General features: G+C 47.0%; 60 protein-coding genes, 1 rRNA gene and 2 riboswitches (1 of these 63 running past the window's edge). Of the genes, 21 read left to right on the forward strand and 40 right to left on the reverse strand.

Annotation, left to right across the window (positions count from 1 at the left end; genetic code table 11):
* Positions 1-65 (reverse strand): 16S ribosomal RNA (locus KNO95_RS12520); the annotation flags it as partial.
* 354 nt (positions 66-419) lie between these two features.
* Here KNO95_RS12520 and KNO95_RS12525 point away from each other — a divergent pair.
* Complete coding sequence (locus tag KNO95_RS12525) at positions 420-1,262, forward strand: VanW family protein (RefSeq protein WP_214879150.1); 843 nt, start codon at positions 420-422, stop codon at positions 1,260-1,262.
* 26 nt (positions 1,263-1,288) lie between these two features.
* On the opposite strand, the gene KNO95_RS12530 is transcribed toward KNO95_RS12525, so the two are convergent.
* From KNO95_RS12530 to KNO95_RS12555, 6 genes are all read right to left on the reverse strand, one after another.
* Positions 1,289-2,647 (reverse strand): NCS2 family permease, encoded by a 1,359-nt coding sequence (locus tag KNO95_RS12530; protein WP_251129412.1) that lies wholly within the window; start codon positions 2,645-2,647, stop codon positions 1,289-1,291.
* A gap of 88 nt (positions 2,648-2,735) precedes the next feature.
* A riboswitch (purine riboswitch) is annotated at positions 2,736-2,837 on the reverse strand.
* Between the two features lie 132 nt (positions 2,838-2,969).
* Positions 2,970-4,493 (reverse strand): glutamine-hydrolyzing GMP synthase, encoded by a 1,524-nt coding sequence (guaA, locus tag KNO95_RS12535; RefSeq protein ID WP_251129415.1) that lies wholly within the window; start codon positions 4,491-4,493, stop codon positions 2,970-2,972.
* Between the two features lie 110 nt (positions 4,494-4,603).
* Positions 4,604-4,704, reverse strand: a riboswitch (purine riboswitch).
* Between the two features lie 41 nt (positions 4,705-4,745).
* Positions 4,746-6,845 carry a transglutaminase domain-containing protein gene (locus tag KNO95_RS12540; protein WP_214879152.1) on the reverse strand — a complete coding sequence of 700 codons (2,100 nt, stop codon included), beginning with the start codon at positions 6,843-6,845 and terminating at the stop codon, positions 4,746-4,748.
* Entirely contained in the window at positions 6,842-7,912 is a 1,071-nt protein-coding gene (locus KNO95_RS12545) for a DUF58 domain-containing protein (protein WP_214879153.1), read from the reverse strand. Before KNO95_RS12545 ends, KNO95_RS12540 begins: the two co-directional genes overlap by 4 nt.
* The gene (locus tag KNO95_RS12550) at positions 7,909-8,859 is read right to left on the reverse strand and encodes an AAA family ATPase (protein ID WP_026824353.1); all 951 of its coding nucleotides are present in this window, start codon (positions 8,857-8,859) and stop codon (positions 7,909-7,911) included. The genes KNO95_RS12545 and KNO95_RS12550 overlap by 4 nt, the downstream gene beginning before the upstream one ends.
* 172 nt (positions 8,860-9,031) lie before the next feature.
* The gene (locus KNO95_RS12555) at positions 9,032-9,637 is read right to left on the reverse strand and encodes a flavin reductase family protein (protein ID WP_026824354.1); all 606 of its coding nucleotides are present in this window, start codon (positions 9,635-9,637) and stop codon (positions 9,032-9,034) included.
* 249 nt (positions 9,638-9,886) lie between these two features.
* Between KNO95_RS12555 and KNO95_RS12560 the strand changes: the two genes are divergently transcribed.
* Positions 9,887-11,728: an ATP-binding protein gene (locus KNO95_RS12560; protein ID WP_214879155.1), complete on the forward strand. Its 1,842-nt coding sequence runs from the start codon at positions 9,887-9,889 to the stop codon at positions 11,726-11,728.
* 197 nt (positions 11,729-11,925) lie between these two features.
* Positions 11,926-12,243, forward strand: coding sequence for a hypothetical protein (locus tag KNO95_RS12565; protein WP_214704004.1), 318 nt, complete (start codon positions 11,926-11,928; stop codon positions 12,241-12,243).
* Between the two features lie 47 nt (positions 12,244-12,290).
* Here the strand turns inward: KNO95_RS12565 and KNO95_RS12570 are convergent, their stop codons facing one another.
* The gene (locus tag KNO95_RS12570; RefSeq protein WP_214879157.1) at positions 12,291-13,556 is read right to left on the reverse strand and encodes a tetratricopeptide repeat protein; all 1,266 of its coding nucleotides are present in this window, start codon (positions 13,554-13,556) and stop codon (positions 12,291-12,293) included.
* A 271-nt stretch (positions 13,557-13,827) separates the two neighbouring features.
* Between KNO95_RS12570 and KNO95_RS12575 the strand changes: the two genes are divergently transcribed.
* The 3 genes from KNO95_RS12575 (at position 13,828) to KNO95_RS12585 (ending at position 16,502) form a co-directional block, all read left to right on the forward strand.
* Positions 13,828-14,505: a hypothetical protein gene (locus KNO95_RS12575; RefSeq protein WP_214879159.1), complete on the forward strand. Its 678-nt coding sequence runs from the start codon at positions 13,828-13,830 to the stop codon at positions 14,503-14,505.
* Between the two features lie 66 nt (positions 14,506-14,571).
* Positions 14,572-14,823 (forward strand): hypothetical protein, encoded by a 252-nt coding sequence (locus KNO95_RS12580; protein WP_214704010.1) that lies wholly within the window; start codon positions 14,572-14,574, stop codon positions 14,821-14,823.
* Between the two features lie 173 nt (positions 14,824-14,996).
* The gene (locus KNO95_RS12585) at positions 14,997-16,502 is read left to right on the forward strand and encodes an N-acetylmuramoyl-L-alanine amidase family protein (protein ID WP_026824360.1); all 1,506 of its coding nucleotides are present in this window, start codon (positions 14,997-14,999) and stop codon (positions 16,500-16,502) included.
* Positions 16,503-16,523: 21 nt separating this feature from the next.
* On the opposite strand, the gene KNO95_RS12590 is transcribed toward KNO95_RS12585, so the two are convergent.
* Both KNO95_RS12590 and KNO95_RS12595 read right to left on the reverse strand, forming a co-directional pair.
* On the reverse strand, positions 16,524-17,045 hold the full coding sequence (locus KNO95_RS12590) for a GNAT family N-acetyltransferase (RefSeq protein WP_034770643.1): 522 nt from the start codon (positions 17,043-17,045) through the stop codon (positions 16,524-16,526).
* Between the two features lie 28 nt (positions 17,046-17,073).
* Positions 17,074-17,901 (reverse strand): type II CAAX endopeptidase family protein, encoded by an 828-nt coding sequence (locus KNO95_RS12595; protein ID WP_051545912.1) that lies wholly within the window; start codon positions 17,899-17,901, stop codon positions 17,074-17,076.
* A gap of 125 nt (positions 17,902-18,026) precedes the next feature.
* On the opposite strand from KNO95_RS12595, the gene KNO95_RS12600 reads away from it, so the two are divergent.
* On the forward strand, positions 18,027-20,375 hold the full coding sequence (locus KNO95_RS12600; protein ID WP_214879161.1) for a bifunctional diguanylate cyclase/phosphodiesterase: 2,349 nt from the start codon (positions 18,027-18,029) through the stop codon (positions 20,373-20,375).
* A 37-nt stretch (positions 20,376-20,412) separates the two neighbouring features.
* Here KNO95_RS12600 and KNO95_RS12605 read toward each other — a convergent pair whose 3' ends face one another.
* From KNO95_RS12605 to glmS, 6 genes are all read right to left on the reverse strand, one after another.
* Positions 20,413-21,561 carry a mannitol-1-phosphate 5-dehydrogenase gene (locus tag KNO95_RS12605; protein ID WP_026824363.1) on the reverse strand — a complete coding sequence of 383 codons (1,149 nt, stop codon included), beginning with the start codon at positions 21,559-21,561 and terminating at the stop codon, positions 20,413-20,415.
* Positions 21,562-21,993, reverse strand: coding sequence for a PTS mannitol transporter subunit IIA (locus KNO95_RS12610; RefSeq protein ID WP_214879163.1), 432 nt, complete (start codon positions 21,991-21,993; stop codon positions 21,562-21,564).
* A 47-nt stretch (positions 21,994-22,040) separates the two neighbouring features.
* A complete protein-coding gene (locus KNO95_RS12615; RefSeq protein WP_214704023.1) occupies positions 22,041-23,462 on the reverse strand; it encodes a PTS mannitol transporter subunit IIBC in 1,422 nt (473 codons plus the stop codon).
* Positions 23,463-23,629: 167 nt separating this feature from the next.
* Entirely contained in the window at positions 23,630-25,660 is a 2,031-nt protein-coding gene (locus tag KNO95_RS12620) for a BglG family transcription antiterminator (RefSeq protein WP_214704026.1), read from the reverse strand.
* Complete coding sequence (locus KNO95_RS12625) at positions 25,650-25,919, reverse strand: PTS sugar transporter subunit IIB (RefSeq protein ID WP_214704028.1); 270 nt, start codon at positions 25,917-25,919, stop codon at positions 25,650-25,652. Before KNO95_RS12625 ends, KNO95_RS12620 begins: the two co-directional genes overlap by 11 nt.
* A 144-nt stretch (positions 25,920-26,063) precedes the next feature.
* Entirely contained in the window at positions 26,064-27,860 is a 1,797-nt protein-coding gene (gene glmS / locus KNO95_RS12630) for a glutamine--fructose-6-phosphate transaminase (isomerizing) (RefSeq protein ID WP_214704032.1), read from the reverse strand.
* Positions 27,861-28,272: 412 nt separating this feature from the next.
* Between glmS and KNO95_RS12635 the strand changes: the two genes are divergently transcribed.
* A complete protein-coding gene (locus KNO95_RS12635; RefSeq protein WP_214704033.1) occupies positions 28,273-28,608 on the forward strand; it encodes a hypothetical protein in 336 nt (111 codons plus the stop codon).
* Positions 28,609-28,622: 14 nt separating this feature from the next.
* Here the strand turns inward: KNO95_RS12635 and KNO95_RS12640 are convergent, their stop codons facing one another.
* Genes KNO95_RS12640 through KNO95_RS12665 form a run of 6 tightly spaced genes read right to left on the reverse strand, consistent with a single transcriptional unit; the run spans position 28,623 to position 31,340 of the window.
* Positions 28,623-29,093, reverse strand: a complete 471-nt coding sequence (locus tag KNO95_RS12640; RefSeq protein WP_026824370.1) for a hypothetical protein — start codon at positions 29,091-29,093, stop codon at positions 28,623-28,625.
* On the reverse strand, positions 29,080-29,598 hold the full coding sequence (locus tag KNO95_RS12645; RefSeq protein ID WP_026824371.1) for a hypothetical protein: 519 nt from the start codon (positions 29,596-29,598) through the stop codon (positions 29,080-29,082). Before KNO95_RS12645 ends, KNO95_RS12640 begins: the two co-directional genes overlap by 14 nt.
* Positions 29,577-30,047 (reverse strand): hypothetical protein, encoded by a 471-nt coding sequence (locus KNO95_RS12650; protein WP_214879165.1) that lies wholly within the window; start codon positions 30,045-30,047, stop codon positions 29,577-29,579. Before KNO95_RS12650 ends, KNO95_RS12645 begins: the two co-directional genes overlap by 22 nt.
* A complete protein-coding gene (locus tag KNO95_RS12655; RefSeq protein ID WP_214704036.1) occupies positions 30,031-30,480 on the reverse strand; it encodes a hypothetical protein in 450 nt (149 codons plus the stop codon). The genes KNO95_RS12650 and KNO95_RS12655 overlap by 17 nt, the downstream gene beginning before the upstream one ends.
* A complete protein-coding gene (locus KNO95_RS12660) occupies positions 30,481-30,909 on the reverse strand; it encodes a hypothetical protein (RefSeq protein ID WP_214704041.1) in 429 nt (142 codons plus the stop codon).
* Positions 30,906-31,340: a hypothetical protein gene (locus tag KNO95_RS12665; protein ID WP_214704043.1), complete on the reverse strand. Its 435-nt coding sequence runs from the start codon at positions 31,338-31,340 to the stop codon at positions 30,906-30,908. The genes KNO95_RS12660 and KNO95_RS12665 overlap by 4 nt, the downstream gene beginning before the upstream one ends.
* A 205-nt stretch (positions 31,341-31,545) precedes the next feature.
* Between KNO95_RS12665 and KNO95_RS12670 the strand changes: the two genes are divergently transcribed.
* The 7 genes from KNO95_RS12670 (at position 31,546) to KNO95_RS12700 (ending at position 36,801) form a co-directional block, all read left to right on the forward strand.
* Positions 31,546-32,256 (forward strand): GntR family transcriptional regulator, encoded by a 711-nt coding sequence (locus KNO95_RS12670; protein ID WP_015880673.1) that lies wholly within the window; start codon positions 31,546-31,548, stop codon positions 32,254-32,256.
* Between the two features lie 153 nt (positions 32,257-32,409).
* Positions 32,410-32,757 (forward strand): PTS lactose/cellobiose transporter subunit IIA, encoded by a 348-nt coding sequence (locus KNO95_RS12675; RefSeq protein WP_214704045.1) that lies wholly within the window; start codon positions 32,410-32,412, stop codon positions 32,755-32,757.
* The gene (locus KNO95_RS12680) at positions 32,754-33,062 is read left to right on the forward strand and encodes a PTS sugar transporter subunit IIB (protein ID WP_015880671.1); all 309 of its coding nucleotides are present in this window, start codon (positions 32,754-32,756) and stop codon (positions 33,060-33,062) included. Before KNO95_RS12675 ends, KNO95_RS12680 begins: the two co-directional genes overlap by 4 nt.
* 15 nt (positions 33,063-33,077) lie before the next feature.
* A complete protein-coding gene (locus KNO95_RS12685; RefSeq protein ID WP_214704046.1) occupies positions 33,078-34,484 on the forward strand; it encodes a GH1 family beta-glucosidase in 1,407 nt (468 codons plus the stop codon).
* Positions 34,485-34,496: 12 nt separating this feature from the next.
* Positions 34,497-35,825 (forward strand): PTS sugar transporter subunit IIC, encoded by a 1,329-nt coding sequence (locus KNO95_RS12690; protein ID WP_214704047.1) that lies wholly within the window; start codon positions 34,497-34,499, stop codon positions 35,823-35,825.
* A gap of 74 nt (positions 35,826-35,899) precedes the next feature.
* Positions 35,900-36,226, forward strand: a complete 327-nt coding sequence (locus KNO95_RS12695; protein ID WP_214704048.1) for a hypothetical protein — start codon at positions 35,900-35,902, stop codon at positions 36,224-36,226.
* The gene (locus tag KNO95_RS12700) at positions 36,223-36,801 is read left to right on the forward strand and encodes a hypothetical protein (protein WP_214704049.1); all 579 of its coding nucleotides are present in this window, start codon (positions 36,223-36,225) and stop codon (positions 36,799-36,801) included. The genes KNO95_RS12695 and KNO95_RS12700 overlap by 4 nt, the downstream gene beginning before the upstream one ends.
* A gap of 119 nt (positions 36,802-36,920) precedes the next feature.
* Here KNO95_RS12700 and KNO95_RS12705 read toward each other — a convergent pair whose 3' ends face one another.
* The 7 genes from KNO95_RS12705 to KNO95_RS12735 all read right to left on the reverse strand — a co-directional run bounded on the left by KNO95_RS12705 (position 36,921) and on the right by KNO95_RS12735 (position 44,062).
* Complete coding sequence (locus tag KNO95_RS12705) at positions 36,921-37,166, reverse strand: hypothetical protein (protein ID WP_214704051.1); 246 nt, start codon at positions 37,164-37,166, stop codon at positions 36,921-36,923.
* A gap of 87 nt (positions 37,167-37,253) precedes the next feature.
* Positions 37,254-38,606, reverse strand: a complete 1,353-nt coding sequence (locus tag KNO95_RS12710; RefSeq protein WP_026824382.1) for a GH1 family beta-glucosidase — start codon at positions 38,604-38,606, stop codon at positions 37,254-37,256.
* A 24-nt stretch (positions 38,607-38,630) separates the two neighbouring features.
* Complete coding sequence (locus KNO95_RS12715) at positions 38,631-39,560, reverse strand: carbohydrate ABC transporter permease (RefSeq protein WP_214704052.1); 930 nt, start codon at positions 39,558-39,560, stop codon at positions 38,631-38,633.
* Between the two features lie 3 nt (positions 39,561-39,563).
* Positions 39,564-40,466 (reverse strand): carbohydrate ABC transporter permease, encoded by a 903-nt coding sequence (locus KNO95_RS12720; RefSeq protein WP_026824384.1) that lies wholly within the window; start codon positions 40,464-40,466, stop codon positions 39,564-39,566.
* A gap of 57 nt (positions 40,467-40,523) precedes the next feature.
* Positions 40,524-41,825 (reverse strand): ABC transporter substrate-binding protein, encoded by a 1,302-nt coding sequence (locus tag KNO95_RS12725; RefSeq protein ID WP_026824385.1) that lies wholly within the window; start codon positions 41,823-41,825, stop codon positions 40,524-40,526.
* A 204-nt stretch (positions 41,826-42,029) separates the two neighbouring features.
* A complete protein-coding gene (locus tag KNO95_RS12730; protein ID WP_026824386.1) occupies positions 42,030-43,043 on the reverse strand; it encodes a LacI family DNA-binding transcriptional regulator in 1,014 nt (337 codons plus the stop codon).
* A 146-nt stretch (positions 43,044-43,189) separates the two neighbouring features.
* The gene (locus KNO95_RS12735; RefSeq protein ID WP_214704053.1) at positions 43,190-44,062 is read right to left on the reverse strand and encodes a TetR/AcrR family transcriptional regulator; all 873 of its coding nucleotides are present in this window, start codon (positions 44,060-44,062) and stop codon (positions 43,190-43,192) included.
* 164 nt (positions 44,063-44,226) lie between these two features.
* On the opposite strand from KNO95_RS12735, the gene KNO95_RS12740 reads away from it, so the two are divergent.
* Together KNO95_RS12740 and KNO95_RS12745 are read left to right on the forward strand one after the other, a co-directional pair.
* Positions 44,227-45,723 (forward strand): DHA2 family efflux MFS transporter permease subunit, encoded by a 1,497-nt coding sequence (locus tag KNO95_RS12740; RefSeq protein WP_214879167.1) that lies wholly within the window; start codon positions 44,227-44,229, stop codon positions 45,721-45,723.
* Positions 45,724-45,869: 146 nt separating this feature from the next.
* Entirely contained in the window at positions 45,870-46,493 is a 624-nt protein-coding gene (locus KNO95_RS12745; RefSeq protein WP_214879168.1) for a glucosaminidase domain-containing protein, read from the forward strand.
* 198 nt (positions 46,494-46,691) lie between these two features.
* Here the strand turns inward: KNO95_RS12745 and KNO95_RS12750 are convergent, their stop codons facing one another.
* Positions 46,692-47,705: an ABC transporter permease gene (locus tag KNO95_RS12750; RefSeq protein ID WP_214879169.1), complete on the reverse strand. Its 1,014-nt coding sequence runs from the start codon at positions 47,703-47,705 to the stop codon at positions 46,692-46,694.
* A complete protein-coding gene (locus KNO95_RS12755; RefSeq protein ID WP_214701292.1) occupies positions 47,698-48,426 on the reverse strand; it encodes an ABC transporter ATP-binding protein in 729 nt (242 codons plus the stop codon). The genes KNO95_RS12750 and KNO95_RS12755 overlap by 8 nt, the downstream gene beginning before the upstream one ends.
* Positions 48,427-48,597: 171 nt before the next feature.
* On the opposite strand from KNO95_RS12755, the gene KNO95_RS12760 reads away from it, so the two are divergent.
* Complete coding sequence (locus KNO95_RS12760) at positions 48,598-49,206, forward strand: TetR/AcrR family transcriptional regulator (protein WP_214879170.1); 609 nt, start codon at positions 48,598-48,600, stop codon at positions 49,204-49,206.
* Between the two features lie 31 nt (positions 49,207-49,237).
* Here the strand turns inward: KNO95_RS12760 and KNO95_RS12765 are convergent, their stop codons facing one another.
* Entirely contained in the window at positions 49,238-49,621 is a 384-nt protein-coding gene (locus KNO95_RS12765) for a hypothetical protein (RefSeq protein WP_214704068.1), read from the reverse strand.
* Between the two features lie 186 nt (positions 49,622-49,807).
* Here KNO95_RS12765 and KNO95_RS12770 point away from each other — a divergent pair, with 186 nt between their 5' ends.
* The 3 genes from KNO95_RS12770 to KNO95_RS12780 all read left to right on the forward strand — a co-directional run bounded on the left by KNO95_RS12770 (position 49,808) and on the right by KNO95_RS12780 (position 52,881).
* Complete coding sequence (locus KNO95_RS12770; protein ID WP_214704070.1) at positions 49,808-51,304, forward strand: phytoene desaturase family protein; 1,497 nt, start codon at positions 49,808-49,810, stop codon at positions 51,302-51,304.
* 113 nt (positions 51,305-51,417) lie between these two features.
* Complete coding sequence (locus KNO95_RS12775) at positions 51,418-52,143, forward strand: hypothetical protein (RefSeq protein WP_214704072.1); 726 nt, start codon at positions 51,418-51,420, stop codon at positions 52,141-52,143.
* 9 nt (positions 52,144-52,152) lie between these two features.
* Positions 52,153-52,881 carry an ATP-binding cassette domain-containing protein gene (locus tag KNO95_RS12780; protein ID WP_214879171.1) on the forward strand — a complete coding sequence of 243 codons (729 nt, stop codon included), beginning with the start codon at positions 52,153-52,155 and terminating at the stop codon, positions 52,879-52,881.
* 121 nt (positions 52,882-53,002) lie between these two features.
* Here the strand turns inward: KNO95_RS12780 and KNO95_RS12785 are convergent, their stop codons facing one another.
* From KNO95_RS12785 to KNO95_RS12820, 8 genes are all read right to left on the reverse strand, one after another.
* Complete coding sequence (locus KNO95_RS12785; protein ID WP_214879172.1) at positions 53,003-53,467, reverse strand: hypothetical protein; 465 nt, start codon at positions 53,465-53,467, stop codon at positions 53,003-53,005.
* Positions 53,467-53,949, reverse strand: coding sequence for a hypothetical protein (locus tag KNO95_RS12790; protein WP_214879174.1), 483 nt, complete (start codon positions 53,947-53,949; stop codon positions 53,467-53,469). Before KNO95_RS12790 ends, KNO95_RS12785 begins: the two co-directional genes overlap by 1 nt.
* A gap of 58 nt (positions 53,950-54,007) precedes the next feature.
* Positions 54,008-54,478 (reverse strand): hypothetical protein, encoded by a 471-nt coding sequence (locus KNO95_RS12795; protein ID WP_214879176.1) that lies wholly within the window; start codon positions 54,476-54,478, stop codon positions 54,008-54,010.
* Positions 54,479-54,793: 315 nt separating this feature from the next.
* A complete protein-coding gene (locus tag KNO95_RS12800; RefSeq protein WP_214704081.1) occupies positions 54,794-55,267 on the reverse strand; it encodes a DMT family transporter in 474 nt (157 codons plus the stop codon).
* A 12-nt stretch (positions 55,268-55,279) separates the two neighbouring features.
* Positions 55,280-55,939 carry a Crp/Fnr family transcriptional regulator gene (locus tag KNO95_RS12805; protein ID WP_214704082.1) on the reverse strand — a complete coding sequence of 220 codons (660 nt, stop codon included), beginning with the start codon at positions 55,937-55,939 and terminating at the stop codon, positions 55,280-55,282.
* 12 nt (positions 55,940-55,951) lie between these two features.
* The gene (locus KNO95_RS12810) at positions 55,952-56,377 is read right to left on the reverse strand and encodes a DMT family transporter (protein WP_214879178.1); all 426 of its coding nucleotides are present in this window, start codon (positions 56,375-56,377) and stop codon (positions 55,952-55,954) included.
* Between the two features lie 11 nt (positions 56,378-56,388).
* Complete coding sequence (locus KNO95_RS12815) at positions 56,389-57,327, reverse strand: DMT family transporter (protein ID WP_251129413.1); 939 nt, start codon at positions 57,325-57,327, stop codon at positions 56,389-56,391.
* Between the two features lie 103 nt (positions 57,328-57,430).
* Positions 57,431-57,671: the end of a hypothetical protein gene (locus tag KNO95_RS12820; protein ID WP_214704087.1), read on the reverse strand. Its footprint extends 242 nt past the window's final position; 241 of the gene's 483 nt are visible here — the last part of the coding sequence; its start codon lies beyond the right edge, outside the window; its stop codon occupies positions 57,431-57,433.

The following is a 57,671-nucleotide window of genomic DNA, read 5'->3' on the forward strand; positions in this document are numbered from 1 at the left end:
TCGACTTGCATGTATTAGGCACGCCGCCAGCGTTCGTCCTGAGCCAGGATCAAACTCTCCAAAGAATTTGATATAGCTCTTAAATTGACGAAGCTTGCGCTTCATTCAAAAATTGTAAAACTTTTTTGCCTCATCGTTCAGTTTTCAAAGTTCGTCTGTCGCTCTTGACGACTAAATGATAATAACATTTAATTCATTTCAATGTCAACAACTTTTTCGTTTGTTCAACGTTTGTCGTTGGCAACAGAGATAACTATATCACCTGCATTTTAATCTTGCAAGCATTATTCTAAAAAAACTTTTAAATATTTTTTCGTATCATTCAGAGTTCGAATCTCAACTCCTTAAAGGAAGAAGAAATCACTTTAAAGAATACACTTATATCTAATAGCGACTATAAACCTATAAGGAGTCCACACATGATGCAATCCGATTTACAGCGACCTAAGAAACGTTCACCGCTCAGAATCTGGTCCGGTACCCTAGTCTATACATTAAAGAGAAGACTCAAATGGATTACGGACAAACGAAAATATGTTTCAAAACGAAACCTTGATCCGATGCCATATCTGATTCATACACACCGCACTCCTTTATATCGTCAACTCCGTGACATCGACATGGAAGTTCAACATAACAAAGTAACCAATCTAAAGATTGCAATCGCCAAACTGAACGGCTCCATCCTGACTCCAAACGAGGTTCTCTCTTATTGGAAGATGATCGGCAAGCCGACGAAACGCAAAGGTTATGTAGAGGGAATGATTCTCCACTATGGAAAAGTGACCTCAGGAATCGGCGGTGGTCTCTGTCAACTGTCCAACCTCATCTATTGGATTACCTTACATAGTCCGTTGACGGTAACCGAACGCTATCGCCACAGTTATGATGTGTTCCCTGACTACCGACGAGATCAGCCTTTCGGTAGTGGCGCCACCTGTTCTTATAACTATCTGGATCTGCAAATCACCAATCAAACCGCACAAACGTATCAACTTCTTCTATATATAGAAGGAGATCATCTCGTCGGGGAATGGCGTTCGAACATCCCGAATAAAGAACAGTATCGTATATATGAAGAAAATCATCATTTCACCCGTGAATGGTGGGGCGGGACGATACGACATAACCAAATATTTAAAGAAGTCACTTCAATGAATGGCACACACCTTCGAAACGAATTCATCACAGAAAATCACGCGATCACCATGTACGACCCATTCCTTCCCGAGAATGCTGCATACAAAAAAGCCGACTCTTAATAAAAGAGCCGGCTTTTCAAATGAACTTATGCGTGTGGCAAGAACATGAAGTATGCCAAGAAGATGACTAACATTCCATACATGATCGGATGAATCTCTTTCGTCTTCCCTTTCGCAATCATCATGAGTGGATAAAGGATAAATCCGAGTCCGATCCCTGTTGCGATTGATGACGTAAGTGGCATCATGATAATCGTCAAGAATGCAGGGACTGCAATCTCGATTTTCTTCCAATCAATATCAAGAAGAGCCGAAGCCATGAGTACACCGACAATGATGAGCGCCGGAGCCGTGACTGGTGCCGTAACAACTGCCAAGAGAGGCGAGAAGAACAACGCCAAACCGAAGAACAATCCTGCAAAGACTGCAGTCAATCCTGTACGTCCACCTGCAGCGACACCTGCTGACGACTCAACATATGAAGTCGCTGTAGATGTTCCAAAAATCGCACCCGCTACCGTTGCTGTCGAATCAGCCATCAACGCCTTACTTGCACGCGGTACTTTATTTTCTTTCATGATTCCAGCTTGACGCGCTACGGCAACGAGCGTTCCAGCCGTATCAAAGAAATCGATGAAGAAGAACGTCAAGATGACAATAAGCATTTGAAGCGTGAAAATCTCACCGAAGTTGATGAATGCTTGACCGAATGTCGAGGACATACTCGGCGGCATTGATACAACGTCTGAGATCGCTGTCGGTGTCGGCACAAGACCGAAAATCATACCGACGATTGCCGTCAACAACATCCCGATGAAAATACCACCTTTTACGTCGCGCGCCATAAGCAAGGCACTGACGACAAGTCCGAATACCGCGAGAAGCGTCGTTCCCGTTCCAAGCGAACCAAGACCTACGAGTGTTGCTTCATTCGCAACAACGATGCCTGCATTTTTCAAACCGATGAAAGCGATGAAGAAACCAATCCCTGCAGCGACCGCCATTTTGAGCGGAGCCGGAATTGCGTTAACAATCGTTTCGCGAATCCCTGAGAGCGTCAATACGATAAAGAAGAGACCTGATACGAGTACACCTGACAAAGCCGTTTGCCATGGTATACCCATCCCGATGACGACACTGTATGCGAAGAACGCGTTGAGGCCCATGCCCGGCGCAATCGCAATTGGGTAGTTTGCGAGAAGTCCCATCGTCAACGAACCGACAACTGCGACAAGACCCGTCGCCACGAAGACCGCTCCTGTATCCATCCCTGCTGCTCCAAGAACGTTCGGGTTAACGAAGAGGATGTACGCCATCGCAAGGAACGTTGTGAAGCCTGCGACAAGTTCCGTGCGAACGCTCGTCCCGAGTGCTGTGAGTTGGAAATAGCGATCGATCCGACTCGTTGTCGTTTGTTGTTGGTCTTGCTTGAGCTGTGTGCTCATTTGTTTTCCTCCTTGTACTCGCCGTAAAACGAGAAAAGGTCCCCGGCAAATGACCGAGGACCCCACGCGAAACATACGAGGGCATACACCCTCATCTATGTCTCGCCGTAGTGAAATCATTTAAGGTGATTTCGTAGAGACTCTCGGGCCATATCCCCGATATTATACGGCAAATTATTTTATAATTGTTCGGTTATAATAAGAACGTTCTTATCGTATCAGCGTGAAAATAGAATGTCAACTAAATTCACGGATTTTATATCTAAAAAGAACGTTAATGTTCGGTTTTAAGACAAAACAGAGGGATTCCCCTCTGTTCCGCTTATTCCCATTCGATTGTTGCAGGTGGCTTAGACGTAATGTCATACAGCACACGGTTGACGTGGCTGACTTCGTTGACAATCCGGACAGAAATTTTCTCAAGTACATCCCATGGAATACGTGCCCAATCTGACGTCATCCCATCGATTGAAGTGACCGCACGAACACCGACAGCATAGTCGTACGTACGCTCGTCACCCATGACTCCGACCGAGCGGATTGGTGTGAGCACCGTGAAGTATTGCCAGATGTCTCGTTCAAGACCTGCTTTCTTCACTTCGTCACGCAAAATAGCATCCGATTCACGGACGATTTCTAACTTCTCTTCCGTGATCTCACCGAGGACACGGATTCCGAGACCTGGACCCGGGAACGGTTGACGCCAAACGATATAGTCAGGAAGACCGAGCTCGGTACCGAGCGCACGGACTTCGTCTTTAAAGAGCGTGTTGAGTGGTTCGATCAACGTGAAATTCATGTCTTCCGGCAACCCACCGACGTTATGGTGTGATTTGATCGTTTGCGCTGTATCTGTTCCGCTCTCGATGATGTCTGTATAGAGCGTCCCTTGTGCGAGGAAGTCCATATCGACAAGTTTTGAAGCTTCTTCATCAAACACATAGATGAACTCGTTTCCGATGATCTTCCGTTTTTGTTCAGGGTCTGACACACCGGCCAACTTCGTCAAGAAGCGTTCTTGCGCATCGATTTTAATGACTTTCATGTTGAAGCCGTCCGCGAACGTCTTCATGACACTATCCGCTTCCCCTTTACGAAGAAGACCGTGGTCGACGAACATACATGTCAATTGATCACCGATTGCGCGGTGAACAAGCGCCGCAACGACAGACGAGTCGACCCCACCTGAAAGTGCACAGAGCACTTGTTTGTGCCCGACGATTTCACGGATTTTCTCCACTTCAATATCAATGAAGTTTTCCATCGACCATTCGCCTTTCGCGCCGCACACTTCATAGATAAAGTTTTTCAAGATGTCATTCCCATACTCAGAATGACGAACTTCTGGATGGTATTGTACGCCATACATTTTCAACTCATCGTTTTTGATTGAAGCGACCGGGCAAGACGGGTTCGTTCCATCGACGATAAATCCTTCCGGTGCTTCCATGACGAGATCACCGTGGCTCATCCATACCGTATGTTCGACTGGAAGGCCGTTGTAAATCGCTGATGCTTCTGGCGTTGAGAACAATGTCGCTTTCCCGTATTCACGGTGTGCAGCACGTTCGACACGACCACCAAAATGATGCGTCATGAGTTGCATGCCGTAACAGATTCCGAAAATCGGAATGCCGAGTTCGAAGATTTCCGGGTCGCAACGATATGCGCCTTCCGCGTATACGCTGTTCGGTCCACCTGAGAAGATGATGCCGACTGGATTCAATTCGCGAATCTCGGTTGCCGTCATCTTATGCGAATGCAACTCGCTGTATACGCCAAGGTCACGGACACGACGCGTGATCAACTGGTTATACTGCCCACCAAAGTCGAGCACCAAAATCATTTCTTGTTCTACTTTCACGAAATCTCCACCTTTCTGCCTTCTCCTCAAAAAAAGACGCGCCTCTCCCCCAGATTATCCAAACCGAAGAAGAAGCACGTCCTTTTCTTTGTATACGAAACGTGCTCCTTCATAGTCGGTCCATTTACGGTGGTCCGGTAGAGACTCTCGCGCCAATTCACGAGTATATACGAAGGAATGCCATGTTCAATTATCTAACTAATGCGTCTATCTTACTTGATGCATCCCGTCACTTCAACTCATAATTCGACGAATCATGATTTTCCAATATTCTTTATATTTCGAATTCGGTTCTTGTTCGGCATAGACCGCTTGTTCAAACAAGGCCGTCAGACGGGTCATGTCGTTCGTTTCGTAGTAGGCGTCGACTTCTCTCGCGAGCTCTGAAGGCGTACGACCATCGATTTTAAATCCGTTTGCCCGAAGCCGCTTCATCAAATAACGATGCATCGAAACAAGACTTCCGTCTGTGAGCGGACGACTCATCCACCAGACGTACATAATTTGCCGCTCGATGATCTTCCGGTTCCAAATGAGGACGGCCACGACGAAGAGAATGATCACCCATCCCCATATCGGAATACTGCGTCCCTCTTCTTGAACGTCACCTGTCGTCACATCATCGATTAATAAATCTTCTTGTGGACGATTTTGCGGATTGTTGTCTTGAGACGCTTGTGGATCGTTCGTAGCCGGGGTCGAATCATTCGTATCCGTCTCTTGCTCCATTTGTAGTAAGTTAGCGTCCGAGAAACTGATTGTCGCTTCTAGCGGAACCCAGCCCGCACCTTCAATGAAATACTCAACCCATGAATGAGCATGACGATTACGAACCGTATGTTCTTCTTCCCCTTGAATCACCCCCCGCGTATCTCCCATCGTAAATCCTTTTACCCAACGTGTCGGAATGCCATTTGCTCGCAACAAGACGGCTGCTGATGTCGAGAAGTTATCACAATAGCCGATTTGTGTATCAAATAAGAACTGGTCGACGTAGTCCGTGTCGCCTTGCGGTTGGGCCACGTTTTCCGTATCATATTGAAATTCTCCATTCCGGAAGTAAGCTTCAACCGCCTCTGCTTTTTCGTTCGGAGTTTCACTCTCCACCGTGATTTCAGCAGCTAAATCTCTCACCCGATCCGGTAACGAGGTTGGAAGTTGTAAATAGACCTGCGTTTCTTCTTCAGTAAGCGAAGTTACGTCTTCGTTTAAATCGAGCTGTTCTTCAGAGAAAGCGGGGACACTGTAGCGGAGTTGAATCGTTCGTGGCGTCGCTTGTCCCTCGTTCTCAAATACAATTTTCCCGGAAGGTTGAATGTTGATTGTCTCGTTCGGGAAATCCCGCTCTATATCACCGACCAAAAACTCTGTACCAGATTCCGTTTCCGCCGCTTGTGGATATTCACCACCGTATGGAACGAACGATTGTCGACGATCAAAACGCAGAATCGCCTGTTCCGGTGTCGTATCCACTTCCGCGTCCACTAACTGTCCACGATTGTAGTTGGAATCGAGTACCGGTGCCGCAATCCAACCTTTCCCTGTATAAATCGCTTTTGATTCAATACGCCAATAGCGAGCCGGTGCACCACGTGCAATAAAGACGATCCCGTCATCTTGTTCGAACGGGCCACCTAACGCCTCATCGTTAACACCATATCCGACACGCCCCGGCCCGTTCCCATCGCCTTCTGTTGTCGCATTTCGGAAACTCGTGGTGATTCGATCGGACCAATCCCCCTCGAGCGTCGGCGACGCACTCGCAAGGGCCACAACGACACTGAGCAACAAACCGATACTGACAAACCGAACGAGTGATTGACTCGGTCGTTTCGCCAAATCCGTGACGAATAACAGGAGCAGCGATGTGATGATAGCATAAAGGATGTCACCTTCACCGTCATACAGTGTCCACGTGTCGAAGTAAGCCATGACACCAAGTGTGGATACAATCATCCCAAGCACAAATCCGTAACTTGGATACGTTCGTCCGACAAGAACGGCGAACAGAAGCCCGATGAGCGCCATCGCAGAGAAAAAGATGGCCTCGTTTGGTAACTCTCCGCTTATGACACCTGTGAAGTCTTCCATCCAAATCCCGAACCAGTCGAAAATACTTCCGTGATAGACGTATAGGACGACTAGAAAATTGAGAAATGAAATACTAAGAAAAGCAGTCCACGGGAGAAGACTTGCGAACATCGGCACGATGAGAAGGAAATAAAACGGCCAATTCACATCAAACGTTGTACTTCCAACAATCGGTTCAATCCAGAACGACAACAAATAGGCGGCAAGTATCGTATAAACAATGCGGGTCACCCAAGTTCTCATGTCATCACCTCACTTACCGCAGTGTATAGATGATAGCTTCCTTGTGTTTCATGCATGAGTTCCCGGATTGCCGCGGTCTCGAACGGGCTGATTAAAATCAGATCCCCCGTTTGTTGGGGCAGATTCTGCTTCACCCTCTCGACGATACGCCCCTCCGCTTCCGGAGTCGCAGTCAGCAAGTAATGACCGACCTCAGCGCTTTGGTCCGGAAGATGAAACAACCTCACCTGGTCTTCAATCACATATAGTTCAAACGGCAAATTTTTACGTTCTAACTGGCGAATCGCACCAACGAGTAGCGACAAAGAGCGTTCAAACGCCTCCTCGTAACCAGCAGAGACCGAAGGGACAAACACGAGCGAGAGCTTCTTTTCTTGTTCCTGGTCAAACGTTTTAGTCATCAAGTTGCCTCGACGTGCAGATGCCTTCCAATCAATCCGTCCGATTCGGTCTCCTGCCGCATATTCACGCACTCCGCTAGTCGTATTGGCCACTTCTGTATACGTACGCGTTTGGCGATATTGCTCACCACGTCCTCCGACGTGCTCATCTCGTGGCAAATCAAACGGCAGCTCAGCAGGAGATACTTCAACGACTGTCTCGATTCGTATCGTCCGTCTACGGTCGAATAACCCAAACACGTCACGAACATGGAGAATCGTTCGATCAAAGACATGAATTCCTCGTTTGATTGCATCGATTTTATACTCGACAACTTCAGCACGCCGGAAGAAACGGTCTACCGGCACGATAATAGTCTTATCCTCATCAATTAAGCGTTGTGGCATTCGCTCTTCTAACGTCACCATCCCAATCAAGAAAGGATACTTCCGTTCGATTTTCAGTTCGACATCCATCACCTGACCGGAGACGAGACGTTTCGTCGTCACACGTCGCGAGACGTTCGCCGCAGTGACTGGATAGATCATGAAAAGCGTCCAATAGACGGTCAACACCGCGAACGACCACCATAACGTCGAAGCGACAATACTTCCTTCGATGCGGGCAAATGAATACAATCCGAATGCCGCCGCCCATACAACGAACAGCTTCATCCAGTTTTTCATACCTCGTTGACCTCACGATCCATCGGGACAGGTAACGTATCGAGCCAGTCTTGAATCAACTGATTCGACGTTTTTCCTTTATAACGCGCTTCCGCCGTCAACAAGACACGATGTCCGAGAACACTCGTCGCCAGTGCTTTGACATCATCTGGCAACACGAAATCACGATTATGAATATATGCCCACGCTTGTGATGCTTTCATCAAGGCAAGGGTGGACCGCGGACTTCCGCCTAAATACGTATGCGGATCTTTCCGAGACTCATGTACCAATCGCACGATGTATTGTTTGACTGCACTCGATACGTGGACATCTCTCACTTCACGCTGCATACGTTCGACTTCTTGCTTCGTGATTACGCTATGAAGGGTTTCGAGCGGCTCGTCTTTTTCAAAACGTGATAACAGTGCAATTTCTTCATTGAATGTCGGGTAGCCCATTTCAATTTTGAGCAAGAAACGATCCAATTGCGCTTCAGGTAATGGGTACGTCCCCTCATGTTCAATCGGATTTTGTGTCGCCATGACGAAAAATGGTGAAGGTAGTACTTTTAATTCCCCATCCACTGTCACACTTCGCTCCGCCATCGCCTCAAGAAGAGCCGACTGCGTCTTCGGAGAAGTCCGGTTGATTTCATCCGCCAAAATAATATTCCCCATGAGCGGACCAGGACGATATTCGAATTCTCTCGTTTTTTGGTTATACATCGAAATACCGGTCAAATCGGATGGCAACATGTCAGGTGTGAATTGAATGCGTTTAAACTCTAAGTCGATCGCTCGGCTAAACGTACGAACGAGCATCGTCTTTCCGACACCTGGTACATCTTCTAAAAGGACATGTCCCCCTGCTAGCAACGCAGTTAAGCTTTTAGCGATGACTTCTTCTTTTCCGACAATCACGGTTTCAATGGCAGTAATAATCGATTGGACAGTTGGACGGTACATGACGGACTCCCCTTTTTTCTCTAATCTAGGATGACTGAAAGTTAGAATGTTCTGACTTTATTGTGACATAAGCAAGGTTCGGAATGAAAGAAATACCGTACGCAAATACGCTTCCTACTTCTTTACCCAAAAAACGTGTCCGTTCTTTAGAAAAAACGGACACGTTTATCAATTATTCCGGACGTTTCAAATCGAAAAATTCACCGAGTGTCGCATAACCATTCCCCGCCATTCGACTGACCGGAGCCAGTTGTTTTGCATCGATACGTCCGTGTTTATATAAATCACGGTCGATATGAAAACGGACAATTCGTGCAATCAACAAATCCGCAGTCGTCTGTCCGTCATATTCAATCGGGAGGTGGTGATGTAATACGCACTCAAATCGGATTTTTGCTTCCTTGATCCCAGGTGTCGAAACAACTTCGCTTTGTTGAATCGTGAAGTTCGTGCGAGACAGTTCACTCTCATCGGCTGCAAGGTTTGCAGCCGTCTCATTCACATGGGCGACATTCGTTTCATCTACGATATGAATCACCAATTCATTCGTGCGCAGCGCGTTTCGTGCTGTATCCTTCATCACTCCATCCTTTCGTTGGACAGAGACCGACACGAGCGGAGGAACGGAAGAAACCACGTTGAAATAACTAAATGGAGCCGCGTTGATCACATCCTCATGTCGTGTTGTGACAAAGGCAATCGGTCTCGGCACAATGCTGCCAATCAAAAACTTATACGTGTCGATTTCAGTCAAAGCAGACGGTTCAATCGATAACATCCACTCACACTCCTCATTCTTTTTTATCTTAAATTCAAGATAATAGTTTATGTGAATGATGTCAATGGTGAGAAAGTAGACATGTGTATCTTTTAATCATTTTGGGTAAATGCGTGTATGTGAAAGCAACATAGACAATAGACACATCGCATAAGCAAATTAGTTTCATTTTCCTTTTCCCGTTTCGTAGAATGCAGGGCAAGGAAAGGATGACCCCCGTTTTTATGTTCAAGGAAGGAAGTAAAACGAATGATCAGTAAGTGGATTGAACAACTCAACAGTCGTCAAATACTCAGTATTTTATATAGCGTATGTGGATTTAGTATCATTTTGACCGCGATTGGCGCTTGGTTTGTGCGAGATGGGGATGTCTCTACTCTCGAACTCACAGCCCTTCGATGGATTTGGATGATCGGGTTAGTTATGTTCATTAGTGCCATCTTACTCATCGGGCGTCCGCTCATCAAACGGATGACTGAACAAAACCATAGATTGAAGACCAAGAAAGCAAAGCTCGAGAGTGTACTAAACGAATCCAAGATAAATCAAATGAACCTTCAATATCGTAATGAATTAATCGGAGTATTGGCCTCAAAAGAATCGCTATTTGATTATTCATCTGTCATCGAAAAAATCGTGTTACTCACAAAATCCGAGTTTGGTGCGCTCCTACTCGCCAAAGACGGAGAAATTACGTCTGTCGTACCAAAAGAAATGACCGAAGAACAACAAGAAAGTCTCAAAAAAGATTCACTTTTACTCAAACGCGTCATGATTTCAAAGTTACCCGCCGCAACGTCGAAACGGGTCGTCGATGCGTTACACACGTATCCGTATTATATTTATGAATCAGTTATCCCGATCATGGACCCGTCCGAGAATAGTCTGATTGGTTGCCTCTATTTAGCACGGTATGATGAACAGTATGATGCAAGTGAAAAGTCCGAACTGAACGCGTTCGCAAGCCAGCTCGCCATCTCACTTCTTCGGATGCAACTCTATCTTCAGATGCAACAGGATCGGAAAGAAACAGCCCAACTGATTAATTCGGTGCGTGAAGCTATTCTATATGTAAACTATGAAGATGACACTGTCGTCGGAAATCGTGCCTTCATCCGCATGTTTGATGATCTTCACTTTGACTATAAAGGGTACGAAGAGTTGTCCGCCATCAACATCGATATCGAGCAATTAGCAAAACGCGTCGACCAACACGAGCAATTCGTTCGGTACTTCGAGCGAGTCTTCTCCCAAGACCCACCGGAAGACGGGCTCACGATTTCGATTGATCAAGGTGATTGCTTTATCCAACTCTATGCCGAAAGTATTTATCGTGATCGTCGACTCCGTGGGACAATGCTCGTCCTACGTGACGTTACCGCCGAGACTGAGGTTGACCGGATGAAATCTGAACTCGTAACGACTGTGTCGCACGAATTAAGAACGCCCCTTTCATCGATTTATGGGTTTACCGAACTCATGTTGTCGCGCGACTTGAATGAAAGCCGTCGAGAACTGTATTTGCATACGATCCATGATGAGGCGAAGCGACTCTCATATCTCGTCAGCGATTTCTTAGACTTGCAGAAGATGGAATCCGGAAAACAGACGTTTGAATGGGAGCCGGTCGACCTATATGAACTCGTGTCAAATAGCGTCGCATTTTATCAAGAAACAACGGACCTTCATGAGCTATTCATCGACGTTGATATCGAACAAAATTTCGTCATCGATGCCGACTTAGAAGGGATGCGACAGCTGTTCGGCAACCTGTTAAGTAACGCCATCAAATATTCACCGGACGGCGGGAATATTCTTGTATCACTCGAGCGCATAGATGAAGAGGTTGTGATCAAAGTAAAAGACCATGGAATGGGCATACCGACTGCCTCTCTTCCTCATCTCTTCGGAAAATTTTATCGCGTTGACAACTCGGATCGACGCAAAATCGGGGGGACCGGGCTCGGGCTCGCTATCTGTAAAGAGATTGCTAAAGCTCATGACGGACAACTCCATGTCGAATCAGTTTATGGGGAAGGAAGTACTTTCATCTGTGAACTTCCCGCATCGAAAGAACATATCATGCAATAACACGGTCTTCTTAACCGTGTTATTTTTGACTCATTTTTGCCTAATTCGGAAGGATTCCTTTTACAAAATATAGAAAGGAAAGAAACCGATTCATTTACGTGGATGTGGAATACCCTATCCATTTATTTTTACACGTTTTAAGCCGAAAACAAGATATACTGATTATAAAGAAATTGCTAGGATCGGAGGTCCTGCCATTGAATCATCGTGACCCACCTTTTTCAGAAATTGGAGATTTGAAACAATGGGGACGTTTTGAAGTCGAAGTGCCTCATACAGGCGAACAAACGAAGTATCAAATCGCTACGGCTTTGGTTCGAAAGCATATTCCTTTGCGGATTGGTGGATTTTATATCATTGCGAGCGAAGAGCAAATTTTGCATAGTGGCTCACATGACGGAAATCTCCAGAAGCACTTGATTCATTTATTACAGCAAGTCCTTAACGGTCATATCGAAGACGAACGCCTCGCTCAGGAACAGGTGTGGACGGTGCACTATTTTACGACACCATAAAAAAGAACTCAATTTAAGTATGATTACTTATCTCGAGTTCTTTTTATTTATTCCCAACGTGACATCATGGAAATTGTTTTTTCATAGTATTCCGTAGCCAGTTTATATTTACCTGTACTTCTTAATTCTCTAGATAACCATAACGCATATTTATGTGTATAGTATTCATCATAAGCTTCAAAGTAGTCCACAGCCCTTTTTAAACTATTAATCAAATTATTTTGATCGTTTTTTTTATATTTACTTGCATAAATATCAAAGTGATAGTTAAACTCGATTAAGTCATCTTGATCCCCTTTTAACTCATATCCAACCTCCAACCACTTCATAATCCCATCAATATTTTTTTTGGCAACACTAACTTCAAGTAAGGACATCACACTATACAATTTGCTTTTTGCTCCTTCTTTGACATTAAAACTATCAAGAAAATATTTGTGTGCTTTTTCTTGGTCACCAATTAAAAAATAAATATCCCCCATATTGTTATAGAGCATCCCATAATAATTGTTTAAATTAGCTTTATCTGCCACTTTTGCTGCTTTTTCATAATGATCTAACGCAATCGTATAACGCTTACGTCGTTTAAATGACAGGCCGATAATCATATGTGACTCAATAATCCGTTCGAGGCAAAAATTTTCTTGAAAATAATCAAGTGCTAATTTCACATAATCAATTGCTTGTGAATAGTCTGTAAATCGATGATACAGTGCCCCCATCACATATCGCATGTCTGCTATTTCCCAGGCAGGAATACCCGAATTCGATATTTCTTTTCCAACTTTTTCTAACAAATTTACAGTCTTTTCGCGATCGGCAGATTGATATAAAAACATGTAGATACACTGGGTCAAATCATAACGTATACGATCATCATTCGATAATTGATCTTTAATCCAACCCACTTCAATTAAATATTGAACGTTTCCACCTGGAGTGATACCGAATCGTGCCAAAGTAATTAACAAAGTGACATATAACTCTTTTGATTGCAAGACAACAGGATTTGTTTTAAACTTTTCGATTCGTTTAAAGTACTTTTCCTCTTGTCTCGACAATAACGCTTCTTTTAAGGTGTCTCGAATTTCTTTCTTAGTTTGATCTATTTTTTCACTAAAATCATAGTAAAGCGGGACCTCTAACTCTAATCTTTCAAAAATCAATTCTAAAACTTCATCACTTGGTGTTGTTTGATTATTTTCAATTTTACTTAAATATGATATCGAACAAATTCCTCTTGCAAGCACAGACTGCTTCATATTTTTTCGCATACGTTCCACTTTTATTAAGTTTCCAAAATTATATTCCATATCAAGCAGTAGCTCCTTCGAACTAAAATGATCGATTTTTTTAAAAAAATTAGTCTTTTTGTCACAGATTCAGGAAATCTACCTCAAAAAATCTGCATAATAAAGCATTTTTAACAAGAAGTTTCCCAACCGAATCATCCCCGTTTATGAATGACAACATGATAATATTGAACTAGTTAAAAACACTTTACCTGCAAATTCCCTAGATAATTTTTACCAAATTACACATTTCATTTTAATTTAATCATAAATATGGGGGTGAAAATGACAAATGGGAAAACTAAGTTTCCTACTTGCCGAAGACTACATTAAGCCTAAAATTTATTTCAAATCAAAGCAAGTTCCAACCGTAAATACAATCTACACACCCGAAGATCATAATAATTTTTCGGGATTAGAACATCTAACCCAATTGTTATGTTCTCCTAAAGGTTTCATTGTAAACGCTTTTCAAATTGATTACTATCAATCATTACCTAGGCTAATAGCTAGATCATTAAAACATATCCACTCTTTCAAAAAGCTATATATCCTAGGACCTGAACTTTCTCTCTCCATTTTAAAAAGAAGTACAAAGACCATATATGAGAAACAGGTTCTTGATTATGAATATATCAACGTAGAACAAAATCCTGATTTTGTTACAAACCAATGTATTACCTTACTTGAAGAAGGACACATTTTATACATCCTTCCAGAAACATCTGTTTGTTGGAAACCAAACTTACTGACTGAATCAAGTAAAATTTCTCATTCTCTCTGTAGCACGCTATTGAGTCAACAGGTAAAAGTTTCGATTTTAGCGTCCGCTTTAAAAAATGAGTCTGAAAAGGTGATAATTTTTCCTGCAGACATCCCGGGCACTTATACAGGGGATTTAGAATCAAGGATTCATCAACAATCTGAAACGTTATACAGATTATTTGATTCATCAAAAGCTGACGAATGAACTCAAATCGATTTAGGATTTCCTGCTTTAAAAGCATAAAATAACAATCAAATGGAGGTTTTATTAATGAAAAAAGTAACAGGAGTATTATTCATCGCTACAGCAGTTTTACTTTTAGGAAGTTCTGTCAGACCTTTAGTAGACGATATGCCTCGTATCGTTAAAGTGGACGCACCTATTAAATCGTTTGTTGATGATATGCCTCGTATTGTTAAAGTAGATGAACCTGTCAAGCTATTCGTTGATGATATGCCACGTATTGTAAAGGTAGATGAACCTGTCAAGCTATTCGTTGATGATATGCCACGCATCGTATAATCATATTTTTCAAAGACGCCTCGTGCGTCTTTTTTATTTTAAGAAAAAAGGTAAATGAATTATATATTTCTCTCCATTTTTTACTTTTTACTTATATAATAAACAAAGACAACTCAGATGTACTCTCATATGCCGTCATTGTCGCTAGTTTATTGAATAGAGGAGTTTGAACATTGAATGGATTAAAATCATCATGGAGCTTAAAGCTATTATTAAGTTCTTCACTTGCACTAACCGGGGCAGTCATCGCCCCATTCCAACTCGATTCTTCTGGAATCAAATCGACTGTCGCCGAGGCCGCCTCGACTTACACCACAACTGCCAACTTAAATCTTCGTTTAAGTGCTGCAACGTGGAGTCCTGTTCTTTTAACAATCCCGTCCGGTTCGAGTGTCACTTACATCAGTACATACGGTTCGTGGTATAAAGTCAGTTATGGAGGCAAAACAGGTTATGTTTCTTCTCAATACGTTACGACGGTATCCAATACTGCTTCTTATTATAAGACGACAGATCGATTAAACATGCGCCTCACCGCTGCCTCTTGGAGCGCTGTCGTCACCGTGATCCCGGCTGACGCAACCGTTAAATATGTCAGTCGCTACGGTTCGTGGTATAAAGTAACGTTTAATGGCAAAATCGGTTACGTCGCCTCTGCCTACTTAACACCTACAAGTGCTCCTATTCCGCCGTCGGACTACTATAAAACGACAGCTAATTTGAACATGCGCCTCACCGCTGCTTCTTGGAGTGACGTCGTCACCACGATCCCATCTGGCGCAACCGTCAAATACGTCAGCCGCTATGGTTCTTGGTATAAAGTGACGTTCAATGGCAAAACCGGATACGTTGCCTCTGACTATTTAACGACGACAACAACTCCGGTGACACCCTCTTCATATTACGAAACAACAGTGAATTTGAATATGCGACTTAGCGCAGCTTCTTGGAGCGATGTCTTGACCGTAATTCCTGCCGGATCGGTCGTCAAATACGTGAGTCGATACGACTCGTGGTATAAAGTGACGTATAACGGTAAAACGGGCTATGTGGCATCCGAGTATCTAAAACCGACGACTGTCACGACACCAACCGATACAGATGGAACCGGAAAAACCGTTGTCATCGATGCAGGACATGGTGGAAATGACCCCGGAGCCGTTTACGGATCCGTTTATGAAAAAGTGATTGCACTTGATATCGCAAAACGCCTTGCGGGCGTCTTGTCGAGCACATATGACTACAACGTCAAATTCACACGTTCAACTGATACGTATCTCTCACTGGAGCAACGTGTGTCACTAAATAAGTCCTATAAAGGGGACATCTTTGTCAGTCTTCATGCGAATTCTTCTGTTTACAACACGGCCCACGGACACGAAGTACTCGTACCGACGTCAGACAGTTATACGACCAATCCTTACATCTCAGCGAGTCGTAGCCTAGGGTCCTCTATCAACAAAGAGATTGCATCGCGTATCTCCACAATCCAAAACCGCGGAGTCAAGTATCAGAACGTTTACGTGGTCGGACGAAATGTTTCGCCTTCTACCCTTGTGGAATACGGATTTATCAGTAACTCAAGCGACCGTTCTTATTTGACGAATACGACGTATCGTCAACGGATGGCCGAAGCGACCGCATCCGGCATTCATCAATTTATGCGTTCGTACTACTAAAAAGAGAACTTAGCCTGAGCGCTAAGTTCTCTTTTTGATGTCCACTCGCCAAATCATGTGTGATGCGTCCGGTCCCCAATAATGTTCGAGAATGAGAGAGGGTGCGCCTAATCGTTTTTGCCAATACGCTTGCGCGCTCGGAAAACCCGCATCTAAATAAAAGACGTGTTGCTTTCTAGCGAGGATCTCTCGTTTCATCGCTTCTAGCAAAAATTGCCCGACGCCAAGTCGCTGCATATGCGGTGATATATAGACACTACCTAGTTCAATGGCATCGCGCTCGACCTCGAGATGTCCCGAAATGATATCGTTGGGTGGCAATAATGCCCCTACGCCCACAATCACACCATCTTGATCGACAACATACAGTTGCACGAAATCGTCATCAAAGTGATCTTGAATGGTCGTATTCAGACGCGCCACTTCTTCATCAAGCAAATCGGCATCTTCAAAACGCTCTCGTCGCATCAAATCACTCAAACTATCCATCAATAAGCGTTGCAAGGGCTTTACGTCTGATTGTTCGAGTGCGCGGAGTTTCAAGACGTCCACTTCCTTTTCTATTTTTGTTCTACTCTTTACCCTCGCGAATCCGATGCGTAACACTCGGGTAAGTTGGAATCATTTCTTCGAGCGGTTCATAATTCAATTTTCCGTACGTTTTCCAAATGACTAAAATCACAACGGTCCATAATGTAATCGTCAAATGAATAAATCCAATTGGATAGCCATCTTCCACATCGAACCCGACCATGACGAGCATAACGTTAAACATCGTATGCATAAGAAAGGCAGACCACAGATTGCGTGACGAACCATTGTATACCCACGTGATGAGAATCGTGTAGGCGATCACGGCTAATCCATATGCCCAAAATGACAAGTTCATCTGCCCAGTTCCAGCCATGAAGAAAAGAGGGGTGTGCCAAAGCGTCCAAATGACTCCTAGTGTCAGACTGGCCAAAAGCGGAGACAGCCTTGACTGCAACGCGTCAAGCAAATAGCCGCGCCATCCATACTCTTCCTGCAGTGTCCCACCTAGAAACAACATATATAGAAAATAAGGGACAATCCACCACGGTTCGCGAACGATTAACGCACCGCTCCGGTCCGTCCACCAATAGGCAACGAGAAATAAAAACGGTACTAATAAAAGTGGAATCATATACGTTTTCCAACTCATCTTGAACTGGATACTATTTCGAAGGAGATGCTTCACCCCCGCCCCACCACGAAGTCGATACATCGTGAGAAAGCCTGAAATACTCGGCCCGAATGCTCCTAAGATGACGATGAACGTAATCGATAAATCCGTCCACCAATACAGTGTCGTCCATATAACCCATGAATAGCCGAATGCGATGAACAAGAAAAAGTTGATATATTTATTTTTATACATAGTCGGCCCCCCCTTCAGCAACTTAATACCCGTTATTTAATTTAAATAATTTTATATGTAATCTGTGTTGTTCCGCATATAATGAAGTGAACATACAATAAATAATCCTACGAGGTATCGATATTATGGAACAAATCAGCACTCAGACAATGAGTCATAATGGTTTTTTGATGTTTCTCGCCTTCATTATTGCCAGTGTTTCTGCCTTTATGGCACTCGAATTGGCGAAACGAGTCACAGGAGAATCTACCTCGTCCCATCGCGTTTGGCTTTTATTTGGCGGCACTACCTTAGGTCTCGGGATCTGGTCCATGCATTTTGTGGCCATGCTTGGGCATGCTTCTCTACACGATAGCACGTATTCCACCTGGGTCATTATCGGGTCGATGGTTCCGGCGATTGCCGGGTGCATTCTGTCGTTCGGCTTGGTTTCCCGCAACAAGACATGGATGACACTACTGCAGTCATCCGGTCTGATGGGATTCGGGATTGTCAGCATGCATTACATCGGAATGGCTGCCATACAAGGTGTTCAATTGGAGCTCGACCCCTCATGGGTTTTATTATCCATCGGAATTGCATGGAGCGCTTCCTACCTCTCCCTGTGGGTAGGTTTCTTTTCTTCATACTCCACAAAGCGCACGACCTTTCCTGTGAAGCTAATGTTCTCACTCATGATGGGAACAGCCATTTTCAGTATGCATATCGCTGGGATGAGGGCAACAATCATTACCCCCGATGCTTCACCTGTGAGTCGAATCCCGATTGACCCCACTTTGCTAGCGTGGCTCGTCACAAGCATCGTGTTTCTCTTATTCGGGACATATTTTATTGCTTATACGTTAGACCGACAAATTCAAAAGCGTGACCTTTTTCAAAAAACGATTTTAGAGTCGACGACGGATGCCGTAGTAACGACGACGAGTGACGGTGAAATCCGCTATCAAAATCAAGCGTTCGCTCACTTATTCGAAGGATGCGCCCCTGAACCCTTTTTTCAGGATTACCATCCTCTATTATCGGCTCAACAACATTTTTATCAGCCGGTACAAATTGAGACGAATCACCGCACGTTAGAAGTGACGTCTTACCCACTTCAAGATGGTACGAACAATCAAGTACTTTGGTTTATACGCGATGTGACCAAAACGGTCGCTTCACAGCGCATGATTGAACATATGGCGTTCCATGATGCGTTGACCGATTTACCGAATCGCTACAAACTCGACTCGCTCCTTCAGGAGAGCATCTTACAAGAGCGTTCGGTCTCCTGCTTATACATCGACGTCAACCGCTGGCGTTTTTTGAGTGACATTCTCGGTCATCATGGAGCTGAAGAATTAATCCTTCAAGTCGCCAATCGTCTGAAACATACGATTCACCCGGATGATGTACTGACGCGAATCGGGCCATCCGAATTTATCATATTGCTATTCGCGCAACGAAGCTCACTCGCTCATCAAAAAGCAGAAAAGTGTATAAAGGCGATCTCATCTACTTTTGACGTAGATGGAACGACACTTGAATTGACGATGAGTGCGGGAATCAGTCATTTCCCTAAGGATAGCTCTTCTCCAGAAGAATTAATTCAATTTGCTCGTCTTGCCGCTGACGAATCAAGACGGGATGGAGAGAACAATATCAAGTCGTTTGAAGAGTCCTCGCGACCTCAAATCTTATACAATATCGAGATTGAAAAAGCGCTTGTCACCGCATTAAATCAAGATGAACTCACACTCGTCTATCAACCAAAAATCGATTTAAAACAGAATCGACTAGAAGGTGTGGAAGCGTTACTCCGATGGCAACATCCACAAATCGGGACGATTGCGCCATCTGACTTCATCCCGATTGCAGAAAACACGGGGTTGATTCATTCGATTGGTCACTGGGTGATTCGAGAAGGATGTCGCACCTGGGTGCGCTGGCAACGAACCGGAATTCGTCCATTTACGTTATCCCTCAACGTCTCACCGCTTCAATTTGCGCGTGAAGACTTTGTCGATACACTTCAGTCTATTTTGTTAGAAACGGGGATGGACCCGATGTTTCTCGAGTTGGAAGTGACAGAGTCGTCGATGCTCTCATACGAGGCCTCGACCCGTGAGAAATTGACACAGTTACATCAACTCGGAATTCTCATCTCACTTGACGATTTTGGTACTGGCCATTCCTCGTTCAGTCAACTTCGAGAACTGCCCGTGCAAGTGCTGAAAATTGATCGGTCGTTCATCGTGAATCTGTTTACCGATCGGAACCAAGAGGCTATCGTGCGCTCGATGATTCAACTCGGTCATAATCTTGGAATGAAGGTTTTGATGGAGGGCGTTGAAACATCCGCTCAACTCGAATGGTTACTGAAGGAATCATGCGATTATGTGCAAGGGTACTATTTCAGTCGTCCGTTGCCTGAGACAGACGTTCCGTTTCACGTAAAAGAAACGGCCACATATCTTGAGTTTGGAAAACGCTAAAAACCGCTCCTGTCAAATCGACAGGGGCAGTTTTTGGTTACGAAACGCGTTCTTTTTCTTCTTCCCGAATCAAATGGTATTGATCGAGAATCAATTGTGTCAGTGTATCTCCTTCATGGAGTTGAAGGTATTTTTCAATCGTTGAGGAGATACCGTGCTCCTCGATCGACAAATTCAGCTCAGACGATTCCGAATCCTCCGGGTTATAGTAATGAAGGGCCGCCGCAATCCCGTAAGCGAGTTCGTTCGGCTCGATGCCGTTATCCATCAATTCACGCGCTGGCTTGACGAGGCGGTCGCTCGGTCCAAGTTTACGAATCGGCGAACGGGCCACCCGTGACACTTCATCCTTCAATTTCGGGTTTTCAAAACGCTTGATAATCTTTTGAATATATTGGCTATGCTCTTTGGCCTCGAACCCGTATTTCTCAAGCAATAACCAGCCTGTCTCATACAAAGCACCTTGAACGACTTGACGGACGCGACGATCTTGTAGCGCCTCGTCAATCGTCGCCTTCCCGAACAACGAGCCGATATAAGAGGCGATGGCGTGTCCCGTATTGACCGTGAAGAGCTTCCGTTCGATATACGGTCCGATCTCCTCGACCCATGTCACTCCGTTGATTGGCAATTTTTCATTGAGCCCTTGTGTCTCGATGACCCATTCATGGAATGTTTCCACTTCCACGTAAAGCGGGTCCTTATGTTGTTGAAGGGGAACGATGCGGTCGACAGCCGCGTTCGGGAAGAAGACATTCGCTTCCCCGACACCGCCACATGTCTCTACTTCTTGACGGAGAATGGCGCTACCGCCAATCATGTTCTCACATGCGATGACATAAACCGGTGCATCCTCGACTTCACGAGCACGAAGTCCTTCACTGATCAAGGGTGCCACTTTTGAGAGGAGTGACGGTCCGACAGCCGTCGTCACGAGATCCGCTTCTGCGATCAAAGCCGCGACACGAGCCGGTTCTTTCAAACTGTTGACACCGCGAACCCGATCGACGACGATACGCTCGACGCCATCTTCTGCGAATCCGACCTCATAGTGACGTTTTGCTTCAAGCGCTTCGATGACCGTATCATTAATGTCGACAAACGTTACGTCGTAACCACTTTGATTGAGCAACAATCCGATAAAACCTCGTCCGATATTCCCTGCTCCAAAATGAACAGCTTTCATTTACGCCACCTCTTCCATAAAGAGAGCCAAGATTTCTTCTTTTGTTTTTGCCTGAACAAGGCGCTCCACATTGCTTTCGTCCGAGCAGAGAATCGCGATTTGCGAAAGGAGCTCTAAATGTTCATCATTCACGCCTGCAATCCCGATGACGAGTTTGGCCGTTTGACCACCAAAGTCGACACCGTCCGGCACTTGCAGGAACGAAATTCCCGTCTTCTGAACCGCTGATTTCGCTGCTTCTGTACCGTGTGGAATGGCGACGTGATTTCCGATATAGACGCTCGCGATCGCTTGACGTTCATGCATCGCTTCTACATACTCCGGCGTCACACAGCCGGCGTCTTGTAGGATGGCTCCGGCTGCTGTGACCGCTTCCTCTGTCGTTGCGAATGTTTGGTTAAGTCGAATCATCTCTGTTTGAATGAATGGCATTTTGATTTCCTCCTAATGGCTAAACCGTATCTCTATCTGTTCTGAGTTCAAGAAATTTTGCTGCGTTCCGCTTTAATTTCTTCTACCAATTGGTCGTAGTAATCGGCGTTCAAGAAGTTCGTGACCGAACGATGAATCGCATTCGGTGCTTGCGCTTCCGCACGCTCCGTCAAATCTTCGTGTGTGATGACGAACTGGGCATCTTTCGGCAAGTTGCTGATCGATGTGTTCGTCACTTTGATCGGCAAGTTCGCTTTGTTCACCTTGTTCCGGAGAACCGAGGCCCCCATCGCACTTGATCCCATCCCAGCGTCACAAGCGAAGATGATATGGTCGACTTTATCAAGACGATCTGTCACGAGAGCAGATGCGTAAGATTGCTTGCCTTTCATCGCACTCACGTTTTGTGTCGCTTCTTCGAGTGATACTTCCTCTGCTGCGCTCGATTTCAAGATGACGCTCGCCACAGCGAATGTGACCGCTGCCGATAAGAGAATCCCTGCCACGAGTCCGACGTACGAACCGCGTGACGCCATCGCAAGAATCGCGAAGATACTACCTGGTGAAGCCGGTGCGACGAGACCGACATCAAAGAGTACGAACGTGAAGATTCCTGTTGCGCCCCCTGCGATCATCGCAAGGATCAAAACCGGCTTCATCAATACGTATGGGAAGTAAATCTCGTGAATCCCACCAAGGAAGTGAATGATGGCTGCCCCCGGTGCCGTACGTTTCGCTGCACCTTTGGCGAAGAACATATAGGCGAGAAGTAATCCAAGACCCGGTCCTGGGTTAGCTTCAAGTAAGAAGAGAACTGATTTTCCAGCGTCTGCGACTTGATCGACACCGAGCGGGCTCAAGATTCCGTGGTTGATGGCGTTGTTCAAGAAGAGCACTTTTGCTGGTTCGATGAACAGACTCGCAACCGGAAGCAATTTCGCGCCGACGATCCAGTCAACACCTGCCGCCATCACTTTATCAAGGGCGCTCATAATCGGACCGAAGATTTCAAATCCTCCAAGCATGAGGAGTCCACCGATGATTCCAACTGAGAAGTTGTTGACGAGCATTTCAAATCCTGCTTTAACTTTGCCTTCAAGGGCACGGTCGACTTGGCGGATGACATAACCACCGAGTGGACCCATGATCATCGCACCGAGGAACATCGGAATGTCGGTACCGACGATGACCCCCATCGTGGCGAGTGCCCCGACGACACCACCTCGGACATCGTGAAGTAATTTACCACCTGTGAAACCGATGAGTAATGGTAAGAGATACGTGATCGTTGGACCAACGAGTTCTGCTAAGTTTTCGTTTGGCCACCATCCTGTTGGAATGAAGAGTGCTGTGATAATCCCCCAGGCAATGAAGGCGCCAATGTTCGGCATGACCATCCCACTGAGGAAACTACCGAACCGTTGTACTTTGACTCGGACCCCGCCCGAGCTTGCTTGCGTATTCGCCATGTATAAAACCTCCAGTCGTTTAAATGTGAAAGGTTGAATGTGTAGTGTAGCTAACCGGTTTGTGCTCTACACCTGTATTGTATGCCTGGAGTAAGCGCTTTCTCAATTCAATCCAGTTCACACTTTGGCAACATTTTGTGCCAAACAAAAAAATGACCATGGTTCGGTCATTTTTCGTACAATGTCTCATGAATCATTTTCTTCATGCATTCGTGCAGGAGCAAACGGAGGTCCTCTTTTGTCCCCGTGCTGTATAGCCGCATATGCTCCTCACTCTCAATGAGCGACCCGCTGATCGCACTTAGGAAGTGAAGCTCGACGTCACGTGCTTCTTCCGGTGCAAGCAAGACAAGAAGACGTGTCACCGGTTCGGTCGACTGATCCATCATAAGGAGCGGAATCGAGGTCGTTAAATCAAACGCAAACACACTCGCCTTCTCAATCGAGGCATGTCGTCCGTGGAATAACGCCAGTTTCGTACCCGGCACCCCAAGGCCCGCGACCTCATGACGACGAAGCAGTTGGGCAGAGAGCTGAATTCCGCTTTGGACAAGATCCCGTTCCTCAAGATGTGTTCCGATATCGACCAAGATGTCCTCTAAACGGTCCGTATTGTTGAGTGTGACCAAATCAAACTGATCATCCATCCGCTCGAACGTCTCTAAAAGTTCGCCAAGTTCGGCAAAATCGAGCATCGTCGATCTCGGCTTTGAAGTAACCGTTTGGAATGATTGCGGTAACGACAACAAGAGATGACGGACGCGCTGTACTTCTTCACTCGTCAACAACGGATTGACGATTAATGTAGGTACCGAGAGTGGTGGTAATGGCACCGTCGACAAGATGACATCATATTCCTCAAGTCGGTGCTGCTCTAATCCGAAAAGAGACGAGTTGACGACGTCTTGCATCTCTGGAAACTCTTGACGCACGCGGTTGACGAGCATCTTCGACGAACCGAGTCCGGCCGAGCAGACGACGAGTGCCCGATACTCACGACGCCGCACCGGTTTGACGAGTGCTGCCGCGAAGTGCATCGCCCAAAATACCGTCTCTTCCTCGGAGAACGTATTTGTCCCAAAGACGATGTCGGCACCCTGTTGAATGGCCGAACGGAGTCCCGGATAGTCGCGGTCGATATGAGGCTTGACCGTCCCCGTCTCCGGTAGCGCTTGCGTATTCATACTCGACAAGATATGCGCGAGCAGTCCTCGTTCGAGAGCCACGTCATCCGTAAACGTGAACCCGTAAATGAGTGAGACGTGGTGAATCAGTTTATGCACCCGAATCTGCATGATCCACCGCTCTTCTTCGTCTTCTTTCATTTGATCTTTAATTGAGCGCAGACGGTTCGCCTCTTCCGCGAACCAGACGCGTTCCGCCATCGAGTAGGTGATCCCGAGTGCCTCTTCCATATCGGTGGCGACTTTCAGATAGTCCTCGGACCGTCCTTTCGTATACATCTCTAAAAAGAATCCAGAAGCTAACCGTTCCTGTTGCACGCCGTAAGCGAACGTGACCCGCATGATGGTACGGTCATCCATTCGCTCAAACGCGCGAGACTTTAAATAATCATAGCCGTCCCGAAGACCTTCAAGAATCTCCTCACATGGAACGGTCTTCAAAAAAGCAGGAATGTAGTCGTCTTCTCCGCGGACGAAGCGGTAAAATGCGAGCGTGTCCCAATGGGCAAGCAGAGCGTTGATGAGTAGCTTACGCTTCTCTGACTCATAGCCGAGCACTCTAGCCCCGACTCCTTTTTTCCGTTCAACTTCTAAATGGTACTCTTCGAACCATCGATCCAATTTCTCCAAGTCTTGCGTCAACGTACTCGGCGAGACGTGCATCTGCTTGGCGACTGCCTGTAATTTGAGTGTATCGTTCTCAAACAAGAGACGCCAAGCCAGTTCAAATAAGCGGTCCTCGCTCGTCGGAATCGCTTCTGCAGATAAGATCAGGTCTTCTCGTAACTGTTGTTTCGCAGCTGGCTTGCCGACCAGGCTCAGTCCATGACCACGTTGCCAAGCGAGTTCGAGTTCGAACTCTTTTAAGATGCCTTCAAGTAATTGTCGTTCTCGTTGAACCGTGCGCTCAGACAAATTCACCGCCTGCGCGATTTCGGCGAGCGGTGTCGATGTCTCAGTTGCCAATAAGTGTAACAAGATCGAGCGTTCTCGTGCGCTCCACTCATGTTTCATGCTCATCCATCCATTCTTCGACAAGTAGTCGGTATTCCTCGAGCGACAGGAGTTGTCGGACTGACCGGACACGTGCTGTCGGATGGGAGACCGAGGTCGCCCCTTCCTGATAGAGAATCAAATCCACCTCGTTCGGGATGTTTTGAATCGTTCCGTGCGTAATCGTACAAGGCAAGCGTCCCTCGCTCGCCTGTGCGAATAACTTCGCTGCCATCGCACTCGTTACAAACCCACTATGGCAAGCAATGTATACGTTCATGTCAGCCCTTCTTTCGTCGCATATCTTTATCTAATCATAAGTTGGAACCGCTTACTTCTCCTACTATTTTGCTTGTTGGCAAAGATATCGGCAAGGAGTAAAAAGCACCTCTCACAAGGAAAGGTGCCTTACGCTATAACCAGTTTATTCCACCGTCACCGACTTCGCCAAGTTACGTGGCTTATCGACGTCACAACCACGGGCGAGCGCCGCATAATATGCCATCAACTGAACCGGTAAGACGTTGATGAGCGGTGCCAAGAGTGGCTCGACGTGCGGCAAGATGAAGTCATCATTCTCATGTTCGACGCCTTGCATCGAAATGATACAGGTATTCGCGCCACGGGCGACGACTTCTTTGACATTCCCGCGAATGTTCAAGTTCGTCTTCGGTTGTGAGATGAGCGCGATGACCGGTGTCCCGTCTTCAATCAAGGCGATCGATCCGTGCTTCAGTTCCCCGCCTGGGTACCCTTCCGCTTGGATATACGAAATCTCTTTTACTTTGAGCGCCCCTTCGAGACAGACGGACGCGTCAAGCCCACGACCGATGAAGAACGTGTTCGGTGTCGTTTTCAAGTAACGCTCCGCAAGGTCCTCGAACAACTCTTTTTGCGCCATGATCGAGTCCATAATGGTCGCGACACGGGCGAGTTCCGGCATGAGGTCGAACGGTAGTTCTTTCCCTGTCGCACGGGCGATGTCGTATGCAAGAATCGCGAGGACGGCGATCTGCGCCGTGTATGCTTTCGTCGATGCGACCGCAATCTCTGGTCCTGCATGGAGGAGCATCGTCTCGTTCGCTTCGCGTGAGAGCGTCGATCCCGGTACATTCGTCATAGTGAGCGCTTTGTATCCGCGTTTCTTCACTTCGACGAGGACGGCACGGCTGTCCGCCGTCTCACCGGATTGTGATAAGAAGACGAACAACGGACGTTCACTTAAGAGCGGCATGTTGTAGCCGAATTCAGAAGAAACGTGCACTTCTGTCGGAATGCCGGCGATGCGTTCTAAAATGTCTTTTCCGACGAGTCCCGCGTTATAGCTCGTCCCACATGCGACGATATAGATCCGGTCCGCTTCTGACACGAGTTCACGCACGCCTTCCGTGAGTTCGATCTCGCCGTTCTCGTTCTGGTAATGCTGGATGATGTTGCGGATGACGGCCGGTTGCTCGTCCATCTCCTTCAACATGTAGTGCGCGTACGTGCCCTTCTCGATGTCTGACGCATCGATCTCGGCCGTGTATGGCGCACGTTCGAGCACTTCGCCGTCGAGTGTCTTGATCGTCGCCGACTCACGTGTGAGGATGACGATCTCACCGTCGTGGAGCTCGAGGTACTGGTCTGTCACCTGGAGCATCGCCATCGCGTCCGATGCGACGACGTTGAACGTACCGTCACCGAGTCCGACGAGGAGCGGTGACTTGTTCTTCCCGATATAGAGGCGATTCTGGTCCTCTGAGTCGATCATCGAGATCGCATACGAGCCGTGGAGGTCCGAAAGCGTCTTGCGGAACGCCGACTCGACGTCGCCGAGCTCGACGAAGTGTTTCTCCATGAGTAAGACGATGACTTCCGTGTCCGTCTCTGAAAGGAACGGGACGTCGAGTGTGGCTTTCAATTGCTCGTCGTTCTCGATCACGCCGTTATGCACAAGCGTGAAGCGTCCTGTCGTACTTTGGTGCGGGTGGGCGTTTGGCACGCTCGGTACCCCGTGTGTCGCCCAACGCGTATGACCAATTCCAATCGTCCCTTCAGCGTCAGCCGGTACGATGTCACGGAGTGCTTGGATTCGCCCCACTTCTTTGAACGTACGAACGTCCTCGCCGACTAAGGCAATCCCTGCCGAGTCGTAGCCGCGATACTCGAGCTTTTCGAGCCCTTTCAATAAAATCTCTTTCGTTCCAACTTGTCCGATCATCCCTACGATTCCACACATAAACAAATCTCCTCTATTCTTCGATTTCTCGAAAAAGGAAACGGGCTTTTTTGAGTGATGTCATCAAGTCTCGTTTTGTCCGCCCAGTCACCCGAACGTTTTATCAAGACTCTCTCAGTCGTGACACGCGACTGGAAGGCATCCGCCGAAATCTCGATCACCTTCGTCCTCGTCAACTCCGCAGAGTTCTGGCGCTTTCACTTCATATCTAGCCGTTTCTCCAGATACGCTTTCATGCTATCGAGTACACGGCGTCTTGGATAGAGAAATTGTTAAAGTAGTCGCTAAATACTTTTTTACCGTTCATGTAAAAGTCACCACTTTCACTAAAAAGCCATCAATGTATCAGGTTTTCGAGTAGGGAGAGAACGGGCATGATACAAGTAACGAGAACAGAAATGAGGGGAAACACATGGGTGGAATCTTCCTATTGATCGGCATACTGTTATCCGTCTTATCCAGGTGGCTCGAATTTGAAGGGAATAGCACGTTAGGGGATGTCATGTTGTTTCCTGCGATTTTCTTTATGGCTATGGCTTTTCTCTGCAGTTTCCCTTATTTCAAGGAATGGTGGGATGACCGCTCCACCCGCAAGAAAGCACTTTTATTCGTGATGTTTGCCGCAGTCGGCATCCTATGTCTGCAAGCTGCTTTTTGGTTTGTCGTTTGGCGAGATCAATGGCTCGGGCTCCTTCTCGTCCTTCCCTTTGTTGCATGTGCAACGTTCATTGCTCGTCTATTCAAATAAAATGGGAGAGACGCTCACGCGCTCCCCCATTTCTGTTCTTCCTTTAACTCTCGTTCCGTGACATAGTTCTCATCAAGCCGAACCATATGACATTCATACAATCGATGCAACATCATAGAACTCGGGATGAGCACTGCAATCGTTACAAAGAAAGCAAGCGTCGAAATCTGCCCTGAAACTGTGAAATATAAAAAGACAATGACAAACGGATACCCAATCAAACCGGTGACTGAGTTCCAATGCGCGAGTCGTTTCGCCTCTCTCGACTTCAAATAACGCTTCTTAATCGATTCTCGGTCCCACGCGCTTTTCCATGCAGGTAACGCTGCGATTTCCGAAATCAACAATACACCCGCTAACGAAATCCAGCCCTTCTCCACAGCGAAGAAAAGCATGAGTGCGAGAGCACCGCTCATCATACTCACAGTCCATTTCCCCGATTCATCAAATGCCGTCAACTCTCTCATCTGATCACGTTTGTTCACGACGTTGCTCCTTCTCGTATTCGCGGACGTCACGAATCTCTCTTAAGTCTTGATCCGTCAAATAGTTCTCATCATAAGACTGAATGACGCGGTCAAAGCGCTTCGCCAAATATTCAATCCCGAAAAACGTAAGCTGAGAAAGGAGAAACACACGGAACGATTGTGAGCCTGTCGTTTCGCTCGTGAAGTAAAAGAGTCCGTAAATCCCAACACCCGTCAAAGCGAGCGTGTGTGCCATCATTTTGAATGATAAGAGGTTACGCGCTGTTTGATTCGTCACGAAACGTAGCCACATCCGATATTGAATAAAAATACCCGATAAGATTGCAGCGAGCACCGCATATAATGTCCCTGTAACGATGCCATCTGAGAGTGTCCAATACGAGGCATAAATCAAAAAACTGACGACGAGTCCGATCCCGATGATGCCGACACCCCATTTAGTCAAACGGTCTACTTTTAGAATCGTGTCGATTTGCGCTTTTACTTTTGGTGATGGTTCCATATGGCTCCCTCGCTTTCTAGTATCGCTTCATACGTTGGTAATCCTGACTGATGCGCATGGATTCGCTCTTCCCACTTCTTCTCTCGATACGATTTCGTCAACCCCCAAAGGGCGACGATCCCACCGGTCAGGATGAAGGCATCTTCGTTTACATACATCGGGATGAACAGCACAAATAAAGAGACGTCACTAATCCAACAATCAACGAGTCGATATCGTAACACCCGTACGACGTTTTGATGTTCGGCAAAATGGCGAATGACTCGATATTCCATGAATCCTTTATAAGCAAGCCCCATGGATACGATCAACATGACGGGGATGACCCATGTCGCCTGTGTCCGTAACATCACGATGAACGAGATTAGGAATATGACGAGTACCGGCCAGCCAAAGAACCGATCAAATTGTTTGGCATGCGCTACTGTAAGTTCAACTTGACGATTCATGCGAGACCCTCCCTTCAATCACTTCCTCATACGTCGGTAATTCCGGATCGATTTGTTTAAGTTGCTTTGTGAACCACTTCTGCCGAATCGGACTTAATACTCCCCATATCCCAAAAAAGAGGCCAATCATGAGACCAAAATCTTCCGCTGTCAGCAGCGTCACCATGAGTGCCGTCAACAAAACGGCATCCACCCATTCGAACACGTATTGAAAAATGAGGATTCGATGCGCCTTCGGATGTTTTGTCATTCGCCACATGATTCGCATTTCTTTATAGCCCATCACGACGATAATCACGGAGACCGACGCCATGATGGGGATGAGCAACATTTTCTCTAATAAGAGAGCGACAATGACGGCCGTGACATACAGAATTAAGACAGGTACGGCATAATGTCGCATCCGTTGCATCCACTTTACGTCTTGCGCCACCTATATCGCCTCCTTGTCCACATGCATATACTCCGTATCTTCTCGTTCCGTTTGTATCTTCACGTTCCATGTCCATAGCATCGCGCCGCCGATGAAAACCGTGACGCCCACATATGCCATGTTTGAGGTGAACAATAATTGATGATTCAATGCGAGAAAACAGGCAACACTGTTGATCCCGTCCCGAACGAGTTGACGACGATACAATCCTTTCAATTCTAGTTGAAACCTCAGGCGCATTCGATAACGCTTCACATATAAGATGTTCAGCGGAATGAGTGTACAGGCGATATACAGCGCGCCCCATGTGAGCTCATCGGTCAATAAACTGATTGGTAACATCAGTACTACAAATGTGCCAAACAAGCCGAATATCCATTGGTCGAATAAACGTTTCCATGCTTTTTCTTTCGTTATGCGTTCATTCATCTCTTTAACCGTTGTTTCGCGGATTGATCCACCGAAGGCATGCGCTCTCCAAATTGTCTTTGGAAAGTTTGACCGAACACCATCCACAAGGTGAGAACAACAAAAATTGTCAAAGTGTCAAGTTTCATAAAAAGGAGCGTCACGGTTATTACAATAAGAATTGCAGAATCCACTAAATCATATATGAGCTCCCATTTAAGAGATTTCACTTTGATTTTTTCGCTTACATGCGTACGTTGTTTCTGATACTTGCTAACGTCTAGCCCAATCATTGCGATTCCACCAACAATGAGTGGAACTGTCAGCCCTACATTACCTTCGAAGTACGACACAGCAAGCGCCATGAGTATGAACGCAAACGAGGTATATTTTATTCGAAGTGGTGACTTCCACCATGTATCCTCTTGTACGAAGCGATTTTGATTGTTCACTTAACAAACACCCTTTCTATAAAGCATCTATCTCCCTTATACGTATAATTTCTTACTATTGTTTCACATTTTCCGAATATTCTAGCATTGAATCGTTCGACTTTTTTCAACAATTGACGAACGAAACGTATCCGCTTACAAAGGTTATCTGCTATACTGTTACCAAATTCATTCCCACAAATTTTTTTGAAAGGTGTAGAACTGTATGTCTCCGAAGTACAAGCAAGTTGCAAGTCAGATTGAAGCGGACATCGTCAATCACGTCTACCAACATACGAATAAATTATTGACCGAGGATGAGTATGCCAATAAATATGGCGTCAGCCGCAACACGGTCCGAAAAGCAATCGAGATCCTCGTCAACAAAGGATACGTCTATCAAGTTCAAGGGAGCGGCGTCTTCGTCCGTGACCATTACAATAGCGATTACATCAATTTAGAAAAGCTCCAAGGTCTCACAAGTGACTTCAGCGGTCGAAAAGTCGAGACACGCGTCTTACACTTCGAACAGACAGTGGCGAACGATGAAGTCGCCGAACGTATGAAGTGCCCAATCGGCACACCTGTCTACTTCGTGAAGCGCCTACGTCTCGTTGATGACCACCCGTTCTCGGTAGAGGATTCATACTTCCGAAAAGAGCTCGTCATCTACTTGGATGAGAATATCGTCCAAAAGTCGATTTATACGTATTTACGAAGCGATCAAAAACTCGCCATCGGATTTGCCGACCGTGTCATTTATGCAGATTTTTTAGATTCAGAATCTGCCGACCTGCTTGACCTGAACGAGAACGACCCGGCCTTGATCGTCGATAATACCGTCTATTTGACGAACGGACAAATCTTCGACGTTTCTCGTTCCATCCACCATTTTAAACATGTCAAAATGCTAAAAGTCTCGAACATCAAGTCCTAAACGCGCCCGAGAGATGCTTTTTCTCGCGCGTGTTTTTTTATGCATTTTTCTGAAAAGAAAGGGTTTACACGAAAACGCTTTCGTGCTACTATCATCTTGTAGAAAATATTTGTACCTATGAATTTAAGTTATCCATACAAAAGGAGAGATATTATGGTTTCGGAAACAATTGACATCTCACCGGAAGATATTTTCGGTCTCATCGCCCTCTCGGGTGACGCCAAAGCGAGCTATCATCAAGCGATGCTCCTCATGCAAGAAGGAAAAAAAGAAGAAGCAGAGGCAGCAGTCGTTGCTGGTGACGCGACATTAAAAGAAGCACATGCGATTCAAACGAAATTCGTCACGCTCGAAGCACAAGGTAAATCGGCATCGGTCGGTGTCCTCATGGTGCACGCGCAAGATCACTTGATGAACACGATTCTCGTCAAAGAAATGCTTGGATATATGATGAATATGCAAAACGAAATCAACGAATTGAAAGGAATGGATCAAAAATGATTAAAATCGGACTCTTCTGTGCGGCAGGTATGTCAACAAGTATGTTAGTAGAAAAAATGAAAGCGGTTGCCTCTGAACGTGGCATCGAAGCTGAAATCGCTGCTTACCCAGAATCAGAGATGGAAACTTACGTCGACAACATCGACGTCGCGCTTCTTGGACCACAAGTGAAGTATCTTCTTTCAAAAGGGAAGCAAATCTGCGAACCAAAAGGTGTTCCAATCGACGTCATCAACACAGTCGACTACGGCATGATGAACGGCGCAAAAGTATTAGACCACTCATTAAAACTTGTAAATAAATAAACCGAGGTGATGACTTTGAAAATGCCTATAGATTTCTTGTTCGGCGCTGCTTCGGCCTCTTATCAGGTCGAAGGCGCATGGAACGAGGACGGGAAAGGCCTCTCGAACTGGGACGTCTTCTCGAAAATTCCTGGTAAGACATTTGAAAACACAAACGGCGACGTCGCAGTCGACCATTACCATCGTTATAAAGAAGACATCGCGCTCATGGCGGAGATGGGACTCGAATCGTATCGCTTCTCGATCTCATGGCCACGTGTCTTCCCGAACGGTACGGGTGAAGTGAACGAAAAAGGACTCGAGTTCTACAACAACTTGATTGACGAGTGTTTGAAACATGACATCGTCCCATTCGTCACGCTCTACCATTGGGACCTTCCACAAGCACTTGAAGAAAAAGGCGGCTGGAAGAACAAAGAGACAGTTGACGCATTCGTCCGGTTCGCGGATACTTGCTTCCAATCGTTCGGTGACCGTGTCAATCACTGGATCACGTTCAACGAAGCGGTCATCTTCTGCTCACTTGGATACTTAACAGGCGCACACCCACCAGGTATCGAAGGCGATGTCAAAGGATATTTCCAAACGACGCATAACGTCTTCGTCGCCCACGCCCGTGCCGTCGAGCTCTTCAAACAAAGCGGTCACACTGGCGAAATCGGGATCACACACGTGTTCAACCCGGCGTTCAGTATCGATGACGCAGAAGAGAACAAATTTGCCGAAATGCATGCGAATGCTTACGCGACACATTGGTTCTATGACCCAATCTTAAAAGGTGAATACCCAGAGTACGTCGTGAACGGTTTAAGCGAACAAGGTCTTCTCCCTGACATGACGGAGGAAGAACTCGACGTCTTGAAACGGACCGCTCCGATGAACGACTTTATCGGTCTCAACTACTACAGCCCGCAGCGCGTCATGAAAAATGACTCGGCGCTCGTCATGGCTGGTGGACGTGAGAACTCGACAGGTCGCCCGGGTAATCCGTCATTCGATGGCGTCTACAAGACGGTCAAGATGGACGACAAAGTGTACACGAAATGGGATTGGGAAATCTCACCGGAAGCGTTCCTCGCTGGAATGCACATGTTGAAAGATCGTTACGGCGACGTCAAGATCTACATCACAGAGAACGGTCTCGGTGATGTCGACCCGATCGTCGATGGTGAGATCATGGACACGCCACGAATCGAATTTATCGAAGGACACCTTCGTGCAGTCAAACACGCTGTTCAACAAGGCATTAACGTTGCCGGTTACTATGCTTGGTCTGCAATCGACCTGCTCAGTTGGTTGAACGGTTATAAGAAACAATACGGCTTCATCTACGTCGACCACAACAACGGTCTCGCACGGAAGAAGAAACAGTCGTTCCACTGGTATAAAGAGATCATCGCCACGCGCGCTGAAGACCTATAAGGAGGTTCCCCTATGAGCCGCTTAGAAAGAGTATTTGAAAAGTTCACCCCTGCTTTTGTTCGCTTCGCGAATGCCAAGCCCGTCCTTGCGATTAAGGACGGGTTCATCCTCACGATGCCGATGACCATCATCGGATCGCTGTTCCTTCTCATCCTGGCGTTACCGATTCCCGGTTGGGCCGACTTCATGTCAGGTCTATTCGGAGCAGACTGGTCACTCCCGCTCACGCAAGTCGTCGGCGCGACGTTTGACATTCTTGCTTTGATTGGTGTTTTTGGAATCGCTTACTCATACGTCAAGAACGAAAAGATTGAAGGAGTGCCTGCCGGTATTCTCGGGATTATCTCATTCCTCATCATCACGCAAGCTTCTGTCTTGTCTGAGTCTGGTGAATTCGTCGGTGGCGTCATTCCAAAAGTATGGACAGGTGGACAAGGTGTCCTCGCTGCTATCATCGTCGGACTAGCAGTCGGATTTATTTACTCGCAGTTCATCAAACGCGGAATCAGCATTAAAATGCCAGACGGTGTCCCACCAGGCGTATCGAACTCATTCTCTGCCCTTGTTCCTGGTTTGGCGATCATCTCGCTCGCCGTTGCGACGTTCGCGATTTTCCAAGCGGTTGCAGAGCGTACGTTCACAGAAGTCATCTATGATGTGCTTCAAGCACCACTTCAAAACTTGACAGACACACTCGCTGGAGCCGTCATCATCATGGTGCTCATGTCGGTCATGTGGTGGTGTGGGATTCACGGCGCCGCAATCCTCATGGGAATCATGGGACCACTTCTCACAGCGAACGCACTTCAAAACCAAGCTATTATCGATGCAGGCGGTACGCTCGTCGCTGGCGAGAACGCAAAAATCGTTACAATCCAGTTCCTCGATGTGTTCACGAAACTCGGTGGTTCAGGAATCACAATCGGCTTCATCATTGCCGTCTTAATCGTTGCACGCTCGGCACACTTGAAGCAGCTCGGGAAGTTGTCACTTGCACCAAGTATCTTCAACATCAATGAGCCGGTCATCTTCGGGATGCCAATCGTATTCAACCCGATCATGTTCGTCCCATTCGTCGTCGTGCCAGCCATCGCTTCATTCATGGTCTACTTTGCCATCCTTTGGGGTTGGGTCGAGCCGTTCAACGCGCTTCAAGTACCTTGGACGACACCTCCAGTCATCTCTGGATTCTTGATCGGCGGATGGCGTGCCGCGCTCTTACAGATTGCAACAATCGCTATGGCCGTTGCCGTTTACCTCCCGTTCGTTCGCATTCAAGACCGCGTCTCTTACGGTGAAGAATTGAAAGCACAAGAAGAAGCACACAAAGCATCAGCCTGAAACAAAAACGACAGCCCTTCTCAGCAATGAGGAGGGCTGTTATATTTAGGGAAAAGAGTTAAGGAGTTGGAAATTTGAAATCATACTACCCTTCTATCTTCGCCGTTATCGCTGGTCTATCCGGATTAATCGGACTATTGCTTCAATCGGTCTACCCAATCATGCTGTTTCCTGTCTTTTTACTCATCGCGGGATACTTTGTGATACATGAGAAGAAGCAGAAAACAACCGTCCGAAATTATACGCCGAGCTTTCTGGTCCTATCAAGTGCCGCCCTCGCATTCGGTCTTGGTTTCCAATCCATCATCCCATACGCCATGCTCATCGGGGTCGTGATCCATACGGTCTGTCTCTTCTGTGCAATCATCGCAATCGGACGATATCGTACACACGTCTCATGAAGGCTGTGACTGGACTCGGTTGGGGCGCATTGATTCTAGCGCTCGCCCTCATCCCACTATTTGCCGTCGATTTGATTCTCATCTATCTGCTTGAAGACACACCGTTCCGAATCATATCGACGCTCTCGATGCTCGGTTGTTTCTATCTGTTGTCGACGATGCTAAGTTTGTTTGTTGATGGGTTAACAGGAGCGTTACGCTCGTTTCTTAATATGAATGTACCTCGTCTCCTCGATACCATCCTTCACGGAATCGTGAGTTGGTTTAGTTTATACGTCGTACTTACCTTCTTTCCGTCTATCAATTTATCGACGCTCACCGTCATGGCGATTGTATTCGTACACTTATTCGGTGCATCGTTGTGGCTAAATCGGGAGCATTCGAAAGAAGACGCACCTCTCGAACTCGATTCGATCGATCAGCAGATCATCCACTTGTTACGCACGGAAACGATTGTGTCCTGCGTCGACCGCATCCAGCATGATTACCCGAATTTACCGAAACAGGACGTATTGAAACGTGTTAAAAAAATCAGTCAATCTACTAAAGTCACCGAACCGTTTCATGGTCGGTGACTTTTGTGCATGATTACGAGAGAATCGTGAGCCGTGTGCTATGTATTCCAAAGTCTAACTAGGGGAACATGATACAAATTACATAAACAAACGCCAGCCCGTTTTTCGGTGCTGGCGTTTTATGTGTCTTCTTTTCGAAGCGAGTACCCATCTACTTCGAGCAAACGCATGCGTCTCTGGTCAATCGCCGCATGGACAATCACGGTCACACCCGGGTTAAGCTCCATTATCTTCTTGATTTTTCGTAAGTCATCTCCTTTAATCTCAACCGGCAACACGAATTCTCCTTCTCTCAAATGAACGAACTTGATCTTTCCTTGGTCGTCATAGCCTGTAACTTCATACATCGAAAATTCACGTTTCATGAATATCCCTCCCCCTCTTACAGTTCCCGCAACAGATAAATTGCACACAAAAAAATCCATCCCCGTAGCGGCAGGGATGGATGCATGTTACGCCTCGACGCTATCCGCGTGTTTGGCCTTATGGTCGGCGATGACACCGGCATACCACTTCGCGCTGTCTTTCCAGATGCGCTCTTGCGTCTCAAAGTCGATATAGAGGATGCCGAAGCGCTTCTCGTATCCGAAGCTCCATTCGAAATTATCCATGAGCGACCAGAGGTAGTAGCCTTGAATGTTCATGCCTTCATCGTTCAAGTCAGAGACGGCTTCGAGGTGCTGGCGGACGTAGTCGATCCGGTTATCGTCATGGACTTCGCCATTTTCTAGCACGTCGTCAAATGCGGCGCCGTTCTCTGTAATGTAGATGGGAAGGTCAGTATACTCGGCGCGTAAACGACGGATCAGGTCTTTGAATTCGTTCGGGGCGATATCCCAGCCCATGCCCGTCTTCTCGTAGTCCGAGTAAGCGTCTGCCTTCAAAAAATCATTTGCTGCGTTGAACTCGACAATGCCACGGCTATAGAAGTTGATGCCGAAGAAATCACAAGCTGTCGAGATGGTCTCCATATCACCCGATTGGATGAAATCGAAGTTATGCACATATTTGGAGAACAAGTTCATCATGTCGACCGGATACTCACCTTTGAAGACCGGATCGAGGAACCAGCGATTCGAATACCCGTCGGCATTGTTCATCGCAAGGCGGTCATTCGCCGAATCCGTCTTCGCGTACATCGGTGACAAGTTGAGCGTGATACCGATCGGGGTCGTGGACTTCATCTCTCGCTTCAACAATTCGACCGCTTTTCCGTGCGACAACAACATGTGGTGCACGGCGCGTACCGCTTCGTTCATGTCACGATGACCCGGTGCGTGAACACCGACGTGGTAGCCAAGGAAGCCGGCACACCAAGGCTCATTATGAGTGATCCAAGAGTCGACGATGTCATCGAGCTCTTCAAAACAGACTTTCGCATAATCGAGGAACCAGTCGACCGATTCACGGTTGACCCAACCACCTTCTTCGTGAGCCCACATCGGAAGGTCCCAATGATAAATGGTGACGGCTGGTTTGATTCCTTCTTCACGGAGACGCAGCGCCAAGTTTTTGTAGAACGCCATACCTTCTGGGTTATACTCTCCCTTGGCAGGGAAGATGCGTGGCCACGCGATGGAGAATCGATACGTATCGACACCTAGTTTTTTGATGTGCTGAATGTCTTCTTCGTAACGATGGTAGTGGTCACATGCGACATCGCCGTTATGCTTTTCAAACACGCGCCCGTCGATGTCACAAAACATATCCCAGATGGAAGGAGTACGGCCTCCTTCATTGTGTGCGCCTTCAATTTGGTACGAGGACGTGGCTGTTCCGAATACGAAGTCTTTCTTAAAATGCATAGTGTTTTCCTCTTTTCTCTATATTTATTCTTTGACAGCACCTGCCGAAATACTGCTGACGATGTACTTCGAGAGGAACAAGAAGGCAATCATGATCGGGACGACCGAGATCGCGATGCCTAGGTAAAGCGAGCCAAGGTTCTCTGCGACTTGTGATCCTTTCAAGAAGCCCATCAAGACAGGCAACGTGTATTTCTCAGGAGAGAACAAGAGGACAAGTGGCATCAAGTAGTTGTTCCACGAGCCGATGAACGTAAAGATCGACATCGTCGCAATCGCCGGCATCATCATCGGAAGTGCGATGGTGTGGAAAATACGCAGCTCGCTCGCACCGTCAATCCGTGCCGCTTCAATCAAGCTGATGTGAAGCGTCGCTTGCGTGTACTGACGGATGAAGAAGACGGTGAATGGTGTCGCAATCGCCGGGACGATCAATGGGATGAACGTATCGAGAATGCCGAGCGTCTTCGAGATCTCGTAAAATCCGATGAGTCCAAGTTGTGCCGGCACCATCATCATGACGAGCATGAAGATGAACATCGCATTCTTCCCTTTGAAATTGTAGAACGTGAAGCCGTACGCCGTGAGGGCTGAGAAGTAACCAGACAGCACCGTCACCGATACCGAGATGATCAAACTGTTCTTGAAGCCGTTCCAGATGTTAATGTATTCGCTGAGCGTCGCATAGTTCTCTGCGAGCGCCGTCCCCGGGAGAAGTGAGAAACCAGCCATGATTTCTCCGTTCGTCCGTGTCGCGTTGACGATCATCATGAGGAACGGGATGAAGCAGACGATGGCGAGGAGGATCAGTGCTGTATAGATCAACCCTCGCGCAAAGCGTTTGTTTGTTTTTTTCTTCGAAGGTGGCGCCATTTTGAGTGGACGGTCTTCTTTACGTTTCGGCTGCGCTTCGCTATCAGGAAGCATACGCCGTGTTTCTGCATTTTGTTCCATCGCTTACGCCCCCTTCTTCTGTGCTGTGCGTTCATTGCGGAACATACCTTTGAAGACGATCGCCGAGAAGATGAGCGTAATCAAGAATAGACCGTAAGCGACCGCAGATGCGTAGCCGTAGTTGTTGTACTTGAAGGCTTGGTTGTACAAATAAAGTACCATCGTGTTCAATGAACCGTCTGGTGAACCAATTCCATCGGTAATCAACATCGGAAGGTCGAACAACTGAAGTCCACCGATGAGTGACGTAATCATGATGTAGAGAAGAATCGGCTTTAAGAGTGGCAACGTCACTTTCGTGAACATCTGCCAGCGGTTCGCACCGTCGATGTGAGCGGCTTCAAAGTAATCTGTCGAAATGCCCGATACTCCAGCCATGACGATGATGAAGGAGTGACCGAACCACATCCATGTCAAGATGAGTGAAACGGATAACTGTGCCGTCACCGGTTCTGCCAACCAGTTGATTGGATCTGAAATCAAGCCGATTTTCATCAACACCATGTTGAGTGAACCGTGCTGCCAGTCGAGCAAAATACCGAACAAGAGCGCGACCGAGCTGATCGTGATCAAGTTAGGAAGATAGAAGAACGAACGGAAGAACGAGAGTCCTTTTAACTTCAAACGGAGATCTGAGAAGATGAGTGCTAATAGAAGTGCTACCCCGATCTGCAAGACGAAGTTGATTCCCCAAATCTTGATGGTGTTGAAAAACGCCTCGATAAAGTACGTATCCGTCAACAACCGTGCATAGTTCGCAAACCCGACGACCTCTTCACCCGGGCTTCCCGTATAGTTCGTAAAGCTATAGTAAAGCGTTAAGAGGACCGGATAGATGCTGAACGTCAAGAAGACGACCCAGAACGGGGCGATGAACAGATAGCCGTAACGATCTAGTTTTTTCACGTGTATTTCTCCTTCCATAAGAACCGAGGGGGGATCCCCCCCTCGTGTTGGTCATCGTCAGTCTACAACGATGTCTGGGTAAGCGTTTTTCGCTTGTTTCTTGAACTCCTCAATCGCTTCTTCTTTCGACTTCTTACCTTCTACATATTGAAGGACCGATGCGCCATATAGCGTGTCGAGCTGTTGGTCGTATTTCGTGACGATTCCTGGAGTAATCTCATCTGCTTCGTCGAGGAAGAACTCATAGTTGTTCTGTCCGCCGAGGAACTCTTCACTGAAATCGTCTTTGATTTTGTCTGTAACCGGGTTGAAGGCAAGTACGTCGCCTGTTTCTTGTGCCCACTCTGTCAAGAACTCTTCATCTTGCGTCATGAGTTTGACGAAGTCGTAAGCTGCTTCTTTGTTTTTAGAATCTTTGTAAACGCCAAGCCACGTGCCGCCCCAGAAGTATGGGCTTGGTCCGCTAGTTACAGCCCAGTCACCTGCAGTATCCTTCGCGTTCTCTTTTAATACAGAGTGGAGACCCCAAGTTGGTAGGACATACGAGAAGACTTGTGTTTCTGTCTCTTTTCCGTTCTCTTTCACTTTGATCGGCTTATCCATTCCTTCGAACCAAGATGGTGACCATTCCGGTGCGAGAGCCGTGTATTGCTTCTCACGAAGTTCTTTCGCATAGTCCATGTAGTTGATCTTATCTTCCGTCAAGACGAGTTCGTTCTTGTCGTTAACCCACGCTTCTGGGTTTGCCCCTTGTGAGAACCAACGAATTGAACCTTCATCCGGGAACATCTTGTATCCTTTTTGTTTCATTTTCTCAGCAACTTCGAAGACGCCGTCCATCGAGCTCATCATGTCACCGATTTCAGTCGGGTCATCTGTACCGAGCACTTCTTTTGCTAGGCTACGTTTGTAGTAAACGCCACCTGGTGTCGTTTGCCATGAGAGAGCGCGAACGTTTCCGTCTTTGTCTTTCCCGAGGTCAAAGACGTAAGGGACATAGTTGTCTGCGATCTCATCGACACTGTACGGCTCGTCTGAAAGGTTTTCCCAATATCCAGCGTCGACCCATTGTTTGAGAAAGGCGATTTCCCCTGTGAAGACGTCTGGTGCGCCGACGCCGCTTTCAAGAGCTGGCTTCAACTTCGTTGGATAGTCTGCGATTGGAACGATTGTCAATTCAACTTTGACACCGTTTTTCTCTTCATATGTTTTAATTGGTTCTTTTAACTCGTCCGTAAATGACCAAACTTTTAAAACGTCATCTTTTGATTCTGAAGCTCCGCCTTCACTGTCTGAGCAGCCGCTCAAGACGCCAACTGAAAGTGCTCCGAGTGTAAGTAAGCTGACTAATTTACGCATGTGTTGTTCCCATCCTTTTTTATAAGTAATGTTAGAAAGCGCTTGCAAGAAGAGTTTTAAAATTATCGAAAGCGCTTTCGGTTTTAGCCAAAAATAAAATATCGAAAGCGGTTTCGATTTCTTTCAAAATGACTTTCGAAATCGCGCTCCTCTCTCCATCCGCTGAAGAAAAGAGAGCGACTTCGAAATATCATTCACTATAGGTTACTGTTTAACTGGCGCACAAGACGCCCGTTCGACTAAGCGTACCGGAATGATGCGACGTTCTGTAAGTCGCTCTTTCACGGTCATCTGTTCAAGTAAGAGTTCTGCTGCCGCTTCCCCGATCTCGTCCGTATCTTGGCGAATCGTGGTCAGTTTCGGCGTGATATATTGGATCATTTCAATATCGTCGTATCCGATGACCGAGATGTCATTCGGAACGTGAAGACCATGTTCGTGAATCGCATCGATGACACCGATCGCCATTTGATCCCCGGCCACAAAGACTGCAGTCGGTCGATCGTCTAGTTCAAGCAATCGTTCCATCGCTTGCTTCCCTTCCTCGACTGAGAAGAAACCAGCGTTGACGAGGTAGCCTGGTCGAATCGGGAGGTTCAGTTCTTGCATCGCAAGTTCATATCCTTTGATTCGCGCCGCTCCGGCGTCAATTGTTTCATCCCCAGCGATGTGGGCAATTTTTTGGTGACCGAGTTCATGGAGGTAATTCACGGCGAGGCGTGCCCCTTCGATGTTATCGGAATAGACGACGCTACAATTGGCGCTGTCCATATCGACGACGACGATTGGGATGTCGCTTCGCATGAGCTCCTGAACTTGCTCATCCATTCGGTCCGAGCAGATGACGACGATGCCGTCGACCGCACGGTGTTTGAAGTGTTCGAGATAACTCATGTCACGATTGCGCAGATTCCGCGAGGCGAAAATCAAATCGTAGCCTTGCTCCTCTGTCGCGTGACGAAAACTTTCGATGATTCCGTTGAAGAACGGGTGTTTCATCCCGACTTCGTTCGCCTCTGAGAACATGACCCCGATCGCCCATGATTTTTTCGTCGATAACGACTGGGCATGTGCGTTCGGCAAGTAGTCCATCTCAGCAGCGGCTTGAAGAATCTTCGCTCTCGTCTTGTCACTCACGTCTTTGTAATTGTTCAACGCTTTGGACACTGTCGTGATTGAGAATCCTGTTTTTTTGGCTAAATCATAAATCGTACCCATGTCATTCTCCTCTTCCCGAAAGCGCTTTCGGTAATTTGATTGTAGCGTATGGATTTGTAGGAATCAATTCTTTTTCGAGGAAACTTTTTAATTCTTTTTTCCATTCCTTGTTTCTTCTATATTACTGCATCGAGAAATTTTTGTCCTTAATGTGTCCGCGTATACAACCAGACGAGATTTGTAAACTTTTGTACTTCTGTCTCGCCTGTCACGCCTTTAAATAGACGCTGGAACGGCTTCAACAACTGCTCTAAGATAATTTTCCGAAGGCGTTCCTGTTTCAGTTCATGTGAGATTGCATCAAACAAATCTCGTTGTTCTTCCGTCATCTCGACATGCTCTTCGATGCGAGCAGCCATCTCGTTCAATTCTTCGATTGTAATGAGATGTTTATCTGTCGTCCCACGCATTTGCTCGACCGTGACCGGGTTCAAGACGTGCTCCCCTGTCTCTATCATTCGTGCAGCAATCAGTTCGACATACGTATATAAACTGCTCACGACTTTTTGAGGAGAGTAAGCGGCATTCGTGATTCGGTTCGTGAACAAGATATGTTGCAACATTCCGTTGAAGAGAACCGTCAATTCCATCGAATACGGTCTGACAGCCTCTCCGATAATTTCCGTCAAACGCATCGCAATCCACTCAATTTCATAAATGCGATGTTGGAGTACGAGTTTCTTCAATTCATTCTCGTTTGACGACATGATCGATTCAAATAACGCATGCAAGTTCCGTTCTTCGTTCAATTGAATCAATATCGAGATTTGCTCGATAAAGACGTCACGATCTCGTTTATCCCGCCCCATCTGCATCTCAATCCGGCGCTGCCCTGCATCATATCGTAAGTTCTCGAGGATACTGGCGACACAATCCGTCTTCGATGAGAAGTAGTTATAAAACGTCCCTTTGGAGATGTTGGCACGGTCAATGATCTCTTGTACCGATGTATGCTGTACTCCGTTTTCGATGAAGAGAGACATGGCAATATCTGCGACTTTTCGCTTTTTCTCTTTCATGCTTTCATAACTCCGATCTGTCTGATTTGTACCTTTACTATAGCACCGAAAACCATTTTAGACTAATAGTACAAAATGGTTGCTTTATTTATACAACGGGTATAAAATCATTTCATCGACATTTACCAAGACATAACTATTTAGAAAATAAAGGAGCCATCCATATGAAACCAGAATTCCAAAAGAAACCGCCTTACGTCATGTTGGCGGTCCTCTTTGCGGGTGCGTTCATCGCATTTTTAAACAACTCATTACTGAACGTCGCGCTCCCATCAATCATGGTCGATCTCGAAATTGCAGACTACTCGACCGTTCAATGGCTCGCGACAGGCTTTATGCTCGTGACGGGTGTGCTCGTCCCGGCATCCGCCTATTTGATCACTCGTTTTTCAAACCGCAGCTTGTTCATCACCTCGATGAGCATCTTCGCCATCGGTACGGCTATCGCGGCCTTCTCGCCAAACTTTGGCTGGTTGTTGAGCGGTCGGATGATTCAAGCCGTCGGAGCCTCGACAATGGGACCGCTCCTCATGAACGTCATGCTCGTCAGCTTCCCACGTGAAAAACGTGGGATGGCGATGGGAATCTTCGGACTCGTCATGATCTCAGCACCTGCGATTGGACCGACACTCTCGGGCTATATCGTCGAGTACTATGATTGGCGCGTCTTATTCGAAATGATTTTACCGCTCGCCATCATCGGTCTTGCGCTCGCTTTTTGGAAAGCGGAAAACGTCATGGTCCAAAACAAAGACCAGTCACTCGACTACTTGTCGCTCGTCTTATCAACACTCGGATTTGGTGGGATTTTGTACGGTGTCAGTTCGGCAAGCTCGGACGGTTGGGATAACCCAATCGTCTTAACGACGATGATTGTCGGTGCCATCTCATTGATCGCCTTCATCTACCGTCAGCTCCATATGGAAAAACCATTGCTCGACTTGCGTGCTTACAAACATCCGATGTTTGCTCTCGCGTCAGTCATTGCGATGGTCAACGCGGTCGCCATGTTCTCCGGTATGATTTTGACGCCGGCTTACGTCCAAAGCGTACGTGGTATCTCACCACTCGATTCAGGGCTCATGCTTCTTCCTGGTGCGATCATCATGGGAATCATGTCGCCGATCACAGGTAAACTGTTTGACCGATTCGGGCCAAAATTTTTGGCACTTACCGGATTGACAATCACCGCCGTATCGACGTACATGCTTGCAAACGTCCAACTTGACTCGACCTACACATACATCGTCTTAACATATACGTTGCGTATGTTTGGGATGTCGATGGTCATGATGCCAATCATGACTAATGGATTGAACCAATTGCCGACTCGCCTCAATCCGCACGGAACGGCCATCAACAACACAGCACAACAAGTATCCGGTGCGATCGGTACGGCAGTACTCGTCACTATCATGAACTCGGTGACACGCACAGAAGCCGAATCATTGATGACAGGAGTCGATCCTGCGACACTCACTGAGAGCTCGATGGGTGCCATCACTCAGCAAGCCCTCTTATCTGGGATTCAATATTCATTTTACGTTGCACTCGGTATGAACCTCTTGGCACTTCTACTGGCATTTTTCGTGAAGCGCGTGGACGTTCGTAAGTTTGATGACCAAGTGGAGACTGTTGAAGAATTAAAACAAGCAAATTAATACTGGGAAAAGCCGTTCTGAATGATGGATTCAGAGCGGCTTTTTTTAATTTCTCGTTCCCTTTATAAATAAATCAAAAATTAAAATTTAATACTAATATGGTATTATTTCTCAATAGATACATCTCGTTTAGGAGGGTACATATTATGAAAAAAGTGTTTGGTTTCATCGTCGCTTTCCTTCTAATCACTTCATCTTTCTTCTCGACTGGATCAATCGTTGAGGCGGCCCCGAAGAAGCAGAATCGTGCTATTATGGGAATATCGGCTTTGACTCCGCAACAAATGGCGGATTACGTAAAAAAGAAGAATCCTCGTAATGTCCGGCTCTCGAAAACGTCTGTCGAAGACTTGGCGAAACTCTTCGTCATCATCGGCGCAAAAGAAGGCGTCCGTGGCGATGTTGCGTTCGCGCAGGCACTAAAAGAGACCGGTTATTTCCGTTATGGCGGTGATGTCCTTCCAAAGCAGCATAACTACTCAGGGATTGGGACGACTGGGAACGGCGTGAAAGGACACTTTTTCCGTTCACCACACCAAGGCGTATCCGCTCAAATTCAGCATCTAAAAGCATACGCTTCAAACGATGCATTGAACACGAAACAAGTCGATCCTCGCTTCCATCTCGTCAAACGGGGCTCTGCGACGACTTGGCCGTCACTGCATCGAAAGTGGGCCATGCAGCCGAAAGGAAATTACGGGACCGAGATTCTTTCGATTTATCAAGAAATGTCGAAAACACCAAAACGTGTCGCTAAAGCAAAACGATGAAGAAATGTAGGGGTGAAAGAACGTGACGTGCAAACAAGTCAGACTCGCTAGCGGAATCGCACTATTCGTGACCGGCGTGATGTTGTTACTCAAGCGCTAATGAGCATTTCGGACAATCGTCCGAGTGCTTTTTTTGTGGATAAACAAAAAGCCATGGCACTCTATAAGTACCATAGCTTTCGCTAACGTTTATTTAACTCAATGCCCCCGATACTTCCCGAGCGCTCGCATGTTTAAGAGATACAAGACACCTGCATATAAAATCAGCCCGAGTAAATACATCCAAATCCCTGAGAAACCACTCCCGTAAATCATGACTTCCTTGATCGCTGTCGCCCCGTAGAAGATTGGCATCACGTAACTCAAGTTCCCGAGACCGTACGGAATCAAATCGAGTGGGATGAGGCCCGAGAAAAATACTTGCGGGATGATCGTGAACGGGATCAACTGTACGACCTGCAGTTCCGATCGGGCAAATACCGAGATGGTCGCCCCGAAGAGTACCGCCGTACCCGCCATGAGTAGCATCGTCAACATGACCCACGCCATATTTCCAAGCGAAGACAGTCCAAGCACATAAATCGAATAGAGTACGATGAAAATCGACTGGACGACTGCAAACACGCCGTAGCCGAGCGTATATCCTAAAATGACCTGTCCTCGTTTGATTGGGGTCATCAAGAGTCGTTCGAGTGTACCTCCACTCCGTTCTTTGACGAGTGCCATCGCAGATAGGATGAATACGAAGAAGAATGAGAAGAGTGATAGAAAGACGAATCCGAACGAATCGAACGTAGATTGGTCCTCTTCCCCAAAGACGAATGACGTGTCCATCTCGGCTGCGGGGTTGAGCGTCGTCAACGCATCTTGAATCTCACGGACGGCCTTCGACGACTTCGTCGACGGCTCGCGTAACGTGATGGTCGTTCCATCTTGATTCATTTCAAAGACGGCATCCACTTCTTCATTGTCTTCAATATATATTTTCGGGTCCTCGAACGTCGCCAGTTCCACCACGAGCGTCTCCTCTTCAAACGCATTGACGAGCTGTTCGGGTGCGTTGTCATCAAGGACGACCGTCGGCACGTAATCGGAGTCACCGAGTAAGAAGTAGACGAGTGTCAAAATGAGAAGTGGGGCAATCAAAATCAAGGCGACACTTCGTTTATCATTTAACGTCTGAAAGATGACACGCTTCGCTAAGTTACGCATGGTCACCCACCTCCTCTTTCCCGGCAATCAAGAACAGTTCTTCGACGCGACCGTTCTCGGTCTGGTCAAGCAAATCTTGCACATGGTCATATGCGATCAACCGTCCATTGTAGACGAGCGCAGCCCGGTCACACTCGAGCACTTCATCCATGACATGTGTCGAAACGATAAGCGTCGTGCCTTCCCTCCGAATCACTTGGAACTGATCCCAGATTTGACGACGTAAGATCGGATCGATTCCGACCGTCGGTTCATCGAGAAACAACACGTCCGGCTTATGCAGGATAGCGATGGCGAGTGACAAACGCTTTTTCATCCCACCTGAAAAATTGCGGACGAGCTTCTGTCGATCGTTCGACAGGTCGACAAGGTCGAGCACTTCTGTGATGCGTGTCTGGAGTTCTTTTTTTCCGAGCTTATAAATTGATCCGAAGAAAGCGAGGTTCGCCTCTGCCGACAAATCTTCGTACAATCCATCGTTTTGTGGCATAAATCCGATTTGTCGAAGCATGTCCATATTCGGCATTTTCGTTTCACCGATATGGACACTTCCTTTGTCCGGTGCGAGGGCACCGATCATGAGTCGGATGAGGGTCGTCTTCCCCGATCCAGATGGTCCGAGCAAGCAGCAAATCTCTCCAGATGGGATGGTGAAGTCGATATTGTCGATGGCGAGTTGGTCGCCGAACGACTTGTCGACGTGTTGCAGTTGAATGTTCATTTCTGTCACTCCTTTTCGGCGCCTCATCGTGTATACTCAAGATAATCGACACCGTGTTGGTTTGTATGTTCAGTATAGTCCCCGTTCACGGTGGCAACAATCGTCAATATCGGTCATCGTGTCGGTTTTCCGACAGATGCAATGAATGTGTTGAGGAAAAGGAGAAAAAGCATGGAACAAACTGACTTACGCGTCATTCGGACGAAAAAACTGATTAAAGATGCCTTCTTTCGTCTCATTGAAGAACAGGGATTTGAAGCCGTGACCGTCAAGCAATTGACCGAGCGGGCCGGCATCAATCGGGGTACCTTTTATAGCCATTATGTGGATAAGTTCGAGTTGATGGAGAAATGCATCAACGAAATTTTTGAAGAGGCCGAACAGAAGTTGATTCATCATCTCCCCCACATCTTTGGAGACGAGCGGACCGACAACTCGTACCATTACCTTGTCCCGTTCATCCGCTTCATCGAATACAATCAAGTCATCATGAAGCCGCTGCTTGGACCAAATGGAGACCCGACGTTTCAGACAAAACTTCGAAAATTTATGCAGGCGGCCTTGTTTCAGCGCTCCCCGGTAACCTTGTTTGATCCCGACAAGATGATGGTCCCGCCCCCATATCTCGTCGCCTACCTCTCTTCGGCACACATGGGCGTCATCTACGAGTGGTTGAACAATCCGTCCGCAGAAGAGACAGCGGAAGATATCGCCCGCATCATCTATACGATCACGTTTGAAGGACCGCTCGTCGCCGGCGGTGTGAAGTCACACGAATGAAGCCTCTCGCTATTTTTGCGAGAGGCTTTGTTTATGAGATGCGAACATGCACGTGCACGTTCCCATGTTCTTCAGTTGTCGTCTGGTATGCGTTCTGTACTGCCTCTAGATCATGCCAGGCGATGCGGTATGACTTGCCTCGCATCCCTTCAAACTCGAAGGCGAGATGTTGTAAATCCGACATACCTAAGATACGGTCAAACGGTCTATCCTCACCTTCCCACTCGATTTGATTCGCTGAGTCTTTTAACACGAGGTCGAGCCCGTGCATCACTTTTTCTTTGATCACTTGTCCATCCGCCGCAACACGCATCCCGTCTTGAATATCATGCATCCGACACGATTCGATATCATCAAACGGGATGGTGATTTCATCCCCGTTCGCAAAGTGAAGTGTGATTGTTTTTACGATCATCTTAGATTCCTACTTTCGTTCAGTCTCTGTTCCCTAACTATACAAAACTTTCCCCGGTTCAGGGATGACATCTTTGTGGATGTGGCAAATCCGTAAAAGCATGTTCGTTTCATTTAGAAACGGGAATAGAAGAGGTAGCACTCATTCTATTTTTTGAAAATAACACTTCGGAAAGGCGGCGAATATATGCCATCAGTGGATAAGTCGGTCATCGTCATAGGCGGAGGGCTCGGCGGCTTGTCAGCGGCCATCTCACTCGCTCAAAAAGGTTACGACGTCTCACTTTACGAAAAGAACGACCATATCGGCGGGAAAGTGAATCGGCTCGAACAGGACGGATTCGGTTTCGACCTCGGACCCTCAATTTTAACGATGCCTCACATCTTCGACAAATTGTTCCGCGGAAGCGGGAAACGGATGGAAGACTATGTGTCCATCAAACGACTTGAGCTCGAATGGCGCTCTTTCTTCCCGGACGATACCGTCCTCGACCTTTACCATGACCTCGAACAGATGCAGCGGGCAAACCCTTCCCTCTCTCAAAAAGACATGCAAGAATATCGTGAACTGTTGAATTATGCCGCGCGCATCTATAAGACGACGGAGAAGGGATACTTGGCGGAAGGGTTTGAGTCACCTTTAGAAGCGGTCATGAAGACAGGTATTTTCCCGACGCTCTTCGGATTCGATTTGACGTCGACGATGTATAGCGCCATCAAGAAACGGATCAGTAATCCACATCTTCGGGATATGCTGTCGTATTACGTCAAATATGTCGGATCGTCTCCGTATAATGCACCAGCCGTCCTCAACATGATGATTTACATGCAGTATGCCCAAGGTTGTTGGTACGTCGAAGGCGGGACCCATAAGCTTGCGGAAGGCTTGACGAAGCTCGCCGAAGAGATCGGTGTGAAGCTACATACCGGCGAAGGCGTGGTTCGTGCCCATACGGTGAATGAAAAAATTTCAGCGATCGAGCTTGAGGATGGACGTCTCCGTTCAGCCGACTATTTCGTCTCGAACATGGAAGTCATTCCGTTCTATCAGAAGATGGTCGATGCGGACGAACAGTACGTCGACAAACTCGTTGATAAATACGAACCGGCGAGCTCCGGATTCGTCCTTCATCTCGGCGTGAAGAAAGCCTATCCACAACTGGCCCATCATAACTTTTTCTTCTCTGAGAACTTACATGAACAGATGAATAAAATTTTTGAGAAACATGAACTTCCAGACGATCCGACGATTTACCTCGTGAACGTCAACAAGACCGACCCGACCCAGGCACCGCCAGGACATGAGAATATCAAAATCTTGCCACACATCCCGTATATCCAAGATGTGCCGTTCACGGAAGAAGAGTACGCCGCTTTTGAAGAGCGTGTGCTCGATAAGTTGGAACGAATGGGTCTCGATGGTCTGCGTGAACATACCGTGACACGCGACGTGTGGACGCCTCACGATATCGAGCGGACGTATGGATCGGACCGCGGAGCCATTTACGGAACGGTCGCCGACAAGAATCGAAACGGTGGCTTCAAGCATAAAAAACAGAGCGAACTCTATCACAACCTCTATTTCGTCGGCGGGACCGTCAACCCGGGCGGTGGCATGCCGATGGTCACGTTGAGCGGTCAGCAGGTGAGCGACAAGATCGCGAAACGCGACAAAGTGAAATAATTTTCTTCTATCCCTCATTCGCTATGAGGGATTATTTTTTGAAACTTTTTCCAATCAACTTCCGTATATTGTGCTACGATACAAACAATCAAACATACAAGCGGAGGAACAGGATGCAACAAATCACAAGCTATTTCTTTATGTATGCCAAAGTTGTCGTCACCGATAAGATTCCATTCATCTGGACGCTCGGGATCCCACTCATAATCGCTTTGACGCAGTCGTTTTCAGATATTCGCCAAGCAACGACAGCGGAATACTACCCAGGACTCTCTTATTTCTGGGTATATATTATTCTTGCTACATATGTGAACGGTGTCGGCATCGAACTCGCTCGTATGCGTGAATACGGACTGATGAAAACGTACGTGATGATCTCAGGCAACAAACTGACGTATGTCATCGCCGTCATCTTGGCGCAACTCTTATTCGCCTCAATCAGCTTACTCTTATTCACAACGGTCGTCACGCTTGTACACGGGTTCTTCTCGTTCAAGTTGATTGCAACTTCTCTACTCGTATTGATCGGGAGTATCCCGTTCGCGGTTGCCAGTGTCGCCATCACGGCACTGCCGGTGAAAGTGTCGAGTCTCGGGACGTTCGCGAACATTCTGATGTTTCCGCTCTTTTTATTGGCAATCAACTCACCTGATCAATGGTTCAGCTTTCTCAACCCGTTCTATGCGCTCCATGAATTCGCGCTCGGGTTGCTGCACCTGACGACTCAAGTCGACCTCTCGTTCGGAGTGTGGGCGACATTCCTTTCTGTACTCGGTTACTTCATCATCGGTGCGATTGCGTTGAAACGCTTCAGTCTCGTCTCACTCATCACACGCTAGGAGGTTCTTATGCACGTACATCAGCTCACTTATCGCTACCCGAAAGCGACACGTCCTGTTCTCGACGGCGTCTCGTTCACACTACAGCCGAATAAGCTGAACGTTTTGATTGGACAAAATGGTGCCGGGAAAACGACAATGTTTGATTGTATGACCGGGGCACTTCCGGTCGACAAAGCATCACTCGAACTCGTTCCGACGACGGATATGCTCTATTTAACGCAACTCATGTATAACCATCACGAATTGACAGGAAAAGACTTCGCCTATTTCATCGGACGTCTGTCGCAGCGCCCCGACTTCAAGAAACTCGAGTCTTATGTGAACAACCTTTCAACGTCCCGAGAACAAGAACTGTTCGAACATCTATGGAAGATGAAACTCGGGAAGATGTCGGTCGGGGAGAAGAAATGGCTCTTCGTGACGTTATTGTCTTCCATCAAACGTTCTCTCTATTTATTTGACGAACCGACGAGTGGGGTCGACCCGGCGTCACGCATTCAAATCATGCGTCGCCTACAACGCCTCGTCGACGAGGGCAAGACGTGCCTCATCTCAACACATCAGTTACACGACTTGGCTCAACTCGATGCTCACGTCATCTTCCTGCATGGTGGACGCGTTTTATATGAAGGGGACTTCCAGGACTGGCTTAAAGAATCTGGAACGACCGACCCGGACGAAGCGTTCGTTCGGATGGTCGACACGCCGCTCGATGATGTGGCGGCGACACGATGAATGACTCGTTTTGGGAACGACACCGGTTTATATTCTATACAATCGGTATGGTCGTCTGCGGCATTCTCATTTCCATGAACTCAAAAAAAAAATCAGCTCTGACGTGTGTCAGGGCTGATTTTTATTGTTCACGATGTGCGCGTCGTAACTCTCGATTCGTCACATGCTCCGGATCCGCTTCACGCAGTTTACGGTCCATCGACACGTACAAGATGAGAAGCGGAATGATGGCAATCAATACGACACCGAGTAGTTGCTGCATCGAATCCAACACGAACCACGTGAGGAAGGTGAATACACCAAGTGATCCAAACATGGCGACGATGATTCGAAATTCTCGACGAACGAGGCGTTGGTATTCCTCGTCTTCGTTAAACGTGCGTAACAGCTTCATTCGTCGCCACGCTTGATAGAGCATCGGCAGTTGGGTCACGAGGAAAGAGAAGGCAATCGTCGTCACCGTGACACCTTTTATGACTGAAACGACTAGAAATAAAAACAGGCCGCTTATGCCAAACATCGCGCTGACCCCTCGCGCGTCGAGATCATGTTCGACCATTTTTGGGAGACGCTCTTGTTTATTCATCACGCTTCACTTTTTCGTTTTTTCCGTTGCAACTGGACATGACCGAGTTCGACACCCGTCACGTGTAACGGATCGATTTCTTTTAACTTGCGGTCGAAGCGAACACTTAAAATCAACAAGCTTAGGATTCCGATAAAAGCTGCGATGATGAACGTAAGTAATGTAATCCATTCAAGCTCTACACTAGCAATCAGTATGAGAAGCAGGAGCGGCTGAGTAAATTTAGATGCAAACTCGGAACGCACGAGTTGTTGGTAACGTGTGTTCTCATTAAATGAAAGGAGTAACTTTTTGCGATGCCAAGCGTGATACAGGAGCGGAACTTGTCCAACGATTATCATCGGTAATAACAAGAGGATGTCTGTCTTCCAAAAATATAAAAAGAAGAGTAACATGACGCCAACTAAGGGAATCACCATTTGTCTCTTTCGTTTCTCATCATCCTTCAACATCCGTTCTAATCTAACTTCATGGTCTACCATCGAATCCCCCTCAAGTGTTTTCGTTATTTTGATTTATGAAACCTGCTCTCGATTAGTTTCATTTCCTACGCTTCTCACGATTCATCAATCCCAACAAACTTTCGACCACGTGCTCGTCATCAATCTTTAGAATCTTCCAATCGACCCACGACTCGAGAATAAGGCAACTCGCAATCAGCGTCGCACAGCCAAGGCTTAACGTATCGAGCGATATGTACTTCAGTGCATAGAGCGCCATCATCGATATGACACCAATCAAAAGAATAAACTGAAGCATACCCTTCAGATAAATAAAGCGCTGGTATATGGAGGAGTCATTGAACTGTAAAAACAACTGGATTTTATGCCACGTCGCCACCAGAAGCGGCATGAGCATCGCCGCACAAAAGATGAACAGGGATAGGCTCATTCTTGAATCATTGAACAATAACCAAAGCGCTGTCACTACCCCGATGATAATCACTAGTAGCGGACCCTTTTTAGTCCATGATTTGTCGTACAAGTATTCCATTCGTTCTTCACGTAACATCCAGCACCCCTCCAAAAGTAAAAAAAATCCAATTTACCGATATTTATATCTTATCAATCTATAAGCAAACTTTCGAGGTTTTTCCATTAAAAAGGAAAAAGCACCTGACGATTGTCAGATGCTAATCAATTTGAATCTCGGCGAATGAATCGGAATAAAAAGACTCCAATCATCGTCAACAATCCTAGATTCAAGATTGCCCATGCCATGTCCATCACTTGTAGCATATGATTACCCCTTCCATCCTGTTCTTCTAAATTATACGTGTCTTTATTAAAAAAGATTCGTTCAAAATGTGGTACTTCTTTTTAAGATTTAACTCGCACGGTTAATCGACTTGCGAGTTTGTTGTACCTTCCCACTCAACTGAAACACGAGCACCCCACCGACGATCAAGACAATCCCGACGACTGTCTTCCATGTGAACGGGACGGCATTCAAGCCGAACCACCCTAACGTATCCCAGAGGAGCGCGAACAAGATTTGAGACACCATAACGATCGAGATGGCATAACTCGGTCCGAGGTGCTCGACGCCTTGCGTCACACTCATGACGACCCCGACGCCGAGTATTCCACTGAACCAGAACCACGTCTCCATCTCTTCTACTCGGAACAAGCCACCACCTTCTTGAAACAGCCCAATGAGTAGCGATGCTAAAAATCCAAGACAGAGAACGAGCGTCGTCGTCGCCCATGCCCCGACACGCTTCTTGACGTTGGCGTTAAACGTGTTTTGCACACAGACGAGCATTCCACCGATGACAGCAAGCATCATCCCAATCGCCATGATTCTCCCCTCCTATTCATAAATACTCTCCCCGACAATCTCCAACAAGCCCTCCCGATCAACGAGCGTGATCACCCGACGATTTCGTTCGATCAAGCCTACTTCGACGAAACGCCGGAGCGTCCGATTCACATGACGATAACTCGTCCCAATCAAATCAGCGATATCCGTCAATTGGTAGACAGTCGAGCCGAGTGTTTGGTCATTCGGCGTCATCGATAACAGATAACTCGCTAAGCGTACTTCAACGGGATAGAACAAATTGAAGCTGAGTGATTGTGATTTCCGTTCAAATTTTCTTGTGATCTCTTCTAATAAATAGTGTAACCACGCAACATCGTGGTGGGCATGTCGAACCAAATCCTCGAAGCGAATGACAAGCATTTCGACTTCTGTGACGGCCTCGACCGTATTCAAAAACGGGGTCCGCTGAATATATTCGATGTCCCCGATCAAATCGAGCGGATATTTGAAGGAGAGGACGAGGCGCTTCCCGGTAGCGGAAGTATGGGAAACGCGAATCTTCCCCTTCACTAAGAAACGGAGATGTTCTGCTTCATCACCTTGCGTACAGATGACGTCCCCCGGCTCGTATCGGACGAGCTGCAATTCGTTCTGCGCAGCGACAGGTAAGACAGTCAATTCAAATTGCTTCACATACGCGTCAACCATGCACGTTTCCCCCTACCATTTTAATAAGATGACCCCCGCAATCATCATGAACACACCAATCAACTGAGCCCCGTTCAAGTTCCGTCGCACCATTCCGAACCAGCCTCGCCAATCGATAACGAGCGCGAGCGCCAGTTGCGCAATGAGAAACAACGAGATTGTCATCGTGACCCCGAGTTTATGGACGGCCGTCATATTACTAAATAAGATAATCGCCGCAAATGCTCCGCCCGATAAATAGAGCGGCTTCACGTGACGCATCTCGATATACGTGCGGTCGCGTAACGCCAACATGACGAGAAGTGCGACGATGAATCCTGTGAACTGTGTCAACGTCGCCGCTTGCCACGTTCCAATCTGTGAACTGATTCGCGCATTCGCCACACTTTGTAATGTCAGAAAAAAGCCTCCGCTGATTGCAAACAACACCCCTCGCATCGTTCTCCCCCTTAAGATAGACGAATCAATACAATCCCAATGACCATGACAACCAAACTCACAAGTTGAACACCAGTGACCGGATTCTTCTTCGCTCCGAACCAACCGAAACGGTCAATCAGTAAACTTCCGCATAACAGTCCGACAATGACGATGATGACAGCGATCCCTGTCCCGACAATCGGTACGATGAGGACGTTTCCTCCGATGAAGAGCGCCCCAATGATCCCACCGAGCCAAATCCACCACGGTTGACCTTTCAATTGACCGAGCGAAACGGGTTGGCGTGAGACGAGTAAAATAAGCAAGAGCGCCAACGTTCCAACAATGAAAGAGACCAATGCCCCTTTCAGAGCCGATTCGAGCACTGTTCCCAAATAGCCGTTAATGGCCGTTTGAGTGGCACTCATCATCCCAGTGAAAATCCCGAATAGTCGCCAAAGGTTCAGATTCCCCGTGTCCGTTTCCATGGAGACGACCAGCTTGCCTCTTCGGCGGTTGAGCCAGTCGGATAAAGCGACCGTTCCGATGACTCCTAACAAGACGAGCACGACCCCGAACAAACGAAGCGCCGTAATTGGATGTTCGACAGAATTGAACCAACCAAAATGGTCAATCAATAATCCCATCAAAATCTGTCCAAAAATCGGCATGATGACCGTCTGGACACTTCCGAGTCTTGGGAACAGCAGGATATTTCCCGTTAAGAACAAGACCCCTAACAGTCCGCCAATCCACATCCAATCCGGACCTTCCTGAATCACCGAGCCGTCAAATCCGAATGACTGTCCGGTCAAGAAGAGCAATAGGGACAAAAAGATCGTCCCGACCGTAAACGATAAAAAAGATGCAACGAACGGCGAGCCGACCACCTGACGCAAACGTGAGTTGACACTCGTCTGCATCGGCAGCAAAATCCCAATCGTCAATCCAATCAAAATAGCTAACATGAATGTCTTCCTCGATTCTTCTAGTTCTGTATACATTGTCAGCTTACGCCTCCGTGCCGAAGAAGAAAAGGACCGATGTCCTCAAACAAAAAACGAACCCTTCTCAGGTGTTCGTTTTGGATTCATGGAAGCGTCGATCGCGCGCTTCGCGCAATTCTTTCCCACGTACATGATGCGCATCGAGCGTATGCAAGTGTCGATTGATGACATACGGTGCCAGAATCGACATCACACCGATCCCAAACAACCCAGCAATCGCGACGACGGGCGACAACGAGTCGGCATAATAGGCAGCCAACAAGCAGATGGTTAACACGAAGCAGAGCCACTGGATCCCAAAGTCT

It is taken from the genome of Exiguobacterium sp. ERU653 (genome assembly GCF_018617775.1).
Taxonomy (GTDB): Bacteria; Bacillota; Bacilli; order Exiguobacteriales; family Exiguobacteriaceae; genus Exiguobacterium; species Exiguobacterium marinum.

Excerpts from the sequence above, each read along its gene's own strand:
- KNO95_RS12605 (WP_026824363.1), bottom strand. The coding sequence starts at position 21,561 with ATGAAAGCTGTTCATTTTGGAGCAGGGAATATCGGACGAGGTTTTATC.
- KNO95_RS12600 (WP_214879161.1), top strand. The coding sequence starts at position 18,027 with ATGGAACAAATCAGCACTCAGACAATGAGTCATAATGGTTTTTTGATG.
- KNO95_RS12790 (WP_214879174.1), bottom strand. The coding sequence starts at position 53,949 with ATGGTAGACCATGAAGTTAGATTAGAACGGATGTTGAAGGATGATGAG.
- KNO95_RS12715 (WP_214704052.1), bottom strand. The coding sequence starts at position 39,560 with ATGGAACAAAATGCAGAAACACGGCGTATGCTTCCTGATAGCGAAGCG.
- KNO95_RS12805 (WP_214704082.1), bottom strand. The coding sequence starts at position 55,939 with ATGGTTGACGCGTATGTGAAGCAATTTGAATTGACTGTCTTACCTGTC.
- KNO95_RS12760 (WP_214879170.1), top strand. The coding sequence starts at position 48,598 with ATGGAACAAACTGACTTACGCGTCATTCGGACGAAAAAACTGATTAAA.
- KNO95_RS12615 (WP_214704023.1), bottom strand. The coding sequence starts at position 23,462 with ATGGCGAATACGCAAGCAAGCTCGGGCGGGGTCCGAGTCAAAGTACAA.
- KNO95_RS12660 (WP_214704041.1), bottom strand. The coding sequence starts at position 30,909 with ATGAATGAACGCATAACGAAAGAAAAAGCATGGAAACGTTTATTCGAC.
- KNO95_RS12575 (WP_214879159.1), top strand. The coding sequence starts at position 13,828 with ATGGGAAAACTAAGTTTCCTACTTGCCGAAGACTACATTAAGCCTAAA.
- KNO95_RS12730 (WP_026824386.1), bottom strand. The coding sequence starts at position 43,043 with ATGGGTACGATTTATGATTTAGCCAAAAAAACAGGATTCTCAATCACG.
- KNO95_RS12570 (WP_214879157.1), bottom strand. The coding sequence starts at position 13,556 with ATGGAATATAATTTTGGAAACTTAATAAAAGTGGAACGTATGCGAAAA.
- KNO95_RS12780 (WP_214879171.1), top strand. The coding sequence starts at position 52,153 with ATGCACGTACATCAGCTCACTTATCGCTACCCGAAAGCGACACGTCCT.
- KNO95_RS12545 (WP_214879153.1), bottom strand. The coding sequence starts at position 7,912 with ATGAAAAACTGGATGAAGCTGTTCGTTGTATGGGCGGCGGCATTCGGA.
- KNO95_RS12550 (WP_026824353.1), bottom strand. The coding sequence starts at position 8,859 with ATGTACCGTCCAACTGTCCAATCGATTATTACTGCCATTGAAACCGTG.
- KNO95_RS12775 (WP_214704072.1), top strand. The coding sequence starts at position 51,418 with ATGCAACAAATCACAAGCTATTTCTTTATGTATGCCAAAGTTGTCGTC.
- KNO95_RS12745 (WP_214879168.1), top strand. The coding sequence starts at position 45,870 with ATGAAAAAAGTGTTTGGTTTCATCGTCGCTTTCCTTCTAATCACTTCA.
- guaA (WP_251129415.1), bottom strand. The coding sequence starts at position 4,493 with ATGATTTTGGTGCTCGACTTTGGTGGGCAGTATAACCAGTTGATCACG.
- glmS (WP_214704032.1), bottom strand. The coding sequence starts at position 27,860 with ATGTGTGGAATCGTAGGGATGATCGGACAAGTTGGAACGAAAGAGATT.
- KNO95_RS12710 (WP_026824382.1), bottom strand. The coding sequence starts at position 38,606 with ATGCATTTTAAGAAAGACTTCGTATTCGGAACAGCCACGTCCTCGTAC.
- KNO95_RS12595 (WP_051545912.1), bottom strand. The coding sequence starts at position 17,901 with ATGTATAAAAATAAATATATCAACTTTTTCTTGTTCATCGCATTCGGC.
- KNO95_RS12795 (WP_214879176.1), bottom strand. The coding sequence starts at position 54,478 with ATGTTACGTGAAGAACGAATGGAATACTTGTACGACAAATCATGGACT.
- KNO95_RS12755 (WP_214701292.1), bottom strand. The coding sequence starts at position 48,426 with ATGAACATTCAACTGCAACACGTCGACAAGTCGTTCGGCGACCAACTC.
- KNO95_RS12785 (WP_214879172.1), bottom strand. The coding sequence starts at position 53,467 with ATGAATAAACAAGAGCGTCTCCCAAAAATGGTCGAACATGATCTCGAC.
- KNO95_RS12645 (WP_026824371.1), bottom strand. The coding sequence starts at position 29,598 with ATGGAACCATCACCAAAAGTAAAAGCGCAAATCGACACGATTCTAAAA.
- KNO95_RS12620 (WP_214704026.1), bottom strand. The coding sequence starts at position 25,660 with ATGAAACATGAGTGGAGCGCACGAGAACGCTCGATCTTGTTACACTTA.
- KNO95_RS12770 (WP_214704070.1), top strand. The coding sequence starts at position 49,808 with ATGCCATCAGTGGATAAGTCGGTCATCGTCATAGGCGGAGGGCTCGGC.
- KNO95_RS12765 (WP_214704068.1), bottom strand. The coding sequence starts at position 49,621 with ATGATCGTAAAAACAATCACACTTCACTTTGCGAACGGGGATGAAATC.
- KNO95_RS12680 (WP_015880671.1), top strand. The coding sequence starts at position 32,754 with ATGATTAAAATCGGACTCTTCTGTGCGGCAGGTATGTCAACAAGTATG.
- KNO95_RS12525 (WP_214879150.1), top strand. The coding sequence starts at position 420 with ATGATGCAATCCGATTTACAGCGACCTAAGAAACGTTCACCGCTCAGA.
- KNO95_RS12725 (WP_026824385.1), bottom strand. The coding sequence starts at position 41,825 with ATGCGTAAATTAGTCAGCTTACTTACACTCGGAGCACTTTCAGTTGGC.
- KNO95_RS12675 (WP_214704045.1), top strand. The coding sequence starts at position 32,410 with ATGGTTTCGGAAACAATTGACATCTCACCGGAAGATATTTTCGGTCTC.
- KNO95_RS12735 (WP_214704053.1), bottom strand. The coding sequence starts at position 44,062 with ATGAAAGAGAAAAAGCGAAAAGTCGCAGATATTGCCATGTCTCTCTTC.
- KNO95_RS12580 (WP_214704010.1), top strand. The coding sequence starts at position 14,572 with ATGAAAAAAGTAACAGGAGTATTATTCATCGCTACAGCAGTTTTACTT.
- KNO95_RS12810 (WP_214879178.1), bottom strand. The coding sequence starts at position 56,377 with ATGCGAGGGGTGTTGTTTGCAATCAGCGGAGGCTTTTTTCTGACATTA.
- KNO95_RS12635 (WP_214704033.1), top strand. The coding sequence starts at position 28,273 with ATGGGTGGAATCTTCCTATTGATCGGCATACTGTTATCCGTCTTATCC.
- KNO95_RS12815 (WP_251129413.1), bottom strand. The coding sequence starts at position 57,327 with ATGTTAGCTATTTTGATTGGATTGACGATTGGGATTTTGCTGCCGATG.
- KNO95_RS12670 (WP_015880673.1), top strand. The coding sequence starts at position 31,546 with ATGTCTCCGAAGTACAAGCAAGTTGCAAGTCAGATTGAAGCGGACATC.
- KNO95_RS12750 (WP_214879169.1), bottom strand. The coding sequence starts at position 47,705 with ATGCGTAACTTAGCGAAGCGTGTCATCTTTCAGACGTTAAATGATAAA.
- KNO95_RS12740 (WP_214879167.1), top strand. The coding sequence starts at position 44,227 with ATGAAACCAGAATTCCAAAAGAAACCGCCTTACGTCATGTTGGCGGTC.
- KNO95_RS12625 (WP_214704028.1), bottom strand. The coding sequence starts at position 25,919 with ATGAACGTATACATTGCTTGCCATAGTGGGTTTGTAACGAGTGCGATG.
- KNO95_RS12690 (WP_214704047.1), top strand. The coding sequence starts at position 34,497 with ATGAGCCGCTTAGAAAGAGTATTTGAAAAGTTCACCCCTGCTTTTGTT.
- KNO95_RS12800 (WP_214704081.1), bottom strand. The coding sequence starts at position 55,267 with ATGGCGATTGGGATGATGCTTGCTGTCATCGGTGGAATGCTCGTCTGT.
- KNO95_RS12700 (WP_214704049.1), top strand. The coding sequence starts at position 36,223 with ATGAAGGCTGTGACTGGACTCGGTTGGGGCGCATTGATTCTAGCGCTC.
- KNO95_RS12650 (WP_214879165.1), bottom strand. The coding sequence starts at position 30,047 with ATGAATCGTCAAGTTGAACTTACAGTAGCGCATGCCAAACAATTTGAT.
- KNO95_RS12560 (WP_214879155.1), top strand. The coding sequence starts at position 9,887 with ATGATCAGTAAGTGGATTGAACAACTCAACAGTCGTCAAATACTCAGT.
- KNO95_RS12540 (WP_214879152.1), bottom strand. The coding sequence starts at position 6,845 with ATGAGAACTTGGGTGACCCGCATTGTTTATACGATACTTGCCGCCTAT.
- KNO95_RS12555 (WP_026824354.1), bottom strand. The coding sequence starts at position 9,637 with ATGTTATCGATTGAACCGTCTGCTTTGACTGAAATCGACACGTATAAG.
- KNO95_RS12530 (WP_251129412.1), bottom strand. The coding sequence starts at position 2,647 with ATGAGCACACAGCTCAAGCAAGACCAACAACAAACGACAACGAGTCGG.
- KNO95_RS12610 (WP_214879163.1), bottom strand. The coding sequence starts at position 21,993 with ATGCCATTCATTCAAACAGAGATGATTCGACTTAACCAAACATTCGCA.
- KNO95_RS12705 (WP_214704051.1), bottom strand. The coding sequence starts at position 37,166 with ATGAAACGTGAATTTTCGATGTATGAAGTTACAGGCTATGACGACCAA.